Source organism: Vibrio sp. Vb1026, assembly GCF_033338745.1.
In the GTDB taxonomy this organism is placed as follows: Bacteria; Pseudomonadota; Gammaproteobacteria; order Enterobacterales; family Vibrionaceae; genus Vibrio; species Vibrio alginolyticus.
Genome location: NZ_JAWOTH010000003.1, coordinates 1 through 57,671, shown reverse-complemented (window position 1 = coordinate 57,671; position 57,671 = coordinate 1). Strand labels below are relative to the sequence as shown.

The following is a 57,671-nucleotide window of genomic DNA, read 5'->3' as shown; positions in this document are numbered from 1 at the left end:
ACCAAAGGCAAATGCGATACGAACAAAAGCGAGTCCAATTGTTCGACTTCGATTAACGCACTTGCGAAATCGAAGACATGCTCGGACTGGCCATAAGGTGTAATATCTTCACAAGTTTCAATGCTTTTTGCAGAGAAATACGTACTGATCTCTTGCCAAGTTTGTTGAGCTCTAATGTACGGACTCACCAACACTTTATCGAATTGCGCAAAACCCTGTTCTTTACAGGCTCTCGCAACCGCTTCTGATTCGACTCTGCCTCTTGGGGTCAATTGTCGTGCTGCGTCTGAATCTGCAAAATGCTCGGCTTCACCGTGACGCATGATGAATATTTTCATGTTATTTCCTAGGGATAGCTAACGCTACCAAAAGGTTGACTGCTATCTTTATTAGATAGACGGGGCTAACTTTAACAATGACGAAATAAAAATACTGATATAATTATCTGTTCATTATACCAATTCGCTTGTTAAAGATAGCGACTTTCTTAACAATCTATTAAAAGAATGTACTCAGTTCATCACACTATTTAACTGTGCAATGAGTTCAGAGCATTCACTCAAACAGTTCTTCCCCATACGCAAACGCGATGGGCCTGTGCAGAAGTCTACGAATAACAAAAATACGGCAAGCAGTATTTGTCGAAACGCAAACTTTGCGCCCCCCGCGAGGGGAGCCTAAATTACTGTAATGCGAAATCTGGAGACGCATCGTGCATCTAAGTCCTAACGATTCAAATCAATACCGCTACATTACCTTGAGCAATGATCTGCGTGTACTGCTGATTCATTCCGATACAGCTCAACAGTCGGCAGCTGCTCTGGCAGTGAACGTTGGACACTTCGACGACCCAAACGATCGCCAAGGTCTGGCACACTATTTAGAACACATGCTTTTTTTGGGTACGGAAAAATACCCTAAAGTGGGCGAGTTTCAAAGCTATATTAGCCAACACGGTGGAACAAACAACGCTTGGACTGGTACAGAGCACACTTGTTTCTTTTTCAATATTGCTCCAAATGCCTTTGAAAGTGCCTTAGATCGATTTAGCCAATTCTTTACCGCACCTTTGTTTAACGAAGAAGCATTAGACAAAGAACGCCAGGCTGTCGACTCCGAATACAAGCTCAAACTCAATGATGATTCTCGTCGCCTGTATCAAGTTAACAAAGAAGTCATCAATCCAGAGCACCCGTTTTCAAAATTCTCTGTCGGAAACTTAGATACTCTTGGCGACCGAGATGGTAAATCCATCCGCGACGAAATTGTGGAGTTTCACCACTCTCAGTATTCCGCCGATTTGATGACACTGACTCTATTTGGGCCACAGTCGCTCGATGAACAGCAAGCTTGGGTAGAAACCATGTTTGCCGACATCCCAAATCACCACCTTCGTGGAAAATCGATTGATGTACCGATAGGCACTGAGGAAAGCACGGGCATTTTGGTTCAAGTCGAGCCGCTCAAAGAGTTCCGTAAACTGATTCTCACATTCCCCATGCCGGGAATGGATGCGCATTATAGCGTGAAGCCACTCTCCTACTTTGCTCACCTGTTGGGTTATGAAGGAGAAGGCAGTTTGATGCTTCAACTCAAAGAAAAAGGCTGGATTACTTCTCTCTCAGCGGGCGGCGGCGCGAGTGGCAGTAACTACCGAGACTTTACCGTAAGCTGCACCCTGACGCCAAACGGCTTAGATCATGTTGATGATATCGTTCAAGCAGTTTTTCAATACCTCTCGATGATCAAACAAGACGGGTTAGATGAATGGCGCTATCTCGAAAAACAAGCGGTATTAGAATCGGCTTTTCGCTTCCAAGAGCCATCGCGCCCAATGGATCTCGTCAGCCATCTGGTGATCAACATGCAGCACTATCAACCGGAAGACACGGTTTATGGTGACTACAAAATGGCGGGCTACGATGAGGAGTTACAGCGTTCATTGCTGCGATACTTAACCATCGATAATGTACGCGTCACTTTGATTGCTAAAGGCCTGGAATACAACCGTACTGCCGAATGGTACTTTACCCCGTACTCCGTCACACCTTTTAGTGAAGACCAACGTCGTTTCTATCAGCAAATCGACCCAAGCTGGCAATTCGTCTTACCGGAAAAGAACCCTTATATTTGCTACGACCTCGACCCCATGCCACTCGAAAATGGTGATTCACTGCCAGAGTTGATTGAGGATCTCGAAGGGTTTCGGCTGTGGCATTTGCAAGATGACGAATTTCGCGTGCCAAAAGGTGTCGTTTATGTCGCTATCGACAGCACTCATGCCGTTGCATCACCAAAGAACATCGTCAAAACGCGCTTATGTGTAGAGATGTTCCTCGATTCGCTAGCAAAAGAAACCTATCAAGCAGAAATCGCAGGGATGGGTTACAACATGTACGCTCACCAAGGTGGCGTGACCTTAACCCTCTCAGGGTTCAGTCAAAAGCTGCCTCAGTTGCTGGAAATGATTCTGCACCGTTTTGCTTCTCGAGATTTCAGCCCTGCTCGCTTTGAAACCATCAAACAACAACTGTTACGAAACTGGAGAAATGCTTCACAAGATCGCCCTATTTCGCAGCTGTTTAACGCACTTACTGGGTTACTTCAACCCAATAACCCGCCTTTCGCAACCTTAGTCGAAGCGCTAGAAGAAATCGAAGTCGATGAACTCTCGGTATTCGTAGAATCCATTCTTGCAGAACTGCACGTTGAAATGTTTGTTTACGGAGACTGGCAACGCCAGCAAGCCCATGACATGGCTACGACCTTGAAGGATGCTCTAAGAGTTAACGAGCAACGTTATGAAGAGGCACTTCGTCCGCTCATTATGCTAGGTAAAAATGGCAGTTTTCAACGTGAGGTGCATTGTAACCAGCAAGATTCCGCGGTCGTTATTTACCACCAGTGCGAGGATATTGAGCCTCGTAGTATCGCGCTATACTCATTGGCCAATCACCTTATGTCGGCAACGTTTTTCCACGAAATCCGTACCAAGCAGCAATTAGGTTACATGGTAGGCACTGGCAATATGCCGCTAAATCGTCACCCTGGTATTGTACTGTATGTGCAGTCACCTAATGCAGCACCTGCCGAGCTGGTTACCTCAATCGATGAGTTTTTAAATGCCTTTTATATGGTGTTGTTAGAGTTAAACGATTACCAATGGCACAGCAGTAAGCGCGGCTTGTGGAACCAAATAGCAACGCCGGACACCACACTTCGAGGTCAGGCTCAACGTCTTTGGGTTGCGATAGGAAATAAAGACACTGAGTTTAACCAACGTGACAAGGTACTGGCGGAGTTGAAGAAGCTGACGCGCGCAGACATGATTCGCTTCGTTGTGAACGAATTGAAACCTCGTACTGCAAATCGTTTGATCATGCACTCTCAAGGTCAAGCGCATTCGGAGGCTCCGCGCATCCATCTAGGACAAGAAATTGGATCAATTGAAGAGTTCCAACTTCGGCCAAAAGATTGCGGCTTGGGGTGATCTAGTTGCGCAGAAATAAAATTGTCGAATACTAAGTATGTACCTAGAGCCCAGTGAGATTGTCGGTCTCATAGATTGAATCGGCACCATAATTAGCAGAAAATTGAAATTACGCCATTACGGCTTATGCTCTAATTCCCCGCACTAAAAATAACTTAATGAGGTAGTCATGAAAAAAGCACTTTTACTTGTGGCTCTTATACTGCCATTGGCATCTGCTCACGCTGAAATCTCAGTCAAAGGCGATGGCTTCGAATTAAGTGACGACTGTGTGCGCCTTAGCGGAGACAATGTATCTATCAACTCAGATGATTGCTCTTCAAAGCAGTGGAATGATAAAGACAAAAAAGGTAACAGCAGCGTTCACGGGGACGACAACCCAGGTAAAGGCCACAATAAAGATAAGAAAGACAAGAAGAAGTAACCATTTCTTCTTTATGAAAAAGGCTTGCCACTGGCAAGCCTTTTTCTCTACCGAAGCAACGTTTAATAGAACGTTGTCCCTTCACCAGCTCGAGTAAGCAAACCATCACATGGCGCGTAACGATCGCCATACTTCGATGCAAACTCATTCATTTTCTCTACGAGCTCTTTAATGCCAAATTGGTCCATGTAACGGAACGGACCACCCAAGAACGGTGGGAAACCAATACCAAATATCGCGCCAATATCACCGTCACGTGGCGAGCGAATGATGCCATCATCCAAACAACGTACCGCTTCATTCAGCATTGGCAGCACACAGCGCAACGCAATATCGTTATCGCTTAGCTTAGATTCAGGGTCGAGCTTAAGCAGTTTGTAAACTGATTTGTCGACATCTTTCTTCTTGCCCTTGTAAGTGTAAAAGCCCTTACCACTCTTGCGTCCTTTACGTCCATCATTTAACAAGATATCAAACACATCCGGGCCTTTGAATCGGTCACCTAACTCATTAACCAGAATCGGCATAATTTTCGCGCCAATGTCGACACCGACTTCATCCAGTAAGGTAATCGGGCCAACAGGGAAACCAAAGTCAAGCAACGCCGTATCAATCTTTTCGATCGGTTCGTTAGCCAACAAAATATGCGCCGCTTCGTTCATGTATGGAGCAAGAATGCGGTTCACGTAAAAGCCCGCTTTGTCTTTCACTACGATCGGGGTTTTACCTTGCTTCTTAGCAAGTGCAACAACTGTTGAAACGGTTTCATCTGACGTCGTTTCATGCGGAATCACTTCCACCAAAGGCATTTTTTCTACTGGGCTGAAGTAATGCAAACCAACTACGTTTTCTGGACGCTCTGCTTTTTCTGCAATTTTGTGGATAGGCAACGAAGAAGTATTGGTCGCAAAGATAGTTTCTGTCTTAGCGTTCGCTTCAATGTCCGCCACCATTTTTTGCTTAAGATCTAAGTCTTCAAAAACGGCTTCAATTACGACATCAATATGATTAAAACTGGTAAAATCGACACCACCAGACAGTTGCAGCATTTTCGCTTGCAGATCGGCCTTGGATAGAATGCGACGTTTACGCTGTTTCTCAAATAACTTGTAGTTGTAGTTGAGCGCATTTAAAACGCCATCGTTGCTGACGTCTTTGATGCGAACAGGTACTTTTGCTTTTGCAACAGACACATGGCTGATTCCGGCGCCCATCAGACCACCACCAAGCACACCAACTTTATGAACTGGTGCTGGTTTCGCATCCGTGCCATTTTCTTTCTTCATTTCTGTTGTGGCAAAGAAGATCGAACGGAGCGCTTTTGACTCTGAGCTCATCACAAGCTCACCGAAGCGCTTCGCTTCAAGTTCTTGACCTTTAGCGAAGCCTTTCTCTAAGCCATGTTGAATAACTTCTAGAATTGCAACCGTTGCTGGATAGTTACCGCGAGTTTTTTGATTCGTTTTCTTCGCAGCTTGCTCAAATACAAACTTGCGCCCTAGCCCGCTACCAGACATCACCTTTTCTTTCGTCGATAGCTTTTTCGTGCCCTTGTTTTTACCTTTGTCGATAAACTGTTTTGCTACGTCGAGCAAAATGGTGTCAGGCACACAGGCGTCCACAACGCCCAATTTTTTAGCTTTCTTCGCACGAAGTTGTTTACCCGTCAGGATCAAGTCCAACGACGGTAACAGGCCAATCAAACGTGGCAGACGCTGAGTACCACCAGAACCTGGCAATAAACCAAGTTGTACTTCTGGCAGACCTAAACGCGTTTTGTCAGAATCCGTACAAACACGATAATCACATGCAAGAGCCAGTTCTAAACCACCGCCCAAACATGGGCCATGAATAGCCGCAACGACAGGATAAGGTAAGTCCGATAGCTGCTGGAACAACTCCTGACCTTGCCTTGCTAAGGCTTCCGCTTCACTTGCTGTGGTGCATGCTTCTAGCATTCGAACATCAGCACCCGCAACAAAATTGTCCGGTTTTAGGGAGTGGATGATCATCCCTTTAATACCACTGGAGTCTTTTAGCTGAGCAAAAATTTCTTTCATTTCGTCAGCAAAAGCCGCCTGCAGCGTATTCATTTTTTCATTAGGAACATCAATTGCTAACCAAGCAATATTTTGCTCATCAACCTTTAGACTAAATGCTTTTTGCTCGCTCATTACTCAACCTCCAGAATCATTGCCGCACCAAGACCACCAGCAGCACATGCGGTATTCAATGCAATACCACCGCCACGGCGTTTTAGCTCTCGTAGGGTTTGCGTCATCATACGCGCACCAGTCGCAGCAAATGGGTGACCATAAGCAATTGATCCGCCAAGCACGTTGAACTTATCCATGTCAATTTCACCAATCGCTTTTGAGCGACCAAGGTTTTCTTGAGCAAACTTATCGGAAGCAAACATCTTCACATTCGCCAATGCTTGAGCAGCAAAGGCCTCGTGCATGTCGATCAACGTCAGGTCTGACAGTTCCAAGCCTGTATTTTCAAGCACTTTCGCTGTGGCATAAGTCGGCCCCATCAGCATGTCCTTTTCCACGCCGATAGCAGAGAATGCATAACCTCGGATGTAACCAAGAATCTCCATTCCGAGCTCTTTCGCTTTACCTTCTCGCATCAACATCACTGCCGCACCACCATCAGTCAATGGCGTACTGTTCGCAGCCGTAACACTGCCATACTGACGATCAAACGCAGGTCGCAATTTCGCGTATCCCTCAACCGTTGAGTCATGACGGATATTGTTGTCTTCCGAAATCCACTTTTTGTATGGTTCAGGGAAAGCCGTCATCACTTCATCTTGGATTTTTCCTTCTTTCCAAGCTTGAGAAGCCAGCGTATGAGAACGATGTGCAAGCGCATCCTGTTCTGCGCGAGAAATACCATGTGTTTTAGCCATTTGCTCTGCAGTTTGTCCCATGGATAAACCCGTAGAGTACTCTGCTACTGCTGGTGGCACTGGCATCAGGTCTTTAAAGCTCAAGTTTTTGAGGATACTAAGCTTCTGACCCATTGTTTTTGTCTTACTAAGAGCAAGCAGATTAGCAGCCAATTTCTTTGATACGCCAATAGGCAGGACGGAAGAAGAGTCTGCACCGCCAGCAATACCAATATCGATGGTTCCCGCCATGATGCTTTCTGCGACATTAACCGCCGCTTGAAAACTCGTCGCACACGCTCGAGTCACACTGTAAGCATCAGTATGGATGTTCATACCGGTGCCTAACACGATTTCTCGTGCGATGTTTGGCGCTTCAGGCATTTGTACTACTTGTCCAAATACCACTTGTTCGATTAGCTTCGGATCAATATCTGTTCGAGCAAGCATTTCGCTTACTACCATTTTCCCTAAATCGACCGCTGGCACTTGGCTTAATTCCGTGCTTTGACGAGCAAAGGGAGTTCGAAGCCCCGCGACAATAGCGACACGCTCACCATTGCGTGTTTTTACTTCCTGCTTGCCCATTGTTTCTCCTTAAATACAAGAGGTCTGACCTGATGCATTGTAATGAATTTGTTAAATTTATCAAACGTGCGTTTAAATAAACGTGAAGCAAGTAGTTCAATTACTCTACTTCTTTGATTCTTATGCGATTACTAATGGTTAACTATAGAGAGTTAAAACGGTAAGAGGTATACGGAAAGTAAAATCGAAGCAAAAAAAAACCACACATAACTGTGTGGTCGGAATATCTATAAAACAATTAACTTACGCCAATTGAAAAGTAATCAGTTTCCTGATTAGGAGAAAGTAAAGTCAGCCTTCAAAAGGAAGTGTCATCTTGCTCAACATGTTAGTCGCAATGACTAACGAGATGACAAGGTGTACTATAACCCCTTCACTGCTTGATATTTTGAAATAGATCAATTTTATAGTGATTTTACGAGTTTTAAGCTCACCTAAAGCGATTATTGATTCAAAACAATTCAAGAATCCACCATCAGAAGTCCCTTTTAATGCTCCATCGAGTGAACTTATCCAAGCCATTGATTACTAATGATGATATTGTTAACAATATATATCAATTCGTGTTCGATGATATCTGACATTTGCGTATACACTTTTAGGTAACCACATGGCTTATTGTGTCAAAGGGGTTGCATGACAAATCCTGCAACCAAAACCGCTAAGCGATGAAGCAAATAAAGTCATGCTCAGAACAAATAAGAAACTCACAGAGCGAGGATGGAGGCTCCTGTGGCCATATTAAAAATGTTTGGAAAGAAAAATTCCAACAGTCCGGTCAACTCTGATATGGACAAGCAAAGAAAATACGAAGCGCTCGTCCGAGGGTATCATCGTGACTTGTACCGCTACGCATATTGGTTGTGCAAAGATAAAGCGGTCGCGGAAGATTTAGTTCAGGAAACCTGTCTTAGAGCTTGGAAGTCACTCGATAGCCTCCAGGACGAAAAAGCTGCCAAGTCTTGGCTCATCACAATATTGAGACGAGAAAATGCGCGCCGCTTCGAACGTAAACAATTTGATTTAGTTGATATCGATGATTACGGCAATGATGCTAAAGTCAGCGATGACTCACATCATCAGCAAGAATGGCTGCAGGCACAGATCATGAAGCTCGATGTTGAATACCGTGAGCCTTTATTTCTCCAAGTTGTCGGTGGTTTCAGTGGAGAAGAAATTGGCGACATTCTTGATTTAAATAAAAACACAGTGATGACTCGACTATTTCGCGCTCGTAATCAACTTAAAGAGATGTTGGATTCTCAAGATACCAAGAGAGGACAAAAGAATGGATGATTTAGAATTTCGTCGTCGTATTTTGTCGGATCCAAAACAAAAGGATGAAGAGATTCTGCAAGCTTTAGCTGGTAGCGACGCCAACAATAAGTTTGTTGATGACGTTTTGGATCTCGATGTAAAAATTAAACAAGCCATGAATGTGGATGTACCCGAAGATCTCGCAGATAAGATTTTATTTAGCCAGACGTCGAGTGCACTTGATGAAGAGAAGGTCGTCAGACCAAACTTTGTCCGCAAAGCAATGGCACTTGCCGCTTCTATTGCGTTCACCGCAGGGTTATTAGTTGGTCAAGTAAACTGGGGAAATGTTTTGGTGTCTCCAGCACAAGCCAGTTTAGCGGATACCGCGATGAAACACGTAATTCATGAAGAACCGTTTGTTCGTCATCTTGATGAGGATGTACCGAGCTCGCAAATTAATGCGAAAATGTCGCCATTTCATTACCAGTTTAGTGAAAACTTTCCATATCACGTTTACTACCTAAACCACTGCGGTTTTGGTGAATCCAATGCGGTGCATATGGTGTTCCAAGGTCCAAAAGGTAAAGTAACGTTATTTATTACTGGTATTCCAAGCGAACAAAGTACCGACTTTAATAAGGATGGCATGACCGGAATCGTTCAGCCCGTTGGGAGTTCAAGCCTGATTTTAGTCGGGGAAGAAGGTGAAAATATTGATGCTATCGCTACGACTCTTGCATCAATGATTAAGCCGATGTAACAACTTCGACGATTTCCAGCCTTCAAAAGGTTAAATGCCGCTAAATGATCTTACTTAGCGGCATTTTTGTATAAATAGAACGCAAAACATTCACCATCGCTATACCATTTAGAGCTTAAACTCTAAATTATGCATTTTAAGTGCAATTTCCCGTCTTTTAGACATCATTTCTGCAATTTTTATTCAATTTTATCCAATGGTCGGATTTGTCCAAGCAATTATTGATACTACTATCTGCGCCACTGAGCAAAAGCTCAATTTATCGTCCAAAGAGACGAATCTAATAAGGAAAAACAAATGACTCAGAACACGCGTCTGTTTAAAAAGACTCTCCTAGCAGTAACGGTAGCTTTTGCCTCAGGTCAATCGATGGCAGCGGGTTTCCAAATCAACGCTCAATCAGCAACTGGCATCGGCCGTGCATTTGCTGGTGATGCAGTAATCGCAGATAATGCAGCAGTAATGGCTCGTAACCCAGCAGCAATGGCTCTGTTTGATAAAATGGAACTGTCGCTAGGTTTCGAAAGCATTACTTCAATGATTGAAGTGAAAGATGCGAAATATTGTGGTTCAACGTGCCAAGTAGCACCAACACTGTTCAAGCCTGTCGACTCAAACTATGACGACGCTGGCGATACTTCTATTGCACCGAACATTCATCTAATCGTTCCTGTAAATGACAAGTTTGCATGGGGCGTAAACGCATACTCTAATTTCGGTACTAAAACAGAATTCGACAATAGCTTTGCGGCAAAAGAATATGGCGGCTTAACTGATGTTAAGAGCGTAAACTTTGGCCTTGCAGGTTCTTACCGTCTCAATGAACAATGGAGCTTTGGTGCTGGTTTAGATTTAATCTACGGCCAAGGTACAATGAAGCGTGAACATGCTGCAATAGGCACACTCGTCGATGTAGACGAAGCTGATGGTTGGGCTGTAGGTTTCAATGTTGGTACTGTGTACGAGCTAGATGAAAACAATCGATTTGGTCTTGCATACCGTCATAGTCCAGAAATGGAAGCAAAAGACGATAAAGGTCAAAAAATCACACTACCTTTACCAGATATGGCCGAGTTCTCCGGCTTCCACAAAATTCAAGACACTAAGTTTGCTGTACACTACAGCATCCAATACATTGGCTGGGAAACTTTCGATCAAATTGAATTCTCTAACTTAAAAGGCTCTCCTCTTGGCTCATCGTACGATAAACAGTACCAGTGGCAAGATGGTTGGCACTACTCGATTGGTGGTACATATTACCTAAGTAATAACTGGACACTTCGTGCTGGTTACATGTACGACACGAGCGCCCAAGCTGACTTAACGTCTGTTTCCGTTCCTGACTCAGATCGCCAATGGTTCTCTACCGGCTTTACTTATCACATTGATAGTAAATCAAATGTCGACTTTGGCTTTACGTACCTAATGGGTAAAGATGTTGAGGTAAATGAATCAACACCTAACCCAATGTACAACCCAAGTGACGCTCAAAGCCCTCAAAATATCTCGAGCTTGTCAGCAACAACACGCGCTGATGCTATTCTATTCGGCTTACAATACAGCCGTAGCTTCTAAACGCTTCGCTGTTAGTTAGTAGAAAAATACTTTATATAAAAGGCTGGATTTCCAGCCTTTTTTCATATCTGCGATTTATTGCCCACTCAATTTGAGTGAACACGTGTATCTAAATCTCACAATTAGGACGCACAGCTGTTCGCTGAATTCCGTTTACAAGCCTTTCACAGTTAGATTATTAAACCGCACAAATAACATTTAAAAGCATAATATTCCAAATGACCACTTACGCTGGATTTTCATTTCTAAAGTAAAAACTCTACCTTTAAACTTTTGTCCCACGTTATAAACAAATCAGCGAACATTCGAATGAAAACCAACAAGACTCTTCTATCAACAGCAGTGGCATTAAGCCTACTTGGCGCAACGGGCATGGCTAACGCAGCAGGTTTCCAACTTGCTGAATATTCTGCAACAGGCCTAGGTCGAGCATATGCTGGTGAAGCTGCAATGGCTGACAACGCAAGTGCACAATGGCGTAACCCAGCAATGCTAACTTATTTGGAAGGCACTCAAGTGTCCGTTGGTGCAATCTATGTGAACCCAAATATTGATATTGAAGGTGATGTAAACTTCCACGGTAGCACTTCTTCTGCATCTTCAGATGACTTCGCACATGATGCAATCATTCCAAACTTCTACCTATCACACCAATATAATGAGAAATTCGCGATTGGTTTGGCATTTGGCACCAACTACGGCATGGAAACCGATTTAGGTAAAGGCTTTGGTGCCTCGCACTTCGGTAACGAAGCAAGCGTAACGACAATGGAAGCGAACTTGAACGCAGCTTACAAAGTCAATGAATCAATCAGCGTTGGTGGTGGTATCCGTTACATCATCGGCGAAGGCAGCTTTGGCGCAGCAGCTCCTAAGAATAACGTTGTAGGGTTAAACCCTGAAACTAATCAACCAATCAGTGTTCCTCAAGGTACCGCTCTAAAATACATGGAAGGTGACGATACCGCTTGGGGCTGGCAAGTTGGTACAGCATGGCAGATCAATGAAAATAACCGTATCGGATTCGCGTACAAATCTGAAGTTGAACTGAAGCTTGAAGGCCATGCTGAAGGTCTTGGTTTTGGCTTCGGTACTTCTGAACGCGACAACGGCTACATGTATCTAAACCTGCCTGCAACGGCTGAGTTGGCAAGCTTCCACCAAGTAACAGACCAACTTGCATTACACGCAAGCGTTAACTGGACGGATTGGAGCTCTTTCGAGAAATTGGAAGCACGTCTAGATACTGCTGGCACGCATATGGTTAAAGTAGAAAACTGGGAAGACAACTATCGCTTTGCTGTTGGTGCCACTTACCAGCTTGATCCTAAGCTAGCGCTACGCACTGGTATTGCATACGATACTTCAGCAGTAAGCGACAAAAACCGTACGATCACTATTCCAGAAACTGACCGCACTTGGCTAAGTATTGGCGCAACGTACGATTGGACGAAAGACTTCAGCCTAGACGCTGGCTTCACCTATATTTTTGCGAAAGACGCACCAATCGTTGAGTCTCGTGGTTACAAGTCAGACGACACTGCAGAACAAGTCGGTGGCCAATTCGTAGGCGAAACTACGGGTAATGTTTGGCTAATCGGTGTTCAAGCAAACTACCGTTTCTAACCAAGCTGCAAAATACAAAAAAGGCTTAGCATCAGCTAAGCCTTTTTTCATTTCTCTATTGTGAAGAACAACGCTTAAAAGTCTTCTAGGTATTCGTCTAAATACTCTTCTTCTTCGATGTTAACTTCTTCTACCGTTTCAACTTCTGCTTTAAAGTTTTGACGCTGGATATAAACATCGCGAGTTAGAATATATGGATCCGGCGACGAGTCTAGCTGCGCTTCTTGCGGTACTAATAAAGCACGCTTCTCCATTCCTTCAAACGCCCACTTACCCAAACTCGCCCAGAAGTTGAGATAAGAGAGGGGTAAATACGTACTATCTACGGTATCTGTCACTTCACGTAAGGTATACGGACCATAACCTGGAACCATGAAGTAAGGACCATTTCCAACACCATAGTGGCCTACCGCATCACTGAACGCTTTCTCGTCGTACTTCGTAATACCCGCGGCACTTGCAATATCGAATAAACCGAAAATACCGAACGTCGAGTTAATCCAAAAACGGTTAAAGTGGTCCACGGCTTTCGTACCATTACCCATGATTAAGTTATTAACCATGCTTGCTGGCTCATCTAAGTTCGATAAGAAGTTAGCGATACCAGAACGAATAGGAACTGGCGTGTATTCTACATACGCAAGTGATACAGGACGAACCAAATACGGATCTAAATATTCGTAGTTGAGTTCCCACATGGTTCGGTTAAAGCCTTCCAACGGGTCATACACATCAGAAGTCGTTTGATTTGTTTCTTGTCCTGTTACTGCTTCATCAGGCGCACTTGAACAGCCAACCAGTCCAACGGCTAACAGCAACAAGAAGGTAGATTTACCCTTGTTATACATTTTATTTTCCATAACGACTATTAATGTACCTAAGTCACCCCGATTAACCATTGTACGTATGTTGAGCAGGATACATAGTAAAGATGACTCAGATATGGGAATAAATAAAGGCCAGCAATCGCTGGCCTTCGGTATTCTACTCGATCGTTTAGAGTCATACCACTAAAGGCAACTGACTCTACCTCGTTGTCATGTTTCAGAGACAGATGTTAACAATTAATACTGCTGATCAATGGTCACTTCTACTGGTGCGCCAAATTCAACGACGTCACTTTCTCCGTGCCAATCTTGATCACGCGTTGCTACGTTACCGTCAGAATCTACACGCACACGGACGATTAGCTTATCGAGTGAAGATAACTTTTGCCCTTGCATCATGGCATTGCCATCATCTAATACGACTGTGCGAGGGAAAGTACCTAGCGGATAACGAGCAGCAGCCACAGGCATCGGGGAGCCATCTGAACGGTGTACTGACACAATCAGAACTGCGTTTGGATCCAACCGAGCATTTGGTGCCACATTAATTGTCACTGCTACACTCTTATCCGGTGAAACCGCTTCGCCCATTTGCTTACGAGCACTCTCAATACTGCGTGACAACATCTCGTAGCGGCTATCTTCTGGACCAATCATTTGCTGCATGATTCCCCAATACTTGATGGCTGCCGGGAAGTCTTGACGCTCAAACGCATCGAACGCTAACAAAGAAAACACACGCAGGTCGACATAGTCTTGCTGCATCAGCTTGCCGAGTAATGAGCGAGCCGTCGCTTGATCCATTTCCTCTTGAGACAGCATCAGAGCTTGTGCATAACCCAACATCACATCAGGATCTTTGGGCTCTAGGCGGTATGATTTTTCCATCGCATCGATAGCCGTGGTGACATCACGATTTGCTAACGCAATACGACCTAGCAGTAACCAACCTGTCGAGTCTTCCGGCTGGTAATGTAAGCGAGTTCGAAGGGCAAGGGTCAAATCCGCCATTTCATCGTCACTCAGCGGCTCAGAAGAAGCCGACATCAGCTTTTTCGATAACTCAGGTAGATTTGCAGACACTTCTTGCCATTGAACAATATCGTCTGACGCGCCAAATTTATAATACAAACCATAGCTCAGCACCACCGTCAGAATTACCGATGGAACTAAAACCGCGATTGGAGAAACCTTGGTTTCTTTTTGCGCTTTATCACCAGGGATATCGTCAAGCAGTGATTGCTTTAGATCAGAAATCAGTTCGTCTTCACTTTCAACCAGACCTTCGTCAGTTTCTTCTGCAAGCTCAGATAGTCGGTCTTTATAAAATGCCTTGTTGAGCTCATCGCGTAACACATCATCATTGTTCGCTTTTTGTTTAATCAGCGGCAAAGCCACCAGCGCACAAGCAATAAGCGTGAGAGCAACGGTGGAAATCCAAAATAGTGTCATTACTTCTTATCTCCGTTGTTCTCTTCTTCAAGCAATGCTTTTAAACGAGCTTCTTTTTGCTCATCCCATTGCTCGTCACTGCTCGCTTTTGCCTTAACTTTAGATTTACGGCTACGCAGTACAATCAAACCAAAACCACCCAGTACTACAGCGAGTGGCCCTAGCCACAAAATCGCAGTCGCGACCGTAAATGGTGGGTTGTAAGTCACGAAGTTACCGTAACGGGCGATCATGTAATCAACAATCTCATCTTTGGACTTACCTTCTTTGGTCATTTCGTACACCTTATGGCGTAAGTCCTGAGCAAGTTCAGCGTTAGAATCCGAGATCGTGTTGTTCTGACATTTAGGGCAACGGAGCGTATGGCTTAACTCTTTGAACTGCTGTTCTTGTTCCAAATTATCAAACTCGTACACTTCAATGGCCGCATGAGCAGCAAGAGATAATGTCATCGCAGCAAAAACGGCAAGAATTAGCTTTCTCATTGCTTCGCCTCCTCAACCAATTTGTTGTAAAGCGGCTCCAGTGTTTCTGACCAATTACGTGGGTTTACATCCCCTACATGGCGATAGCGAATCACACCATTTGCATCAATAATGAATGTTTCTGGAGCACCATAAACGCCAAGGTCAAGGCCAAGCATACCGCTGCCATCAAATAGGCTGATCAAGTACGGGTTGCCGAGATCATTCAGCCAACCTATTGCTTTATTACGATCATCTTTGTAATTCATACCGATGATCTTAACGCCCTTACCCGCCAATTCGTTTAGGTATTTATGCTCTGCATAACACGTTGGGCACCACGTTGCCCAAACGTTCAAGAGCAACGGTTCACCTTTAAAAATTGATTGGTCGTACTGTTTTCCAGGCTCAGCCAGGTCTTCTAAATGAAATTCAGGAACTGGCTTGCCAACCAAAACCGACTCCAATTTAGTTGGATCATCGCCCTCTTGGTTACGCATTAATTGGGTTGCGAAAATGCCCGCTAGAATCATGAAAGCGACAAGCGGAATAAATAAGATTTTCTTATTCATGTTATGCCTCCTGCTCTTTTGACTTCGCGTTTTTCTTCGGCGATTTACGGAAGCGGTAGCGTTTATCAGAAATCGCTAGTGCGCCGCCTAATGCCATAATCAAAGAGCCAGCCCAAATCCAACGAACGAACGGTTTATAGTAAATACGAACAGCCCAAGATCGGTTGTCGTCTAAGCGTTCACCCATTGCAATGTATAGGTCGCGGCTAATACCACGGTCAATGGCTGCTTCAGTCATCATAGACTTAGCCGTACGGTAGAAGCGCTTCTCTGCGTGAAGCGTATTCACGTATTTGCCATCATGTGTGATCTCAAAGTCTGCGATGTAGCCATCGTAGTTTGGACCATCTTTATCACGCAAGCCTGAGAAGTAGAAATCATAACCTTGAATTTGAAAGTGTTCGCCAGGTGCTAAACGTACATCTCGCTCGATGCTGTAGTTCTGTACCATCGCAATACCGATAACAGATACCGCCAGACCAACATGACCCAACATCATTGCCCAGTGGCTACGTTGCAGCTTGCGAACACCTTCACTAAAGCTATGACGGTGCGTTGCGCGCTCGTACAGTTCAAAGCCATGCATCGCAATAATCCAAATCGCCATCACCCAACCAATGTAAGCCATGGTTGAGAAGAAATCGGCAAACAGGTACACGCATAGCGCGGCCAAGGCGAAAGCAAGCACACCTGAAACGAGCATTGGTTTCACAAGTTTAGATAAATTGTCTCGCTTCCAGCGAATAAGAGGACCAATACCAAGCAGAAAAGCAAATGGCATCATTAACCACGCAAATAGCATGTCAAAGAATGGCGCACCGATAGAGACCGACCCCAAACCAAGCTGCTTGTGTACGAGCGGCAACAGTGTCCCCACTAACACCACAACAAGAGCGGCGATAAGTAATACGTTGTTGGCTAAGAGCGCATTTTCACGTGAGACTAAGTCGAAGTTACCTCGTACACGCACTGCTGCCCCTTTTACGGCAAACAGCAATAAAGAGCCGCCGATAACGAAAACGAGGAAGCCTAGAATAAACATACCGCGCGACGGGTCAGACGCGAACGCGTGCACCGATACTAAAATACCGGAACGGACTAAGAAGGTGCCCAACAAACTCAACGAAAATGCAGAGATTGCCAATAGTACCGTCCACGCTTTAAATGTGCCGCGTTTTTCTGTCACGGCAAGAGAGTGCATTAATGCGGTACCCGCTAACCAAGGCATGAATGATGCGTTTTCTACTGGGTCCCAGAACCACCAGCCACCCCAGCCAAGTTCGTAGTAAGCCCACCAAGAACCTAGTGCGATACCAAGTGTTAAAAATACCCATGCTGCGGTTGTCCAAGGACGAGACCAACGAGCCCAAGCCGTGTCAAGGCGTCCGGTCATTAGGGATGCGATCGCAAAAGAGAACGCAACCGAGAAACCAACATAGCCCATGTAAAGCATTGGCGGGTGAACAATTAAACCAGGGTCTTGAAGCAGAGGGTTCAAGTCACGTCCGTCAACCGGGAAGAACGGTAACGTACGTAGGAATGGATTTGACGTTAGGATGATAAACAGTAGGAAACCCACTGAGATCATGCCCATAACAGCAAGTACACGTGCAACCGACTCTTGCGGCATACCACGACTAAACGTCGCTACAGCGACAGTCCAAGCAGCTTGGATTAAAACCCATAGCAACAGTGAACCTTCGTGCGCACCCCATACTGCGGTTAAACGGTAGTACCAAGGAAGCTGACTATTCGAGTTGCTCGCTACATACTGTAACGTGAAGTCGTTGGTATAAAATCCCCAACATAAAATGGCGAAAGAGAACAACAGCATCAGGAACATAGACCAAGATAGCGGTCGCGCTGTGTTCATGAGCATGGTGTTATTATTCGATGCTCCCCACAATGGCAATACGCTCAACAACACTGCCATTGCAAGCGAAAGAATGAGAGCAAAGTGACCGATTTCAGCAATCATTGGCCGCTTCCTTGTTTCTGTTCGGTGCTGTATTGAAGCGGTTCATGCGTTTTCTTCATCGCTTCTGCAATTTCTGGTGGCATGTATTCTTCATCGTGCTTCGCTAGGACCTCAAATGCCTCAACTGTCGTGGCATCTTTCAGTACACCTTGAGCAACAATCCCCTGCCCTTCACGGAACAAGTCAGGAAGAATACCGTCATAGGTAATCGTCACTTTCGGACCGACATCGTGCAGGTCAAAACTCACTTTCAAAGAATTAGGATCTCGACGAACTGAGCCCACAACCACCATTCCACCGATACGCAGACGCTGGCCTACTTCTGGCTTGGTGCCATCTGGCTTACCATTAACCAATTCCGTTGGAGTGTAGAAAAGGTCCATATTTTGGTTAAGCGCATAAAGTATCAAACCAATGGTGGCACTAATACCGATAAAGATCGCTAGTACAATACCTAGCCTCTTTTTACGTCTCGGGTTCATAAGGTGTTCTCCATGTTCTTCGCTGCGTCGATACGAGCTTGACGGTCAATTTTTGCTTTCACTTCTTTCAATAATGCATCACCGCGGCGAAGGCTAGTGATCAGAAGAATCAGCATGGATAAGAAAGTAATACCAAACGCACTCCATACGTATGATGCGTAGCCACCCATGGCAAAAAAGTCGCTCAGAGATTCAAAATGCATAATCAGTTACCTCACTGAGTTTGTTCTGTTGCGAGTTTGCGCACCCAAGGGCGGTGACTTTCTTTACTGATGATTTCGTTACGAAAACGGACCATCGTCACGGCACCAAAGAAGAACGCAAAGCCAAAGATGTTCAGCAATAACGGCCAAAGCATGTCGGATGAAATAGAAGGTTGTTCAAATTTCGTGATCGTCGCACCTTGATGAAGCGTGTTCCACCATTCCACGGAAAAGTGAATGATAGGTAGGTTTACTACGCCTACGATCGCTAAGATACCAGCGGCTTTTGCAGCGGTTTTTTGATCGTCAAACGCATGGTAGAGCGCAATCACACCAAGGTAGAGAAATAGCAGAATCAATTCAGATGTAAGACGGGCATCCCATACCCACCAAGTGCCCCACATAGGCTTGCCCCAAACAGCACCTGTAAGTAGAGCAATAAAAGTAAATACTGCACCAATCGGAGCCATCGCAAGTGCCGCCATATCAGATAGGCGAACTTGCCATACTAGGCCAATAAATGCAGCGATCGCCATCGACATATAAACGCCCATAGACCAAATAGCTGATGGGACATGAATGTAGATGATTCGGAAACTGTCACCTTGTTGGTAATCTGAAGGCGCAAATGCAAGCCCCCAAACCGTACCAACCGATAAGCATACGAGGGCCAATACAGAAAACCAAGGCAGAAACTTACCACTCAAACGATAAGCTGCTTCTGGCTTGGCATAAGGATGTAGCCATTTCCACATGTTTTGTTCTCACTCTTACTTCAGGGACACTGTCTAAAGGGTTGAGACCGTAGCAGTGCTTTAATAATAATTCTTTGATCAAGCGCCGCTTCATTGGCACTTTATTGAGTTAGTTAACACTAACTCGTAATGCGGCACTGATGGCAAAAGGCGTTAATGTCATCGCCCCCATTAGCATCGCACCTAAAATCGCTAGTTGACCGTTATACGCCATACCGAGTGCGGCAGCATCAATTGCCGATGTTGCGAAAATCAAAATTGGGATGTAGAGCGGAAGAATAAGCAAACTCAAAAGAACGCCACCCTTTTGCAACCCAACAGTCAACGCCACACCAATGGCGCCAATAAAACTTAGTGTTGGTGTACCGATCATCAAGGTTAATACAACCGATAGCCAAGTATTGAAGTCGAGCGAAAGTAAAACCGCCAATAATGGGCTAATTAAAATCAGAGGTAACCCTGTTAACAACCAATGTGCTATGACCTTTGAAACCACTACAAGTTGCAATGGAATCGGCATTAGCATCATTTGTTCTAGTGCACCGTCTTGAAAATCATCACGAAATAGACGCTCTAATGATAATAAGGCGGACAGCAATGCGGCAACCCAAACGATGCCCGCTGCAATACGTGCTAACAAATTAGGTTCTGGTCCAATACTCAGAGGAAAGAGAGTAATGACAATAATAAAGAACCACAGCGGGTTCAGAATGTCTGCCTGACGGCGAAATGCGATTAGGAGCTCACGACGAATGATGGTGGTCATCGAGGAAATCATATCAGTCACCCAGCTTTATTTTTCTAAGTTTCGGGCTGTCCGCAAACATATCTTGATGCGTCGTCAAGACAACAATACCGCCATTATCAGCATGACTTGCGAACAAAGATTCAAGCACCTTGACGCCTTGCTTATCAATGGCAGTCAACGGCTCATCTAAAATCCATAAAATTTGCTTACTGAGCCATAACCTTGCCAATGCGACTCGTCGTTGCTGACCTGCGGAAAGTTGTGCTACAGGTACATCTTCTCGACCAGCTAATCCTACTTGAGTCAAAGCGATGAAGATTTCTTCGTCTGAAGAGCGATTATTTTGAATAGATTGATAAAAACGTAAGTTTTCTAATGCGGTAAGCTCTCGTTTCACTCCTGTTTGATGTCCTAAGAAAAGCAGATCTTGATGGAAAACATCACGAGATTTTTCAACCTCTTCGCCTTTCCATTTAATGACACCTTCTTCTCTATCACCTAACCCTGTCACAATCCGTAGCAATGTAGTTTTACCAGTACCATTACGCCCTTCGATCTGGACCAATTCACCAGGCTTAATTTCAAACTGCAGGTTTTCAAACAGAACCCTTTCATCACGGATTGCTGTCAGGTTAGACACTTCTAACATAGAGCTTCAACTAAAAAATGAACGAGCCGCTATATTAGCACAGCTTAGTTATGACAAAACAGGATAAGAGGGCTAGGTTACATGTAAGTTCATGTATTTTTGTTAATTAATCATCACACTTTAATAAAATTAACTATAAGTAGTTATAAGCGCTCATTTTGAATTTGAGAGGCCAGAACTAAGAGCAAGATCGACTGAAGGTTGTCTAGGGTTGTATTTAAGAAGAGCATTAGCGGCTAAAAACAAAAAAAGAGGCGTAATAACGCCTCTTTTTTATCGCTTGATAACCTTTAGCGTCGACGACGTCCACGCGCTGGATATTCTGCGTCATCTGATGGCTGACCACTTAATGGTGGAATCTTCTCTTTCCCCGCCAGTTTCTTCTGCAGTGAAAGCATCAACTCAGCTTCGGCTTTTGGTAGTTCGCACTCTTCAATCAGCTCGTTGATATCAGCGCCAAGCTGTACCATTTTAGAAGCACGACTATACAAGCGACCATCAGTATCAGCGTGTTCGAGTTCGCGAATTCTCTCGTTTAAGTGCTGAATAATGTCTTGTTGCTCCGTCACTTTTTGTCCAAGACCAACGACAACCGAGCGCACTTCGAGTAACTGCTTACTCAACTTTTGCACTTCTTTATCTGCGTGTCGAGATTGAGCTCGTTGTTGGTCTAACTGCTTTTGTAACCCCGAGCGAATCCGCAGTTGCAAAACAACCAATACTAACACGATAAAAGCGACGCCACCCGCAAGGAATGGAGCAGATAAAAGAGTCTCTTCAGCCATCATCATTCAGCCATTAAAGGTGAGCCATCTCGTCCCACTCGTCATCTGTTAGCAGCTTGTTCAAATCCACAAGGATAAGAAGCTTGCCGTCACGGTTGCTCACACCCTGGATGAACTTCGCACTCTCGTCGGTACCAACTGAAGGCGTCGTATCAATTTCAGAAGAACGCAGATAAACGACTTCTGCCACGCTATCTACTAAGATACCAATCACTTGACGCTCAGACTCGATCACAATAATACGAGTGTTGTCGGTGACTTCGCCTTCCATCAGGCCAAAACGTGAACGTGTATCGATAACAGTAACTACATTACCGCGTAGGTTGATGATACCAAGTACATAATCTGGTGCACCTGGAACAGGGGCAATTTCAGTATAACGAAGTACTTCACGAACTTGCATTACGTTGATGCCGTACGTTTCTTCTTCTAGCTGGAACGTCACCCACTGAAGAACTTCGTCATTCGATGCATCTTTCTTCACTTCTACTTCAAAAGCTTGAGACATAGTTAATCCTCGTTAATGTCGTTCCCGACTTAAATCTAATTCAGTGATTTGACATCTAAACCGGCGTTTAGCATGTCAATGAGCGCCTGGACATGAATTAAGGCACACATTTTTTCTTTTACCATGCCCGCTAGCCAAGGGCGTTTACCCGCCTGCTCACGCCAGCGAACCTTGTCGATATTAAGCGTTTCAGTCCCCATTAATTGGTTACTGGCCAACCCCCACATGCTCTCACCAAGCATGACGACATATTGGTAGTTATCTTTATAGCTATCATCACGAAGCTTATCTGCCATCACCCATTTCGCGGTATCGACGACATCAAACTGTTGCTCGCGATTTGTTTGTAGCCCCAAATACCAGGCGGGTTTTCCTATCAAATGGTTAAGCTCGCTAATGCGATGAATACCACCTAACTCATCAAGAGGTACAGCAAACGTGACACCATTCACATCAAAGTAAAGAACTTGGAAGTCCTCACTTCGCTTCGTGCTTTCCCAGACCGTTGGTATATCGGAATCTGCTTGTGTTTCGAGTTCAGTATCGACGTTCGATTCTATATTGATACTTTGTTCGATCACTGCGTGAGGTTCATCCACCTCTGGTTGCGCTTCCTCAAAAACTGGCTCATCAATCACCCAGTCCTGTATTTCCTCAACACCCTGAAGCTCAGGCACCTCACTAAAGGTTTGTACCTCAGGCTCAGCCGCTTTTATCTCTGCGGCAATATCAATCGTATTTTGTTCAAGAATACTATCAATATCCAACTCAGCCACTGGGTTGCTTGCTTCAAGCTGACTTAATAGCCTTTGAACATCTTCCAGGTTTGGAGCTTCCAACTCTGGCGGATATGTTTCTTGAAACTGGTACGTTTCTGGCTCCGAGTATTGTAGCTGTAATTCTGGCTCTGCAGATGATACCTCTTGAGCCAACAGGTCAAGGTCTTCCTCAAGAGTCGTTATTTCAGTTTCATCATCCAGTAATGCATTAAAGTAGTCATCAAGTGCTTGTTCACTGGACAGCACATCATTACTGCTCATCGAACGCCAACCTCTCCAGGTAAATCAGTAGCTGTTTATAGGCAAACACACCACGGCTACCAGATGCAAAATGCGAAGCTGGCAAGTGCTTTAAACTGGCATCGCGGAACTTGGTATCAATAGGCACCGCTGAGGTCCACACTTGATTTGGGTAATCTTTTTTCAGTTGCATCAATGTCTGCAATGACGCTTTCGTGCGCTTATCGTACATGGTTGGGACGATAGTCACTTTGAAACCGCCCGGGCGAGATTTTTGCATAATGGTTAGCGTACGCATCATGCGCTCTAGACCTTTCATTGCCAAAAACTCTGTTTGAACAGGAATCAAAATTCGGTCACTGGCTGCCAACGCGTTCACCATCATCACGCCAAGGATTGGCGGACAATCAATCAACACATAGTCATAGTCTTGTGAGACAGTTTGCAGCGCCCGTTTTAAGATTAATCCCATACCACTGCGATTACCCATTACGCGATCAAGCGTGGCAAGGGACATATGCGCGGGAATGATATCCATTCCTTCCAGCTCTGTTTCTAAAATCAACGGCTTAACCGTCTCACGAGAAAACGTCTTCAACTGGAATAAATCAAATAGGCTCGAAGTTACTGCATCAGGATCATAACCGAGATAAGTAGTCAGTGAGGCGTGAGGATCAGTATCAACCATCAATACTCGATGGCCTTTCTGGCTCAATAAGCCCGCCAATGTCACTGTTGAGGTGGTTTTACCCACGCCTCCTTTCTGGTTAGCTACACTCCAAACAATCATGATGAATCCTAAGCTAGGCCAACTTCCACCAACATGCGTTCAGCAATGCGGTCAAGCGGTAAATCTTCTGAAGAAATGCCTGCTTTAGCAACCGCTTGGGGCATGCCATAAACAACACAACTTTCTTCATCTTGTGCCCAAATTGTTGAGCCTGAAGACTTCAACATGCGAGCGCCCTCACGACCGTCTGCACCCATGCCTGTCAACACTAAAGAGAGCACTTTGTCGCCATATACTTTTGCGGCAGAACCAAAAGTCACATCCACACATGGTTTGTAGTTCATGCGGTCGCCGCCATCAATAATGCGAAGACGAGCAGCGCCCGCTCGTCCATCTACCATCATTTGTTTCCCACCTGGTGCAAGGTATGCCACACCGGGCTGTAACACATCGCCATCTTGTGCTTCTTTCACTTGAATCTTACACAAGGTGTTCAAACGACTGGCAAACGCAGCAGTAAACGTTGCTGGCATGTGTTGAATCAATACAATCGGATGCGGATAGTTCATCGGCAAGCGCGTCAGAATTTTTTGTAGAGCAACGGGGCCACCTGTTGATGTGCCAATTGCCGTCAGTTGATACTTCTTACCAGAAGCACGGTACTTTGTCGCAGCAGGTCGAGTTGGTGTTGGAGTCACAGGTGAAGCCGTTCTTGAACCTAATGATCGAGTAGTCGTGCTGGTACTCGCTGTTGGGCGAGCGATAGGTCGACGCATGAAAGCGCGCTTCGAGGCAATCTGAATCACACGCTGTTGAAGTAATGACACCGCTTCTTCACGGTTACGCGCAATGTCCTCAAACTTTTTCGGTAAGAAGTCCAATGCGCCCGCATCTAGCGCATCAAGCGTAGCTTTCGCCCCGTCGTGGGTCAGGGACGAAAACATTAGAATTGGCGTTGGAGCAGCGGCCATAATTTCACGTACAGCTGTAATGCCATCCATCACTGGCATTTCAATATCCATCGTGATGACGTCAGGTTTGAGAGATTTGGCTTTCTCAACCGCCTCTCTGCCATTTACCGCAACGTCAATCACTTCTAGGCGCGATTCTGAGTTGATGATTTCGCTCACGCGACGTCGGAAAAAACTCGAATCATCAACGACTAGTACTTTAATCGCCATCTTATTCCTTTTAATAACGTCAGCTTTGCTTAAAGGCGTGAAGCCGCAGCATATCGCTTAAGTAAATCAGGCACATCTAGAATTAATGCAATATGGCCATCGCTAGTAATTGTCGCACCAGCCATACCTGGAGTGCCCTGTAATAGATTATCGAGTGGCTTAATAACCACTTCTTCTTGACCAATAAGCGTATCCACAACAAAACCAACGCGCTGGTTACCAATCTGTACAATCACCACGTGACCGTGACCAGTACGCTCTTGGACGCTTTGCGATTTGGATGCCAACCAGTTTTGTAAGTAAAATAGTGGGATAGATTTCTCACGCACAATGATCGTCAACTGACCATCTACCACGTTTGTACGGCTAAGATCTAAGTGGAAAATTTCACTCACCGAAGCCAGTGGTAGAGCAAACGGATGACCGCCAACACCGACCATCAGAGTCGGTAAAATCGCTAACGTTAGTGGTACTTTGATCGTAATCTTAGTGCCCTTGCCTAGCTCAGAATCGATATCGATTGAACCGTTTAAGGTATTGATCGCCGTCTTAACCACGTCCATACCCACACCACGACCAGAAATGTCAGAAATTTTATCTTTACTTGAGAAGCCAGGTGCGAAGATAAGGTTGAAGCACTCTTTATCTGTTAAACGTGCCGCCGCATCTTCATCCATCATGCCACGCTTCACCGCGATGCCACGCAGTTTGTTCGGGTCCATACCGCCACCATCATCTACGATGGATAGTTCAATATGGTCCCCTTCTTGCGATGCTGACAAAATCACTTTACCTGTGCGTGATTTGCCGGCCTTCGCGCGTGCGTCTGGCATTTCAATACCGTGATCAACCGAGTTACGTACCAAGTGAATCAACGGATCGGCCAATGCTTCTACAAGGTTCTTATCGAGATCGGTTTCTTCACCGCGCATTTCTAGCACGATGTCTTTATTTAGGTTACGAGCCAAGTCACGGACAACGCGCGGGAAACGGCCAAACACTTTCTTAATTGGCTGCATACGCGTTTTCATTACCGCGCCTTGTAGATCCGCAGTTACCACATCAAGGTTAGCGACCGCTTTGGACATCTCTTCGTTGTCGCTATTCAAACCAAGGCTTAATAGGCGGTTTCGAACCAATACGAGCTCACCCACCATGTTCATGATGGTATCAAGCGTCGAGGTATCAACACGAACGGTTGCTTCAGCCTGAGGTTTTTTAACCGCTGGTGCTTTAGCTTCTTCTTTTACGGCGACTGGTTTAGATTCTGGCTTTGGTGCTGGCGCTGTTTGAACGGGTGCTGGCTTAGCAACAGGCTCAGGTTTCGCAGGGCTTTGCTCTACGTTTGCTGAAGCAGGCTTCGTTGCCATATCCAATTCTTCTAGCGTTGGACCTTTACCTGAACCATGTAGCTCATCGAGTAACTTTTCGAACTCTTCGTCCGTCATTAAGTCACTGTCTTGATTTGATGAAGATGACACTGGAGCGGAAGGCTCTGCCGCTTTAGGTGGCTCTACTGGTACGGATGCAGCAGCCTCTGCCGTAGAAGGGCTTTTTCCTACACCGTGCAGTTCATCGAGTAAACGTTCAAACTCATCATCAGTGATATCACCACTTTCAACTGATGGTGCACTCGATTGAGGCGGTTCAGATGGCGTTGTAGGTGTCGCAGACATTGAGTTGCCTGGCGCTGAACCTTTACCATGAAGCTCATCCAATAGCTTTTCGAATTCGTCTTGGGTAATTTCATCAACAGAGCCGACACTTGATGGTGCTGACGGTGCAGCAGGTTCTTCGATGATAGGCTCGGGAATAATAGGTTCTGGAGTAGCCACTGGTTCTTCAACTACGGTTGCCGCTACTTCATCTTCTGACTCAGGTTTGCATAGACGATGAAGTTCTTCAAGAAGCTCAGGGTCCGCAGCTTCTAACGGCTCACGATCTTGAACAGCCTGGAACTGGGTATTAACCGTATCCAAGGCTTTTAGCATCGTATCCATTAAGTTTTGCGTTACCGTGCGTTGACCGTTTCGTAAAACGTCGAACACGTTCTCCGCACCATGACAAGTATCGACTAGCTCTGCCAATGAAAGGAAGCCGGCACCGCCTTTTACGGTATGAAACCCGCGGAAAATAGCATTAAGTAAGTCTTTGTCTTCTGGGTTATTTTCCAATTCAACCAACTGCTCAGAAAGCAGCTCGAGAATTTCCCCAGCCTCAATGAGAAAGTCCTGAAGAATATCTTCGTCTAAATCGTAGCTCATACGTTACCTTTAAAATCCAAGACTGGACAACAAGTCATCGACTTCGTCCTGCGATGAAACCGCATCTTCTCTCAGTTCTGGATGAAGAATCGGGCCTTCGGCTTCGCTTGTTTGTGTATTCTTTTTATCTGCCGGTTCTGACAAAACTTGAATGTGTTCTTCAAGTTTATTTCCAGAGAATACGGTTAGGATTTCCACTAAGCGGCCTTCAACTTCATTAACCAACGTAATTACGCGGCGAATGATTTGGCCAGTTAGGTCTTGGAAGTCTTGCGCCATGAGAATTTCGGTCAATTGGCCGCGCAATTCAGTGCTGTCACCTTCGACTTGCACTAATAGCCCGTCAATTCGGTGGCACAGTGCTTTAAATTCGCTTAATTCTATGCGCCCGTGCATGAGTTCATTCCATTGAGGACGAACTTTTAGAAGGCAATCATGCAGGTTATCAGCGATAGGAAGGCAGCAGTCGACCGCATCCATTGTTTTGTTGGCTGCAAGCTCTGTCTTCTCGATCACATAATTGAGACGATCCCTAGCGTTAGGGATTTCGTCTTTCGCAATTTCGGTCATGCGCTGATCGAGACTGAACTGCTTGAGTGATTCGTGAAGGTCTCGAGTTAACGCTCCAATTTCTTGCAGCATTGGGTTATCGGCACCTTCGTAGATCGAGGCAACAAGCATATTGGCTTGGTCTTGTTCCCCGTTTTCTAGCATTTGAACGAGTGACTTCGCCTGCTCTAGTGAGATCATTCTGAATAGACCCTTTTACGTTTAGTTCTTCTTATCACTTTGAAAACGCTAAACGAGTCATTTAATAGGTATTTAATAATTGGTATGAATGACTCGAATAACAAAGAGAAAGAGAGAGTTATAAACGCTCGAAAATTTTATCTAATTTTTCTTTTAATGTTGCAGCAGTAAATGGCTTAACAATGTAGCCGTTTACACCTGCTTGAGCAGCTTCAATGATCTGCTCACGCTTCGCTTCAGCCGTGATCATTAGAACTGGCAGATGCTTAAGTTCTGCATCCGCGCGGATGTGTTTAAGCAAATCGATGCCTTGCATACCTGGCATGTTCCAGTCAGTTACAACAAAATCGAAGTCACCTTTTTTCAGCATTGGTAATGCGGTTAAACCATCGTCCGCTTCTTGAGTGTTATTGAAACCCAAGTCACGAAGCAGGTTTTTAACAATACGGCGCATTGTTGAGAAATCATCAACAATAAGGATCTTCATGTTTTTATTCAAAATTGCCTCCACTGAATCGTAAAATCAGTGTTTTTAGTCATTTTGTGTCCACGCACTGAGCTTGGTACGTAAACGTTGCATCGCTTGACTCAGTATTTGACTTACGCGAGATTCGCTTACGCCTAACACATCGCCAATTTCTTTCAAATTGAGTTCTTCATCATAATAAAGCGAAAGAACCAAAGCTTCACGCTCTGGAAGCTGTTTTATTGATTCAACCAGTGCTTTTCGAAATGATTCATCAACTACCCCTTTGAATGGGTTGCTGTCATCGGTTTCATCCGCCGGTGAAATCACATCATCAGAAACGCCTAAATCTTCAATACCGACTAATTTTGAGCAGTTGATATCGGTAAGAGCACTATGATATTGATCCAGTGTCATACCGAGATGCGTGGCTACTTCAGAATCAGTAGGATCTCGATTTAATTCGCCTTCCAGCTCCGCAATCGCTTGGTTAATCTCTCGATTATTTTTATGAACAGAACGCGGTACCCAATCGCCTTTACGCATGTCATCTAACATTGCGCCACGAATACGGATACCTGCATAAGTTTCAAAGCTCGCACCTTTAGAACCATCATAATTCTGCTGAGCTTCGATAAGACCGATCATGCCGGCCTGAATTAAATCCTCTACCTGAACACTCGGCGGTAAACGGCCTAGTAGGTGGTGAGCAATGCGCTTAACCAACACTGAATAACGTTCAATGAACGCCTGCTGGCTATTAAATTTGCCATGTTGGTCATAGGTTATCGCTTTATTCACCAAAAGGGTCCTCTGCGAATTCGGTACGATTTAGCAACCTTTCCACAAAAAATTCCAAGTGTCCACTTGGTGTTTTCGGTAGTGGCCACGTCAACGCTTTGTTTGCTAGTGAGCTGATAGCTAAAGCGGCAGGCGAGCGTGGGAACGCATCAACGACAATTTTTTGTCTTTTTACAGCCTGTCGTACTTTATCATCTAATGGAATACATGCTACGAGTTCAAGGCTAACATTCAAGAATCGCTCTGTGACTAGTGTCAACTTTGCAAACAATTCTCGCCCTTCACGGTAGCTTCTGACCATATTTGCTACAACTTTAAAGCGTTGAACTTGGTGTTCTTTACTCAACAGCTTGATTAATGCATAGGCATCTGTGATTGACGTCGGTTCATCACACACAACTACAACCACATCTTGAGCTGCTCGCGAAAAACTGATTACCATGTCAGAGATACCAGCAGCGGTATCAATCAGCAGGACATCCATTTCGTCTTCAAGACTACCAAATGCTCGGATGAGTCCGGCATGCTGAGCGTGAGAAAGCTCTGTCATGCTCTGTGTGCCAGAAGTTGCAGGAATTATCTTTATACCATAAGGCCCTTCGACAATCGCATCTTTTAGCTCACATTCACCCGCTAAGACATGTCCTAGATTACGTTTTGCACGAATTCCGAGCATCACGTCCACATTGGCCAGACCTAAATCAGCGTCGAGAACCATCACCTTCTTGCCTTGGCGAGCCATACAAATCGCCAGACCCAGTGTTACGTTTGATTTCCCCACACCACCTTTGCCGCCAGTAACAGCAATCACTTTGGTCAACGATGGTTGTGTTAAGCGACGGAGGCCGCTTGCTTGATCGTGTATCATATTCTCAGTCATAGTAGTCCGCCGCCTTAGAGTCCTTCACTGTCACTGTTCCAAAAGTGAGGTTCGTTCTCTGTCGACTTCTCTAACAGTTCATTTGCTTTCGCAAGCATATATTTTGGTTGCGCTATCACAATGTCTTCTGGTACGCGCTGACCATTAGCGATGTAAGCTACTGGCATTGCGTTTTGAATCACTACACTGATGAATTCGCCTAGGCTTAATGACTCATCAAGCTTCGTCATAATACAACCCGAAAGTGGTATACGTCGGAAGTGATCCAGCGTTTCTTGTAGAACACGACGTTGTGCGGTAGCCGGCAAAACAAGGTAGCTGTGAATCACTTCTCCGCTCTCTTGCATTAGAGTGTCGAGCTGCTCGGAAAGCCTCACATCTCGTTGCCCCATCCCTGCCGTATCGACCAAAATCAGTCTTCTGTTTCTTAGCTGATATATAACATCGGCTAACTCGTTAGAATCTTTAGCAACTCTTACGGGACAACCCATGATTCTTCCGTAAATTGAGAGCTGCTCATGTGCACCTATGCGATATGTATCTGTTGTCACAAGGGCCACATTGTCGGCACCGTATTCCATGGCTGCGCGTGCTGCGAGTTTCGCTACGGTTGTTGTTTTCCCAACCCCCGTCGGACCCAACAATGCGACTACGCCACCACGTTTTAAAATGTCCTGTTTAGGAATATTGATTTGATCCGCCACCAGCGACAATAACGCTTTCCACGCTCGCGCTGGCTTTGTATCTTCCGGGATGTAACAGGCCATCTGGTCTGCTAACTCCGGAGAAACGCCCATTCGCTCTAAGCGCTTAATCAGCATTGCTCTTAGAGGCTCACGGCGTTCTACTTCTTGCCACATCAGGCCAGAAACTTGGTGCTCCAACAGACGACGAATTGACGTCATCTCTTCGCGCATGCTTTCTAGCTCATCGGCCGATTCGTCACGCTCATCACTTGGGCGACGTCGGTCATAGCGCGTCGGATCCAGCTTGGGCGTCGGACGTTCAAATCGATTATCCTGTGCGATTAGCTTCGCCAAAGGTGAATCTGGTTGATATGGCGCTGGCTTTTCTTGGTTGTAGCCGTCGCGATGCTTATTTTGGCGTTGCAGCAAAGCAGAGAGCGAATCTTCATTTTCCGCTACGTGATCGTCAGCATCTGCTGCACCACCGCTATATTGCTTAAGCATATTAGCGAATCGCTGCGTCATTGAGCCTGTTTTTTCATTGTTACTGTTATTACTGTTCAGGCTAATTTTATCTTCATCTAAATGACGATCTTGGTAACGATCAGCAGAAGACGATGACATTTGACGATGTTCGTTATAGCGATTCGATTGAGAAGCACCGCGATTTTGCTGTGACGCTGCGCTTGCTTGAGACGGATTAGATTCACTATCTATCGCCGCAACAATCGCTACTCCACCAGCCACTTTCTTGTTTGACATGATCACCGCTTCCGCGCCTAAGTCCTCTTTCACTTGGAGCAGCGCCGTTCTCATGTCTTTGGCAAAAAATCGCTTTATTTTCAAACTATGAATCCATTAATGATGCGTGAGATCAGTTACCCACGGCTTGCACAATTCTGATCTGTTTTTCATCCGGGATTTCTTGGTAAGACAGTACCCGGAGATTAGGTATTGTGTTCTTCACAAATTTCGCCAACGTCGAGCGTAATACACCAGAAGTAAGCAGAACGGCAGGTTCGCCTTTCAGTTCTTGTTCCTGTGTCGCTTGGCTTAGTGAAGACTGCAATCGCTCAGCGAGTCCCGGTTCAATCCCCGCGGATTCGCCTCCTGATGCTTGCATAGTTTGATGCAATATTTGTTCCAGTTCAGGTATCAAAGTAATCACTGGTAACTCAGGCTCTATACCATTGATTTCTTGAACAATTAGACGTTTAAGACTAATTCGAACTGCTGCCGTCAATATGTCAGCTTCTTGACTCTTACTTGAGTACTCAGCCAAAGTTTGAACAATCGTGCGAATATCGCGGATTGGAATGGCCTCGTTTAACAAGTTTTGTAGGACTTTCACCACCACACCTAATGGTAATTGGTCAGGAACAAAGTTCTCGACTAACTTAGGCGCGCTGCGTCCCAACATTTCTAATAAATTCTCTACTTCTTCATGGCCAATTAGCTGTGATGCGTTGTTGGTCAATAACTGGCTCAGGTGCGTCGCTAATACCGTTGATGAATCAACAACCGTATAACCTAAGGCTTGCGCGTGCTCACGCTGATCTTCTCGGATCCATACGGCTTCCAGTCCAAAAGCAGGGTCAATGGTTGGCTCACCATCAATCATGCCATACACCTGACCTGGGTTAATCGCTAACTCTTGATCCGGACGAATCTCTGCTTCGCCCACCGCAACCCCCATCAATGTAATTCGGTAACTGTTTGGGGTCAGCTCAAGATTGTCACGAATATGAACCGCTGGAATTAGGAACCCAAAATCTTGCGATAACTTTTTACGCACGCCTTTTACGCGCTCTAACAGTTCCCCACCTTGGTCTCTGTCCACCAAAGGGATTAAGCGATAACCTACTTCCAAGCCAATAATATCGACTGGCTGGACGTCATCCCAAGACAGTTCGCGCTGTGAGGAAGGTTCTGTACCTTCGTCTGCTGTTGCTGGTAAAGCGGGCTCTTTCGCTTTCTGCTTCTGCCGTTTGTCGATGAAATATGCCGCTGCACCGGCCGCGACTGCCAGGCTCAAAAACGCAAAGTGTGGCATGCCCGGTACGATGCCCATCACACCAAGGATAGCCGCAGTAATCATCAGCGCTTTTGGGTTGTCGAACATCTGGAAAACCAGTTGTTCACCCATGTCTTCATCGGTGTTTTGGCGTGTCACCATCATTGCCGCTGCAATTGACAGCAATAGCGATGGGATTTGTGCGACCAAACCATCACCGATTGTCAGTAAGGTATAGATTTCAATCGCTTCACCGAAACCCAATCCATATTGCGCCATACCGATCGACAGACCGCCGACGATGTTGATAAACAGAATCAAAATACCGGCAATCGCGTCACCTTTTACGAACTTCGAGGCACCATCCATCGAGCCATAGAAATCCGCTTCTTTGGTCACTTCAAAACGACGAACTCTTGCCTGCTCTTGGTCTATCAATCCGGCATTCAAGTCCGCATCAATCGCCATTTGCTTACCCGGCAACGCATCAAGCGTAAAGCGAGCACTTACCTCAGAGATACGACCCGCACCTTTGGTCACCACCATAAAGTTGATGATCATTAAGATGAGGAAAACCACTAGGCCGACCGCGTAGTTACCACCAATAACGACGTTACCGAACGCCTCAATTACGTTACCTGCCGCATTACCGCCTTCATGACCATGCAGTAAGACGACACGAGTCGAGGCAACGTTCAAAGCCAAGCGGAGCAACGTGGCGATCAGCAATACCGTTGGAAAAGCAGCGAAGTCCAAAGGGCGACGTGTGTAAACGGTCACTAACAACACCACCATCGACAGCGCGATGTTAAAGGTGAAGAACATATCCAGCAAAAATGCTGGAATCGGCAGTACCACCATCGCTAGGGTGGCCAAAACCATCACCGGAGCACCAATAGCTGGCATTTCACGTTGAGGGATTCGTGGCAATTTATCTGCAAACGGCAGGCTTAACTTCATACTACGAGAGATCTCAATCGATTGAAGCGTCGCGTAAGCTCTTACTATTAATACGCGACCGCTTTAGCCTAAAAGTTTAGGTAGGGTTGATAATTAAAGCGTTTTAAGCAATCTATGTACCATAATTAGCGCCAAAATAATGACTAAACACTCAAATAGAGCTTAGCTTTTGATCAAACGAGCTTTTTTAAGGCTTTACCGCTTTTCGTATCAATGACGGTGCTCGGGCGGGATTGGCAAATCATAATCTTGAATTTTCGGGCGCTGTCCACCTCGTTTTCGGTATTGCTTCAATTGAAATACAAATGCCAAAACCTGAGCGACGGCAGTAAATAACCCATCGGGGATCTCTTGCTCGAGCTCTGTCGTGTGGTACAACGCACGAGCCAAAGGTGGTGCGGGCACAATCGTAATGTCATGTTCGCGTGCGACTTCTCGAATCTTCATCGCCATGTGGTCAGTACCTTTAGCGATCACGACTGGTGCACGGTCTGTCTTCTGCTTATAACGAAGCGCTACCGAGAAGTGCTCTGGGTTAGTAACAATAACATCAGCTTGAGGAACATCCGCCATCATTCGACGTTGAGCCGCTTCCCTTTGCAACATACGAATACGACCTTTCACTTCCGGCTTACCTTCAGTCTCTTTGTATTCGTCTTTGACTTCTTGCTTGGTCATTTTTAACTGATCAGCGTGCTGCCAGATTTGAAATGGAATATCGATGGCAACCACAATCAATAGCGAGCAACTGATCAGCAAAATAAAGTTCAGCAAAATATCTAAAGCATGGAAGATGTTTTGCGGATACACATCCATGCTCAATTGAATCAGATCGGCCTGTGATGCTTGGATCAAATAGATGGCGACACCAGTGACCAGAACCACTTTAAGGATTGATTTGATCAACTCTACCCAGCTTTGCATTCCAACCATTCGCTTTAAGCCGCTAAGCGGATTCATTTTCGACAGCTTGGGCATGGCCGCTTGGGCAGAAAAACTGATTCCTCCCACACCTGCTGCTCCAATCATGGCGGCGGTAAACAATGTCGCTAACACCAAAAATAGTGGGAACAACAAATCACTCATCGCGCCCAAAGCGATATCAAACAGTTTTGCAGTATCGAAAATCTCTTCTCGTTGAAGATCAAATAAACGGCTCATGATGGAAAACAATGAACGTGCTAACGCCTCGCCAAACCACATCAATGAAATGGCGCCAACGATCAGCACAGATGCTGATGCAAGCTCTTTAGATCGAGCGACCTGCCCCTTTTCTCTGGCTTGTTGTAACCGTCGGGGCGTGGCTTCTTCGGTGCGTTCCTGACCGTCTGATTCTGCCAAATCTTAGCACTCCAAGCGAATAAGCCGACAAATCTGCGCCTCACCCACTGTCCAGAACATTTCATAATGACTGTATAGACCAGCCAGTATGTACCAACAAAGTAATAAACCCACCATCAAAGCAAAAGCAAAACCAAGCGAGAAGATATTCAGCTGTGGTGCGGCACGGGTCATTACACCAAACGACAAGTTAATGGTCAGTAGCGCAATAATACCAGATAGAGACATACTCAGTGCCGTTTGGAACATAATACCAAGCCAGCCTGCCATTTCACGGAAATCAACCGCGTTGAGCGAGCCGGAGCCAATCGGCAAAGTTTTAAAACTGAACACCACCAATTGCAGCATTTTTAAGTGTCCATCGGTGGCAAGGAAAAACATTGTCGTTAAGAACATGAATAACTGGCCAAGCAATGGCGTGTTCTGACCATTTGCGGGATCAACCATAGAAGCAAAGCCCAAACTTGATTGCATACCCAATATTTGACCAAGTAGGACAAAGGTTTGAATCATAAATTGAGTAACCATACCCATCGCTATGCCGATGATCATTTGCTCGGCAATGGTCATGAAGCCACGAAACGAGAGTAGCTCAATGTCTTGAGGTACGGCGGGGATGGCTGGCATGACAGCGAAAGTGATGGCTAAACCGAGGTAAAGGCGGATTCTTGGCGAAACAAATCGGGCCCCGGTTACTGTCATCACCATCAACATGGATGAGATACGAACATAGGGCCAGAAGTAGTTTGCGATCCAATCTAAGACAACGCTAGTGGGGTACTCCATAGGCGCCTCTAATAAAGCACCTGAGGTAAGCGTTCAATCAAGCCATAGAAATATTCCATCAACATTTGCGTCATCCAATGCCCAAACAGCATCAGGGCCAAAAGCGTGACAATCAAACGCGGTAAGAAGCTCAATGTTTGTTCGTTGATGGATGTCGCAGCTTGAAAAATCGCGACTACAAGGCCGATAAGCAAGCTTGGGATGATAATAGCGCAGACCATGATAAGCACCATCCAAAGTGCTTCACGGAAAAGCTCGACAAACATTTCTGGTGTCATGTCTTATCCTCTATCTGCGCTTATCTAAAGGGCAAAGCTGCCCGCGAGTGTCGAGAGTATCAAGTTCCAACCATCGACCAATACGAACAACATCAACTTGAACGGCAACGAAACAATCATAGGTGACAACATCATCATACCCATTGCCATCAATACCGAAGCGACTACAAGGTCAATAATCAAAAACGGCAAGAAGAGCATAAAGCCAATTTGGAATGCAGTTTTTAGCTCTGAGGTGATAAAAGCCGGAATCAACACCGCCATCGACACATCTTCTGGATTCTCGACTTGCTCTCCAGACATGGTTACGAACGTCTCCAAATCTTTGATTCGGGTCTGCTTAAGCATAAATGCTTTCATTGGCGCTTGTGCAGCATCAAACGCTTCTCGCGCCGTAACTTGCTCGTTCAAATAAGGCTGAACAGCTTTGTCGTTGATTTCGTTCAGGACAGGAGACATAACAAAAAAGGTCAAAAACAGCGCAATACCAATAATAACCTGATTAGAAGGCGTTTGTTGCAAACCCATTGCCTGACGCAATATCGACATCACCACCACAATTCGAGTGAACGAGGTCATCAGAATCACCATGGCAGGCAAGAAGCCAAGCATGGTCATTAACGCTAAAATTTGTAGTGTAACCGAGTAGTCTTCACTGCCATCAGGGTTCGTGGTCATGGTGAATGCTGGAATACCACCGCCACTAGAAACGGACATAGCACGGCTAGCACCAGTATCACTTTGCATAGCCTGAACTGTAACACTACTTCCATCGGCTAAGTTATCTGGCAGCGCTGACTCCTCTGCTTCAGCAAAGGTAAATGAAGAAAACAGCACGCCGACAAAAAGTAACAACGTACTCAGGAGCAAACGAATTGGATTACCCTTTGTCATGTTTTTTGATCAGCTGGCTAAATTGAGTCGCAAAAGCATTGGTCGCCAACTCTTCCTCTTTCAGTGGCTTATCTAACTTGGCTAAAGTTTGGATCGATTGGCTAGTAATCCCAACCAAAAACTGTTCTTCACCCACTTGAACTACTGCGATTCTTTCTTTTGTACCCACTGGCAACTGACTCACTATACGCAAGCCCTTTTGTTGTCCCATCGCTGGCACTTGCATACGTTTCAGCAACCAAGCCAGCAAAAGAATCACGCCGATTACAAGCACAAGCGAGCCAAGTGTCGTCGCAAGATCCAGATTATTTGGTGCGGCAGCAAATGCATAAGGAGCACTTAGCATTAAGCTCAGTGCTCCAGTGATTTGCTTCAATCGCATTTTGATTGAACGACTCATCTTAACGCAGCTTCTTAATTCGTTCAGTTTGGCTGATCACATCCGTCAAACGGATACCAAACTTATCGTTGACGACCACGACTTCGCCGTGAGCAATCAAAGTACCGTTAACCAATACGTCGAGCGACTCACCGGCTAGACGATCCAATTCAACAACCGAACCTTGGTTAAGCTGCAACAGGTTCCGAATGCTAATTTGAGAACGACCGACTTCCATCGAAATCGTCACCGGGATATCCATAATAGTGTCGAGTTTACGACGCTCATCTTCGCTAATTGGGCTTGAAGTGTCTTTTAGCTCTTCCAGTGGCGCAGCCAATACTTCATCTACGTCTACAGAAGGGGCAGACGGGTCTTCGCCAAGAGCGGCTGCCCATTCGTCTGCTAGCTTTTGATCGTCACTTGGTTCCATTTTTCTATCCTGTGTTACGCCTTACTCATGCCATAGCATGTCTGTTTAATAAGGTATCTTAATGGTCTATATCGTCTTCACTCTCAAGCTCGGACATGATGTCTTTACCTAAGAAAGCTAAATCTGTTTTGACGACATGTGGGCGCTCAATTTCCTCAGAAATTTGCACCGCTAATTTATCTTCCGAACGACCCATTTTTACGCGATAGGTCGGTAGGTCTTCTACAAACATCGTCGCATGTTCTGGCATTTCAATCGGGATGATATCGCCCGGTTGCAGCTCCATGAGATCACGCAAAGAAATGTCTTTTTCGAGCAAGTTCACACGGAAGTTAACCGGACAATCCATGATCTCTTCACGTAGTGCTGAGCTCCAGCGAACGTCCGTTTCCATCTTGTCGGACTGAACACCTGCATCCAATAGTTCACGGATAGGCTCAACCATGGAGTAAGGCATAACGACATGAAAATCGCCGCCACCGCCGTCAACTTCTATATGGAATGAACTCACGACAATCACTTCTGTCGGGCTGACAATGTTTGCCATGCTTGGGTTTACTTCAGAGTCGAGATATTCGAACTCTACCCCCATCACTGGCGACCACGCTTCTTTATAATCTTCAAATACAATTTTCAGTAACAACTGAATGATGCGGCGTTCCGTTGGGGTAAATTCGCGGCCTTCGATTTTGGCGTGGAATCGACCATCACCGCCAAAGAAGTTTTCTACCAGAATAAAGACTAAACGAGCCTCCATGGTGATCAACGCAGTGCCTTTTAACGGACGAAAACGCACCATGTTCAAACTGGTTGGCACGTACAATGTGTTCTGGTATTCACCAAACTTCATCATCTGCACGCCATTGATCGACACCTCTGCCGTTTTACGCAGCATATTAAACAGACTAATACGCATGTGCCGTGCAAAGCGCTCGTTGATAAGTTCGAGCGTCGGCATTCGACCACGTACGATTCTGTCTTGCGACGAGAAATCAAAATTGACGGCACCCTCAGTGTCGTTTTCTATCGGTTCATCGACGTCATCAACATCGTCAACCCCATGCAATAGCGCATCAATTTCGTCTTGGCTTAATAGATCGGTCACGTTTTACCTATTGAATAACAAAATCTGTAAACAGTACTTTTTCAATCACTGGCTTACCGACCGCAGCATTCAGCGCTGCTTTGATATCTTCGGAAGCACGATCGCGCAATTCCACTCGTCCTGTAGGAGAGCGCAATTGATCAACCGTCGCGGAAGCAAACGTTGATAGCATAGAGCTTTCAATCAGTGGCGAATGATACCGCGCCAACTCTTCATTTTCTGCACCGCGAACCATTAACTGCGCTTTAATTTGAACCAGCCTATCGCGGCTATCCCCAGTAACGTTAAATACAAATGCCTGAGGAAGATTCACATACGCGATGGGCGCAGCATCCGATGCCTTCACTTGAGCCTGTTGAGACGATTCAGCCTGAGCAGGTTCATCAGAGCCCATTAGAAAAAATGCCGCTGCCCCGCCACCAAGTAGTAATACTACAACAGCGATGATGATGATAAGTAACTTGCTTTTTCCTTTCGGCGCATCGGCCCCTTGTAACTGTTCTTCTGCCATTCTTGTCTCTTATTGTTTTTTTGAGTTACCAAGACGTTTTAGTGAGTTGCTTGGTAACCATATTCCATTGCCGTTAAACGGCCTTTTATGCGTAAAAACTAATTCCATCACGCTTTGAAGCGACATTCAAATCCAGATTGACATCAGATTCAAAACCCTCTTCGGACTGTCCAGAGAAACCGCCACTTTGCGCGCTTTGACCATGTTGTTCAGCAGTATATCTACCTTGCTGTTGCCCGCTGTTTTGTTGCTGGACGGAAGAATCAGCCAGCTGCATACCTTGTTGCGCTAACATTTCTCTCAAACGAGGGAGCGTCTGTTCAATAATGTCACGAGCTTGCGGGTTGTTCACTGTAAAATGTACATTGGCAACGTCATTATTCATGGTCATACGAATTTGCATACGACCTAACTCTGGTGGATCAAGACGAATATCGAGATTTTTCAGATTCTTCGACATCATCATTTGCACTTTTTCCGCAACTTGCTCGTTGGCTAGCTCTTTAGTTAGTTGCAACGGAAGCTGAGCTTGTTGTGCAGCATCAATACGCGCTTGTTGCTGTACATTAATTCCTTGCTGACCTGCCATAGCCTGAAGCTGTCCAGCGAAACCGTGTTGGATATCCGGCTTATCTTGTTTATCCGCAGTCGCCTTTAGCGCACCAGTCGCCAATGCTGCGTTCATCACTTTCTGGCTAATCTCTCCGTCTTTCACACCCTGAAGCGACGTCGGCACTTGCGCGGCTATCAACGTATCAGGCGTTGGAGATAATGCGACTTTATCTCCACTATGAGCAGTTTGTGGCTGGGGTACTTGAGCCGCTGCATGCTGGATTTGCTGAGACACTGCCATAGCTCCAGCCTGGCGAGTTAAATTATGTTGTACTTGTTGCTCTGCGAGAATCTGTTTAATGTCATTAGGGAGCGCAACAAATTGGGCAAGGTCTTGCTCAGGAATATCCGCCGTGATCCTTCCTTGTTTCAACCCTTCAATGATCTGAGCTTCTTGCTGAGTCAGTGGTTTTCCTTGCGCCAACTTGGTATCTATAACTTCAAGTTCATCCAAGGAGACTCGTGGAAGCGCGTCGATGTTGGAACCATCAACGTCTGTTAACAACGGCGACAGCTCGTTAGCTACTTCACCACTGACTGCGCTCTTAGTCGTCGGATGGCTGGCTTGTTTCGCTAGCTCTTGCCAAGCAGCAAACTCAGACGAGAGTTTGTCGACATCGATAGGTTGACCATTCTTATCTAAAATTGGCTCTAAGTCTTGTCCTGGGATCATCTGTGCTTGTTCAAGCGAATGAACTGATGGCGTTTCATTTAAAGCCAGCTCATCAAGGTGTGTCGAAACGGTTGCTTGCTCGTGGAACGAATGCACTAAATTCGCGCTCTGAGGCAAAACTTTGCCACTATCGATGGATGCATTACTCGCATTCAGGGTTTGATTCGCTTGTTCAATTCGACCAAGAAGCTGTTGTCCTTCGCCCATCGTGCTTTTTACGTCCATTGTATTTGATGGGTTGCTCGTATCGATTGATGTTGATTTCACTTTTCCAATAGCTTCAACATCATTCTCCAAAGGTGTGCTGTTACTCGCCTTTTGTAAACTTGCTTCTTCACTTAAGGTTGCATTCGGTTTGTTTGCTGATATTTCATCAAAACCATGGGTCTCGTCACTGACGGATTCTTGGCTTTCTTGCGCCAACAATTCGTCCGAGACGTTAGCAGAAGAAGTACTGCCTACATCCGCTCTTTCTTTTTCTTCAACCACTGTCGATTCTGTTGCTACTTTTTCGGGCTTTTGTTTACCAGTAAACGCATCGGTTAACGTTTCTAAAAATCCCTTGCTCTCAGTGCTCTCTGCGGACGCTTTAGCGGACACATCAGAAACTGGCGTCTTGGTAGTCGCAGATACATGGGACAAATTCACACTCATTTAGAAACTCTCGTTCTCGTGGCTCTGAGCGTATCGCTGACAGACAGCAATACTGGCGGCAAACAAAGGTCAAAAAGACCCGACACTGACAGCTAAAATGCAAAAATCACACCACAATATTGAGTCAATTCTCGGTAAGCTAATAGATGGCATGTTTATGGAACAAACATCAACAGTACTATCCGAGAACCTGGTTCCTAACATGATGTACAGCTACTTGATTGACTTTGAAAAACGATAAGCGTAAACAGACATTTGACTTAACAATTAAGGAATCACTTTGAAGATCACAGAATTACGCCAATATAGAATCAGAGCAGGCAAAACAGAACAGTGGCTAAGTTGGATGAAGGAAGAACTGTTGCCCTATCAACGCTCACAAGGCATGCGTGTACTGAATACTTACGTCCACACTGGTGATGATGGACATGACTATTTTGTTTGGCTTAGAGAGTTCGACAATGAACAAGCACGCCAGGCTCTCTACGAAAAAACATACAACGAGTGGTGGGTTCGCGAGATTCGACCGAAGGTATTTGAGCTAATTGAACAAGACTCAATCAAAGTTACCTTACTTGAATCGGTAGAGATGTAGTCAACTGCAACACCGTAATGCAATATCGAACCGATAACGTTTAGAAACGATGTGGTTTTCGACTGTAAAGTAAGGTGGAAAACTCGTCCATTTGCTTTTGTTCGCGCTTAGCTTCAGCAAGTTGTTTCTCTTTTTCGCGTTTGTCTATCATCCACTCATAGGATTTGCGTTCTTTACGCACGGTTAACCAATATTCTTTACAGTTTTCAACCTGCTCTTTGAAATGACTTTCTGCTTGCTTTTGCTTAGATAAAGTTTCATCTAGCTGGGTAAGGAATCGATTTAAGTGTCCATATTGACTTGCCGTTAGGCCCGCCTGACCACGGTCGACGAGCTGTTGGCAATAATCAAGCCGATACTTTTCAATTTGTTCAACCTGACGGTAATAATCTTCAAGTTCAGAACGCGCTTTGTTCAGTGCAAGCACAGCTTGGTCTTCACGATCCTTAGTTTGCTCAAGTAGAAACTCCATCGCATTATTCACGCGCTATCACCCACCCAAAATGTTTCTAAGCATATTGACGCACATATCGTATGGCACCGATTCTTTCATGCTCTGCTGCAAGTATTCGTCTAACTTCGGTTTCAAAGTAAATGCGCCATCAATAGCAGGATCGGTACCCGGTTTGTACGCTCCAATCGAGACCAAATCTTGATTCTTGCGACAAATAGACAAGACCTGTCGCACCGCTTTTGACATCAGAACGTGCTCTTCGGTCGTGATTTGCGGCATAACACGGCTCACCGACTTCTCGACATCAATCGCCGGATAATGGCCTGCATCCGCCATTTCACGAGAAAGTACAATATGGCCATCAAGAATGGCTCGCGATGCGTCCGCTATCGGATCTTGCAAATCATCCCCTTCGGTCAACACGGTAAAGAACGCCGTAATCGAGCCTTGTTCGGCACTTCCATTACCCGCTCGCTCAACCAGCGCTGGCAGCTTGGCAAATACAGAAGGCGGGTAGCCTTTCGTCGCTGGCGGCTCACCAACAGAAAGTGCGATTTCACGCTGTGCTTGTGCAAAACGAGTCAACGAGTCCATCAATAGCAGAACATCTAACCCTTGGTCCCGGAAGTATTCAGCAATCGTTAATGCCGTTTGGCACCCCTTTAAGCGCATTAGAGGTGAAGCATCGGCAGGCGCCGCGACCACCACTGAGCGGCGACGACCGTCCTCACCCAAGATCTCTTCGATGAACTCTTTAACTTCACGTCCACGCTCACCTATCAGGCCGACGACCACAACCTGTGCGGTGGTGCCTCGCGTCATCATGCCAAGCGTGACCGATTTACCCACACCAGAACCTGCAAACAGACCGATACGCTGACCTTTACCAACCGTCAACAAACCATTGATGGCTTTTAGGCCAACATCGAGCGGTTCAGAAATTGGTTTTCGAGCCAACGGGTTGATCGGCTCGGCATTAAAAGAGGCACGGTGATCGGTATACAAAGGGCCAAGTCCATCAAGTGGATTCCCAACCCCGTCTATCACGCGCCCAAGTAACTCCATGCCGACAGGCAAACCAGCGTCACTGGTTAAAGGGGTGACTCTCGCGCCAGGTAAAATGCCCGTAATTTGTTCGCTTGGCATTAAAAATAGGTTGTCACCTGAAAAGCCGACAACCTCGGCTTCCATCTGACCTGACATGGTTTCCACTAAGCATAAACTGCCAATTGGTGCGCGACAGCCGGTTGCTTCCAACGTTAACCCAACCACACGCACCAGTTTGCCAGAGGCGACAGGGCGCGTCGTAAGGCCTTCAACTTTGTAGCTTTTTAAGCGGTCAGCGAGTGCTTGCATGGATTACTCACCCTCTTGATGACGGTTTGCGCCACAAAAGCTGTGCAATACGCTTTTGACGCGTTCTTCCATGCGATAATTAATGCTTGATTCACCGGCTTCAATCTGGACGTCACCTCGATTGAGCGATGGCTCAGCAACTAACGTCCAGTTGCGACAATTAAGGTCTTCTTCACCATAAGCTGAACGAATAATCGCGACATCTTCTGGATTCAGGTGCAAGGTAATAGGGTGGCCTGATATTGGTAGCGCTTCGACCGACTGCTTCACCGTATCTAAAATAATTTGAGGGTTGGTTTGTACTTCAACGTGCACCACTTCTTTAACTAAACAGAGCACCATATCCACCAGCTGCTTTTCAACCTGAGCATTCATCAACTCCAAAGGTTGAGCAAACTGATTGGCCAAGTTCATAAAAGTTTCAACTTGCTGCTGAATGTATTCTTGCCCTGCAGTTACCCCTTCCGCTTTTCCGAGCTCGAGACCTTCAGCATGGCCGGCTTGCAACCCTTCTTCTTTACCTTTGTCGTAACCTTGCTTAAAGCCAGCTTCCTGACCTTGATGTAAGCCTTCTTGATAAGCGCCTTGCTTAATCAGTTCAATTTGCTCTTCGGTTAGCGCAAGTGGCTGCTCTTCTTCAGGCTCATCAAAATTCGGCACCCATCCCGGGTCATAGTTGAACGCGGTTTGTTTTGCTTGTTTGGCTTTAGGCTCGCCATAATCAGGCAGCCCCCAACGTTGAGGTTCGATCATCGAATCATCTTCATCAGGACGGATAAATCCACGTTTTCTATCGCCAGCCATGGGTTACCTATTGTGTGTTCGATTAAGAAGTGAGGGTGCTCCGCAATAGGATAATTGCGAAGCAATAGAAATTATAAGAATTCGTCAGCACCGCCAGACAACATGAGCTCACCAGCATCCGCCATTCGACGGGCAATTGCTAAGATTTCTTTCTGAGCGGCTTCTACATCTGCCACTCGTACTGGCGGCATCGCTTCTATATCATCACGCATCATATCAGCAGCACGTTTAGACATGTTCTTGAAGACTTTCTCACGTAACGAGTCATCTGCACCTTTGAGTGCTTTTTGCAACACGTCTTGTGGTACGTCACGCAGCAACTTCTGAATACCTTGGTCGTCCACTTCGACTAAGTTTTCGAAGACAAACATTAGGTCTTGGATTTGCGTCGCCATGTCTTCGTCCTGATCGCGAATTTGTTCCATCAACAAACCTTCGACGTTGTTGTCTAGGTAGTTCATGATCTCCGCTGCTGCTTTCAGGCCGCCAATTTTGGCTGCTTGTGCACCCGCTTGACCCGCGAACTGTTTCTCCATGATTTCGTTCAGCTCTGCCAATGCTGATGGCTGAACTTCTTCAAGGTTGGCAATACGCATCATCAGATCCAAACGCACGCGCTCAGGGAACTGAGACAAAATCTCTGCAGATTGGTCTGCTTCTAAATAAGACAGTACGATAGTTTGAATCTGTGGGTGTTCATTGACAATAATGCTCGCCACTTGGCGTGGGTCCATCCATTTCAAAGAATCCAAACCTTTTGAGCCCGTACCAAGTAGGATCTGGTCAACTAAGTTGTTGGCTTTGTCTTCACCAAGAGCGGCAACCAGTGCATTACGCATAAAGTCTTCGCTGCCCATACCAATGTTGGTGTATTTCTGGATATCCTCCAAAAACGCACGATGAACAGCAGATACCTTGTCTTGGCTGAGATCCTTCGCGCGAGCCATCGCACTACCAACACGCTGAACCTGTTTTGGTTCTAGGTGACGGATAATGCCAGCTGCATCTTGTTCATTAAGGCTCAGTAGCAAAATTGCCGCTTTTTCTTCGCCAGTAATGGTTGAAACATCCAGCTCTACTGGCATTCCCGCGGCGTTGTCATCTTGAGGTACGATATCGTTAGCCATTGTCATTCATCCAGTTTTTCACTACTTGAGCAGCCAGTTCAGGTTCATTCGCAACCAGAGCGCGAACCGCTTTCAATACATCTTCATCTTTATGAAGGTTTGGCAAATCAATACTTGAGCCAAACTCGAACAGTTCGCTGCTTTCGATGTCACTGCCAATCAAGCTAGTTTCACCATCCGCACCAATCGGCAAGCCGTCTGGTCCGTACATTTCGTCTTCATCATCGCTGGTAGGGTTAAGCAATTTCTTCATTGCTGGGCGAACCAGAACCAACACAACCACAATAATCACTAATGCACTTGCGAACCAACGAACCCAATCACTGAAGTTAGGGTGCTCCCAAATTGGTGGTTCTTCTAGCTGCTCAGCCTCTGGCTCAGCAAACTTTACACTCAATACATTCAGTAAATCGCCACGACCTTGATCAAAGCCAACGGTACCAATTAATACTTGGCGAATGGCATTGATTTCAGATTCGGACATTGGGGTATAAGTCACTTCACCCGTATCAGGGTTAACTTGACGACGGTCTTTAATCGCAACAGAAACGGTCTGACGAGCCACCGTCCCGGTCTGCTTTCGCTCGTGGCTGATGGTGGTATCTAGCTCAAAGTTACGCGTGGACTCTTTACGAACTGACCCCTGCCCCATGACAGAACCATCTTTCATTTGAGCCACATCTTGCGGAATAGAGGCATCCGCTGGAGGCTGATTACTCAACGCACCCGGAATACCCGCTACCATGTTACCGTTATTGTAATCTTCGAGTGCGTACTCACTGCGGGTCGCAGGGGTGTTCGGATCAAAGCGTTTGCGAGTTTGTTCAACCGCACTGAAATCCATTTGGATATCAACCTGCGCCGTATAGTTGCCATAACCTAAAATCGGTAATAGTACGGAATCAATTTTTTCGCGCAGCGCTTGCTCTTGGCTGCGTTCTAATTCTTGTTCTTTACGTCGCGCTGCAGAAGCAGGATCTTGGGAGCCTGAGCTGAGTAAGCGGCCATGCTGATCTGTGACGGTAATTCGAGAAGTTTTCATTCCCGGCACGGCACTCGCTACCATGTCGACAATAGAATCGACTTCTTGTTGCTTAAGGTTCGTGCCTGTCGACAATGTCAAAAATACCGACGCAGACGCTTCTTGGTTATGACGCACAAACACGCTGTGCTTTGGCAGTGCCAATAACACTCGTGCTTTGCGAACTTGCTTCATTTCTTCAATCGCTTGAGCCAATTGGCGCTCTCGACTGAGTTTGAGACGCTCTTGCTCGAGACGTTGTGAAACACCAAAACCCATGTCTTGCAGCAAAATATCATCGCCTGCTTCTGTAGCTTGGTTAACGCCGGAACGAACCATGCCAAGTTTGATCGAGTTGTACTCACTCGATTCAACAGAAACAGTATTGCCATCAAGCTTATAATTGATTTTCTGCTGGTCCAGATAATCCAGAACGGGGATCAATTCTTCGGTCTCATACGCACCAAGTGGGCGCATCTCCGGTTCTTTGACCCAAAAGAACAGCATCACGATCAATGCAACACAGATGGAGATCGACAGCACAAGCACAACCTGACGAAGTAAATCGAGGTCGCCCACTGCCATATCGAATTTTGACGCACTGCGCTCCTCTAGATCTGGATTTTGACTCTCCACATCCACATCGGAACTTGCTACCAGTGCACCATCTGAGCCGCCTTCAGTGACGGTTAAATCTGTAGACTTGTCTGCCACACTTATTACCTAAATTACACTGGCATGTTCATGAGGTCTTTATATGCCTCAACGAGTTTATTGCGAATTTGAACCGTCGCATCAAAAGCGACACTAGACTTGTTACGAGCGATCATAACGTCAGAAAGGGATACATCGGCATCACCACGATCAAAACGGGTTTGTAAATCACCAGATGCTTTTTGAAGTGTGTTCACGTTATTGATGGCTTTAGTTAGGAGATCGTTAAAATCCGCTCCAACTTTCGCCCCACTTGCAGTAGGAGCCGTATTGGTTGCTTCTACCATCATGGCGCGCATTTCTGCCTGAATACCATCAATTTTCATTAGCACCTCTAAGCCAAAAGATTGACTATTAACAAAACTGATTATTGACACAGCAATTAACGTGCCATAAGACATTGGCAATCAATTTACTTACACTTTTTGTCTTATGGCCGTTGTCTGTGTTAATTCGGGATATCTATACCAGCATCACGCATTTTGGCAAGCTTATAGCGCAAGGTTCGAGGGCTTATACCCAGTTTCTCCGCCATTTCTTTGCGTCGACCATTACACTCAACCAAAGTCTCCAAAATAATGGCGTATTCTTGATCGCGCAGCTCGCTGCCTAAGCCTTCTCCACCAGTTACTGGGCGGCTGACACTCTCAGCTTGAGCAACTGGCTTAACATTGGGCACGACCATATCTGCGTTTTGCACCACGTGTTGCAAGCTATTGGCATCTTGCCAATCTACGCCCTCAAGCAAAATGTGCTCTGCATCGATGTCGCCATTTTCACTTAATATCAGCGCTCGTTGAACCACGTTATCCAATTCACGAACATTACCCGGCCAAGGGTATTGCAATAGTTTTTCTAACGCAACGGTCGAGAATTGAGGCACTGGCATGCCCATTTTGCTGCAATGACGCTCAGCAAGATGCTTGGCAAGCGGTGCAATATCGCCTTTACGTTCTTTAAGTGCAGGCCACGCAATTGGGAATACATTCAGGCGGTAATATAAGTCCTCTCTGAAGTTTCCTTCTGACACGTATTGCTTAAGATCACGGTTACTCGTCGCTAACACACGAACATCTAACTTGATGCTTTTGCGACTGCCTAGGCGCTCTACTTCTCGCTCTTGCAAAACACGCAACAACTTCGCTTGCAGGTTCAGGTCCATTTCGCTGATTTCATCAAGTAAGATTGTGCCACCTTGCGCTTGTTCAAACTTTCCTGGGCATGCCTGAACAGCACCAGTAAATGCGCCCTTTTCATAGCCAAACAGTGTTGCTTCGAGCATATTGTCAGGAATCGCAGCACAGTTAATTGCGACAAAAGGACCATTTTTACGATTTGACGCGTTGTGAATATAGCGCGACATCACTTCTTTACCTGAGCCACTAGGACCTAGCACCATAACATTCGCATCTGTACGTGCCACTTTATCGGCCAACGCAAGTAGACGCAGACTTTTTTCATCAGCAACGATAGCATCACCGTTGTCATCACTTTTTATCGGTGCATAACGACTGACCATATTTAGCAACACTTCTGGTGCAAATGGTTTCGCCATGTAGTCAATCGCGCCATCTTTCATTGCAGACACGGCATCTTCAATGTTGGCGTACGCCGTCATTAGCAATACTGGTAAGTTAGGCCAATTCTGCTTGATGCTTTTGAGCAGAGCTAAGCCACCCATACCCGCCATTTGCACATCAGAAACGACGATATCAACCGTATTCGATTTCAGCTTCAACAGTGCATCTTCAGCACAGTCCGCTTCCAACCATTCATACCCTGCCAGAGCCAGAGTATCGACTAGGGCTTCACGAAGACCTTCATCGTCTTCTACGATCAGCACTTTGCTTTGCGCCATTATGATTCTCCAGAAATTGTTATTACCAAAAGCCGCTTATTGCGCTTCTGTTTGCACTCGCTCTAGCGGAATGCACATGGTGAAGCAGGCTCCATCACCCTGCTCTGAAATAAGTTCCAATCGACCGTCATGGGCACGGCAAACCATTTGAACAACTGCCAACCCTAATCCAGTTCCTTGAGAACGTGTGGTAAAAAATGGCTCCATGATTTTGGCTTGCAGTTCTTCGGGCACTCCCGGTCCGCTGTCTTGCACAGAAATGCGTAACTCACCATTTACCGGGCGGAAAAAAATATCGACTTGCGATTCTTTACCAGACATTTGAATCGCATTCATGACCAGATTACTTAATGCGGATGCAATGGCGTTCGCATTGCCTAGTAGCTCAGTTTGTTCTTCTTCCACTTCTAGGCAGTAATCAATACTGTTGTTTTTTAGCGCGGTTTCGACCATCGGCTGATATTCCGCTACCAACTGGGCAATCGTGAATGGCTTAATGACTTTATTATCACCACCTTTAGCAAAAAGCAGCATATCATTAACCTGCTTTTCCAAATCGTGCAGTCGATCCATTAATTTGGTTTGGAAGCGATCTTTTGTCGCTGGAGGAAGATTTGGCGCTCCCAAATTGGATGCATATAACATAGCGCTCGACAGCGGCGTTCTTACTTGGTGAGCAAGCGACGCAACCATACGTCCTAACGACGATAAGCGCTGTAAATCACTGACACGAGCTTGAAGTAAACGGGTTTCGGTTAAATCGGTAATCAGGATCAATTGACCTGTTGTGGACGCCGAGATGGCGAGTCGAACTTTACGGCCATTCCGCAGGGAAACTTCATGGCCATCATCTTCACGTGGGTCAAACACCGCCTGGATAACGTTGAACCATTTTTCGTTAACCAGTGGAATCTCAAGAATTCGGTGCGCTTCTGGATTTGCTTCACGCACTACTCCGTACGTATCGAGCAAAATCACTCCAGCAGGCATCACATCGAGCACCTGTTTGTAGCGCTCAACCTGATTCTCTACGGAATCTAAATGGGATTGATTGGTGTTGTTATCCATTACTGCCTGTCGAAATATCGCCGCTAAAACTAAAATAGCTTGGTAAGCAATTAGCGTACCAAGCTATTTTTTTATATTTATCAGGACGTTAAGCCATCGACAATAAGTTGACACTCAGAGATAACGGTTTTGGATGCCAGAAAAGCGATGTTAACCAGCCCAAGTGATTATTCAGATATCGTCTTAAAACTTCACTTTACCTAGCGCTGTAAGTTGTACTTACGCATTTTTTCCACCAGCGTAGTACGTCGCATACCCAGCATGTCGGCCGCTCTTGCTACAACGCCACCCTGCGCTTCTAATGCTTGGCTGATCATATTAACTTCTAAATCAGCCAGCAGCTCTTTCAAATTAACCCCTTCCGGTGGCAGCGCTTGCGGGGCGTTCATGCTGTGATCAAGGTCGTCTTGATCTTCAAAGCTAAAATCTTCAGAGAAGATATCTTGGAATACGTCACGCTCTTGCTCTTCCACCGAAACAAATGGATTGCTCTCTGGTTGGAACTCTGGGATGTCACTGTAGCGATATTTGGTTGGTAGATGGTTTACATCCACCAAGCTATTTGGATACAGAATAATCATTCGCTCAACAAGATTAGCCAACTCGCGTACGTTGCCCGGCCAGTGATGCTCCATAAGTGAGTTGATTGCACGAGGTGTAAAGCAGATAGGTTGTCCGCCTTCCGCCTCTAAACGTGTCATCAGTTCTTGCAGCAGCAATGGTATATCTTGTTTGCGCTCTTTCAGCGCTGGCATCTCAATTGGAAACACGTTCAGGCGATAGAACAAGTCTTCTCGGAACGTGCCTTCTTCAATCATATTTTCTAGATTACGGTGTGTCGCCGCCACCACTCGAACATTTACCTTGATGGTACTATTGCCACCTACACGTTCAAAGCAGCGTTCTTGCAATACACGAAGCAACTTTACTTGCATCGACATTGGCATATCGCCAATCTCATCAAGAAAGATCGTGCCACCGTCTGCGAGCTCAAATCGACCTTTACGGGCAGTTAACGCACCAGTAAACGCGCCTTTTTCGTGACCAAATAATTCGCTTTCTAGGAGCTCAGGCGGTATTGCACCACAGTTAATAGGTACAAATGCGCCATCGCGGTATGAAGAATGATAGTGGATGTTACGCGCAACAACTTCTTTACCCGTACCGGACTCACCTAAGATCAACACGTTTGCTTCTGTGTTTGATACTTGCTCAATCAGGTGTCGAACTTCTTGAATACCTCTACTTTGACCAACTAAGCTGCGAAAAAGCGTGTTTTTGCGTGCACTAGCAACAACATTCACTCCTTTTCGCCCCAGAAAATCTTTGCAGTGGCGTAACGCTTCACTAAGCTGTGGGTAATTAAGCGGCAGCTCTAGTTCACCAACAAAATTTGGAAGATCATCAACAGGCAAAGGAAAACGGCCCATGACTAGAAGAGGGATGTGGTAAGCGCTGTTTAAATGAGAGATAACCGTACTCGCCGCTTGACCTGCTGGAATATTACCAACAATACAGCACGACCATACGCTAGACCAATCAACATCGCTGAGCTGATCAGAACTGACCGCTTCGCAATTTTCTCCAACAAATTCCAATATATTGCTTAAATTTAAACGACTTGATGCGTCATCATCAATTACAAGCAGCTTTGCCAAACCATGCATAAGTAAGAATGATTGCCTTTATTTTAGGTGCGTTGCGGCCAAACCTTGATTTGCGCAATTGGGTGCTAAAGAAGGCAGAACCACCACACTCAATTTACGATAGACAAAATAGGAAAATCAGCAACAAAAAAGCCATTAGGGCTACTAATGGCTTCTATTTTATTTGAATATAAAAATAAGGCAACCAAGCAATGGAGAGGTGTGAGCTTGATAGAAACTTTGCTACACAACTCGTTGCGCAATTGACAAATATATTCGTCTAGTATCTTAACGCATTGTTTTGACTATTAAATACCAACTTCAGCAGCGGTAAGATTATGAAACTCTGTTGGGATTTGGTCCCAAGCGGACTTGATCTCACGGATAATATCGATAACGTCGTCGATCAGCTGAGGCTCATTTTGATGGTTAGCAGCAGAAATTTGCGTGATCATAAACTCATACAGTGAATCTAAGTTTGAAGCAATATCACCACCGTCATCCATAGATAGACAGCTGCGTAGCGCGATAATGATGTCTAACGCTTTACCCAAGCGCTCACCTTTTGCTGGAATATTGCCTGCTTGCATGGCTGCTTTACCTTGAATAAGGCGCTCAATCGCACCAGCCATAAGCATTTGAATGACTTTGTGCGGAGAAGCCGCGCTAAGCTGGCTGTCGACTGATACCTTTTTGTATGCTTGCAAAGAACCGCGCATAGTAATCCTCTTTTAAATAAATTTTTTGTACTGCTGAAGTGAACGCTGGCCATAACGAAACTTATGGAGCTCTTTTCCGACCTTTGACGTTTCCGATTGCATCAGCTCGACAATTCTTTTGGTACGAGTTAGCAATGCTTGCCACTCTGCATCCTGCCTAACCAAAGGATTTTGATGAATAATTGGTAACAGGTTTTGCAATAACCGTTCCCTGATATCGACCAAGCGAAGAATTTCTTCAGCATTAAAATCAATTTTTTCTAATTCTTGCGTAATTAGTTGATCTATATCACTAATTTCCATGAGTTCTTTTTGCATTTATTAACCCAACGCACTCATCAAAGCGCCTAACTGGCCTTGCATTTTACCGGTCGCATCTTGCATCGCGGTAAACTTCGCATGAGTACGCTTCTCTAGGCTTTCCATGCGGCGATCTAATGCCGCTTGATCGTCACTCAAACGGTAATTTTGTTCTGTGAGACTTTTTTCTCGAGTACGAATACTGCCTGTAATACCTGTGATACCGTGAATCGCATCTTCTACTCGTTTAGCAAAACCTGTGTTGCCACCGAAGAACTTTTCTAACTCGTTGAAGTTATTGTTCAACTGGCGGTCTAGCATGTCATAGTTGATTTCTAGTGTGCCTTGACGTGTGGTCGTAATGCCAAATTCTGTTAAGGACTTTAGGTTTTCAGGTGCTTTATCGATTCGAGTAGAAAAAACCGATTTTAATCGTGAATCTGCACTGCGTACGGTGCTGTCACCTGACAACGGCCCTTTTTGACCAGTTACCGGATCCACACTCGCCAACGCTTGGGAGGTTTGATAAAACGAGTTATACGCTGCCACAAAGTTTTCGATATCGTTGCGTACACTTTGACGGTCGTACTCGACACCAATTTCAGCAGGCGGTTTATTCGGTTCTGATTTGCCTTTTAGTGTTAAATCAACACCTTCGATCGCATCTTCAATCACATTGTTGTGGCTAGATAGCTTTGCCACGCCATCAAGCAGAACTTCTGAATCTTGCCCTGCTTGTACTTCTGTCATTCCAAGGTATTCTTCAAAAGCAGATTGTGCCTTTGCGATTTTCGCTTCTGCTTCATCAATTTTTTCCAGACGCTCACGTTCTTGAGGATCAAGTTTAGCGCGATGAATTTGCTTAGCTTGCGCTTCGGAAAGTTCACCACGTGCCACTTTTTCGTCTAACGCTTGCTTTTCACTCGCAATTTTTTGCTCGATTTCCGCTTTTTCTTGCTCAAGAAGCTGCTTAGCCTCTTTCGTCGTAACGTAAGAATCGGTTAGGGTGCCCGATGCGGCATTATTCCAGCCTGGTACATCTGGTGCCTTCTCGATTGCCTTTTCGTCGAGTTCGAGCTCTGGTTCTTCATAAGAGTCCAACAAAGTACCTGACGCAGTTTCTGTCCACCCTGGAATTCTGTCTTCAGGGCGTAAACTCGCGCGTCGGTTGGCTTCATCAATGGCTTCTTGACCAGCTTTGGCTGCTTCTGCACCCGCCGCAGAGATTGGCGCTTGCGATGCATCATCTTGTACATCGTCTGCCGCTTTTTGCTCTTCTGGAGGTAGAGGATTGCCGTTTGCATCCAGCTCTTCTGCTGGTTGTTCCGGAAATTTAAGAGGACCTAAGACATCTTCCGCCGCTGAACGAGCTTCTTCAAGCGCGTTGACGCGGTCTTCAAGTGTTTGGTATTCGAAATATTTAAGAGGGTTGCCTTTTTCTGCCTCCACACTGACTCTGATTTGATGATCCTTACCAGAGAGGTTAGAAGCAAGGATAAGGCGTGGACCTTCGACGTCGTTAATAAGAGATGCACGAACGCCAGGGTTATCTTTAGCGCCATTGATGCCACGTACGACATCGATGAGCTTAGATCGGGAACGAACATCGATATTAAAACGCTCATCACCAAGCGAAATCTGCAGCTTACCAGGGCCAAATTTTGCGTCTTCTGGCAATACGTCAGAAGCGACTTTATGGCTCTGAGCAAGCTGCAACACATCGATAGCATATTTGCCAGCGATAGCATCTGTGGTTGCCGTGGCAGATACGATATTGTCATCGGTCGTTTCGACAGTGCGAACGGCAAATGCTTTCTCCTGACGAAAGTTCGCCATGAGATTTTTCATCGTATCCAATGATTCTCTGAGTCGTCCGTAAGCACTGATACTGGCATTAATTGTCGTGCGTTCGTTGTCGATGCGTTGCTGCTTTGGTACGCGTTCGGCATCCACAATTTTGCTGACCATGGAATTAATATCCATGCCGCCAGACATCCCCAAAGGGCCTAAACTCATCAAATCACCTCTAAAAACGACTTACACTTTTTCAGTCAACAACCCGCTGTTGGCTGTGTGCTCAGCTAGGCGACGCAATACCACTAGCATTTCTTCATCAGGAATTTGACGAATCACGTCACCGGTATTGGCTTCATAAATCGTCACCACATCTCGTCCGGATTCTTCATCCACTCGAAATGCGACTCCTTTGTTTATGGACGTTACAAATTCATTCATTTGTGCGACCAATTTTTCACGTTCTTCTTTGTTCAGTTCTTGACGGCTTTCAGCCATCTCGATCGCAGCTTGAACAGAGAAGTCGTATTCGGTGTTTTTCGCTTTTTGCGGCGAAATCTCACCATTTGAATTTGCTGGGCTAGACGTGCCTATATCATTGCCATTTTTATTTGCAAACTTTGTGCCATTTGGCGTGCCGTAAGGCTGGATGTTCGATGCGTAGGAGGATATATCCATTACAATCTCCCTTCCACCTTATGGGCTAACGATAGAATCTATCGCTTTGGTGCCCCAGCACTAAGGTGTTGACCTCAGGCTGGGTTTACCACTTAGCCCAACAAGCTTAGCGCTGCAGATGGAGACTGCTTCGCTTGAGCCAGGATTGAAGTACTTGCTTGCTGAAGAATTTGCGACTTAGTCATCGCAGTGGTTTCCTTCGCGTAATCAGTATCTTTAATACGGCTTTTAGACGCGTTAACGTTCTCGTTAATGTTGTCTAGGTTGCTGATTGCGTGGTTGAAGCGGTTTTGGAAAGCACCGAGTGAAGCTCGTTGGCTGTCTACGGACTTAAGAGCGCCGTCGATAACCGCTACTGCTTCTTGAGAGCCAGCTACTGTGGTTACGTCGATGTCTTTCACTGTTACGTCTTTCGGACCACCAAAGCCGATCTCGTCTGCTAGGTTGCCAGAAAACTCAACATCACCTTCAACTTTTTGAGAAGAAGCAAATACTTGTAGTTTGCCATCTTCGCCAACAGAGGCTTTTACATCATCGTTTTGACCGTTGATGTATGTCGCTAGCTGTTCAATATCATCGCCTTGCTTAGCGCTGATTGATAGCTCTTTCTCTTCACCCTGCTTGTTGGTGTAGCTCATTTTGAACTCTGTTTTCTCACCAACAGTCCAAGATGCGTCTTTACCCTCTTCTGCTGCGTAGCTCTTACCACCCATTGCTGAAGTGTCTGAGCGTAGGTTACCCATAGAAAGCATCACTGCTTCACCTGAGTCCGCCCCGATTTGGAAAGACTGAGTACCGTAAGTACCGTTTAGAAGCTTGTTACCACCGAAAGAGGTAGTTTCAGCAATACGGTTTAGCTCGTCGTTTAGCGCTGTTACTTCTTCTTGGATCGCTACACGTTCTGCTTTTGAGTTAGAGCCGTTCGCCGATTGAAGCGAAAGATCACGCATACGTTGTAGGATGTTGGTAGATTCATTCATTGCACCTTCAGCAACCTGTGCAATAGAAATACCGTCGTTTGCGTTTTTCACTGCCATGTCTAGGCCACGGCTTTGTGCATTCAAGCGGTTTGAAATCTGTAGACCTGCAGCATCGTCTTTCGCGCTATTGATTTTATAACCCGAAGACAAACGCTCCATTGATTTTTGTTGACCGTCAGCTGCCTGGTTTAGGTAACGCTGTGCAGTCATCGCAGAAACGTTAGTATTAACGTTAATCGCCATAATTGATCTCCTTAAGGCTTTAGTGAATGTACCGTCATGTCTCTCACCTCACTTAGGTACATCTCATTTCTCTCAGTCCCTTTAACGGCGACCGATGAATATCCTTTAGAAGAAATTTTCAATTTTTTGCGATTATTTTCTTTGGCTTACTGAAATGTGATGAAGCTCTAATGTCGTGATTCGCAGAAACCCTGGGGGCCCAAAAGACAGAAAAAAACCCAGCCGAAGCTGGGTTTACTCGCTCATCTCTCACCACGAGCCAATGAGGTTCTCGTCTTAGGTTTGAAATTAACCTAGCAGACTTAGCGCTGAGTTTGGCGCTTGTTTCGCTTGCGCAAGGATTGAGCTTGACGCTTGCGATAGAATTTGTGATTTGGTCATTGCCGTCGTTTCTTTCGCGAAATCTGTATCTTTGATACGGCTCTTCGACGCATTCACGTTCTCGTTAATGTTGTCCAAGTTGCTGATTGCGTGGTTGAAACGGTTCTGGAATGCACCTAGCTCTGCGCGGTGGCTGTCTACGTATTTCAGTGCCGCATCGATGATAGCAACAGATTCTTGTGCGCCACCAACTGAGGTTACGTCGATAGTATCTACCGTTACTTTTTTACCTTCGCCCAAACCTAGCTCACCAGATAGGCCGCCTGAAAACTCGACTTCGCCTTCGACTTTGTTGTTGCCAGCAAAGATTTGCAGTTTACCGTCTTGGTCTACAGAGGCTTTCACTAGGTCAGTTTGACCGTTAATGTAAGTCGCAAGCTCTTCGATATCGTCACCCGCTTTTGCGCTGATGTTGATTTCTTGCTCTTGGCCGTAGCTGTCCGTTAGGTTGATTTTTAGGTCGTTCTTACCTTCAGC

General features: G+C 45.7%; 56 protein-coding genes (1 of these 56 running past the window's edge). 7 read left to right on the top strand and 49 right to left on the bottom strand.

All coding sequences use genetic code 11. The features are described 5' to 3' along the window. Positions 1–338 carry the 5' portion of a phosphohistidine phosphatase SixA gene (sixA, locus tag R7E47_RS06810; RefSeq protein ID WP_213905662.1) on the bottom strand. 127 nt of this gene lie to the left of the window's left edge, so only the first 338 of its 465 coding nucleotides appear in the window; the start codon lies at positions 336–338; its stop codon lies beyond the left edge, outside the window. Positions 339–712: 374 nt separating this feature from the next. On the opposite strand from sixA, the gene R7E47_RS06805 reads away from it, so the two are divergent. Both R7E47_RS06805 and R7E47_RS06800 read left to right on the top strand, forming a co-directional pair. Further along, complete coding sequence (locus R7E47_RS06805) at positions 713–3,490, top strand: insulinase family protein (RefSeq protein WP_318083991.1); 2,778 nt, start codon at positions 713–715, stop codon at positions 3,488–3,490. Between the two features lie 169 nt (positions 3,491–3,659). Next, positions 3,660–3,914: a hypothetical protein gene (locus R7E47_RS06800; RefSeq protein WP_017635936.1), complete on the top strand. Its 255-nt coding sequence runs from the start codon at positions 3,660–3,662 to the stop codon at positions 3,912–3,914. A 62-nt stretch (positions 3,915–3,976) separates the two neighbouring features. Here the strand turns inward: R7E47_RS06800 and fadJ are convergent, their stop codons facing one another. Both fadJ and fadI read right to left on the bottom strand, forming a co-directional pair. Further along, positions 3,977–6,088 (bottom strand): fatty acid oxidation complex subunit alpha FadJ, encoded by a 2,112-nt coding sequence (fadJ, locus tag R7E47_RS06795; RefSeq protein ID WP_005384446.1) that lies wholly within the window; start codon positions 6,086–6,088, stop codon positions 3,977–3,979. Beyond that, positions 6,088–7,395 (bottom strand): acetyl-CoA C-acyltransferase FadI, encoded by a 1,308-nt coding sequence (fadI, locus tag R7E47_RS06790; RefSeq protein WP_258483204.1) that lies wholly within the window; start codon positions 7,393–7,395, stop codon positions 6,088–6,090. Before fadI ends, fadJ begins: the two co-directional genes overlap by 1 nt. A 720-nt stretch (positions 7,396–8,115) precedes the next feature. Here fadI and R7E47_RS06785 point away from each other — a divergent pair. From R7E47_RS06785 to R7E47_RS06770, 4 genes are all read left to right on the top strand, one after another. Then, positions 8,116–8,691, top strand: coding sequence for a sigma-70 family RNA polymerase sigma factor (locus tag R7E47_RS06785; RefSeq protein ID WP_005380528.1), 576 nt, complete (start codon positions 8,116–8,118; stop codon positions 8,689–8,691). After that, positions 8,684–9,415 carry a DUF3379 domain-containing protein gene (locus tag R7E47_RS06780; protein ID WP_005380527.1) on the top strand — a complete coding sequence of 244 codons (732 nt, stop codon included), beginning with the start codon at positions 8,684–8,686 and terminating at the stop codon, positions 9,413–9,415. Before R7E47_RS06785 ends, R7E47_RS06780 begins: the two co-directional genes overlap by 8 nt. Before the next feature lie 297 nt (positions 9,416–9,712). Next, positions 9,713–10,990 (top strand): outer membrane protein transport protein, encoded by a 1,278-nt coding sequence (locus R7E47_RS06775; RefSeq protein ID WP_149192451.1) that lies wholly within the window; start codon positions 9,713–9,715, stop codon positions 10,988–10,990. Between the two features lie 309 nt (positions 10,991–11,299). Continuing rightward, a complete protein-coding gene (locus R7E47_RS06770; protein ID WP_042522518.1) occupies positions 11,300–12,616 on the top strand; it encodes an outer membrane protein transport protein in 1,317 nt (438 codons plus the stop codon). A gap of 74 nt (positions 12,617–12,690) precedes the next feature. Here R7E47_RS06770 and R7E47_RS06765 read toward each other — a convergent pair whose 3' ends face one another. From R7E47_RS06765 to R7E47_RS06615, 31 genes are all read right to left on the bottom strand, one after another. Next, complete coding sequence (locus R7E47_RS06765; RefSeq protein ID WP_005380523.1) at positions 12,691–13,464, bottom strand: VacJ family lipoprotein; 774 nt, start codon at positions 13,462–13,464, stop codon at positions 12,691–12,693. 216 nt (positions 13,465–13,680) lie between these two features. Then, on the bottom strand, positions 13,681–14,895 hold the full coding sequence (gene ccmI, locus R7E47_RS06760) for a c-type cytochrome biogenesis protein CcmI (RefSeq protein WP_318083990.1): 1,215 nt from the start codon (positions 14,893–14,895) through the stop codon (positions 13,681–13,683). Further along, complete coding sequence (locus R7E47_RS06755) at positions 14,895–15,380, bottom strand: cytochrome c-type biogenesis protein (protein WP_005380519.1); 486 nt, start codon at positions 15,378–15,380, stop codon at positions 14,895–14,897. Before R7E47_RS06755 ends, ccmI begins: the two co-directional genes overlap by 1 nt. After that, a complete protein-coding gene (locus R7E47_RS06750) occupies positions 15,377–15,931 on the bottom strand; it encodes a DsbE family thiol:disulfide interchange protein (RefSeq protein ID WP_005380518.1) in 555 nt (184 codons plus the stop codon). Before R7E47_RS06750 ends, R7E47_RS06755 begins: the two co-directional genes overlap by 4 nt. Position 15,932: 1 nt before the next feature. Further along, complete coding sequence (locus R7E47_RS06745; protein WP_017635943.1) at positions 15,933–17,909, bottom strand: heme lyase CcmF/NrfE family subunit; 1,977 nt, start codon at positions 17,907–17,909, stop codon at positions 15,933–15,935. Next, a complete protein-coding gene (gene ccmE / locus R7E47_RS06740) occupies positions 17,906–18,391 on the bottom strand; it encodes a cytochrome c maturation protein CcmE (RefSeq protein WP_005380516.1) in 486 nt (161 codons plus the stop codon). Before ccmE ends, R7E47_RS06745 begins: the two co-directional genes overlap by 4 nt. Next, positions 18,388–18,594, bottom strand: coding sequence for a heme exporter protein CcmD (ccmD, locus tag R7E47_RS06735; RefSeq protein WP_005380515.1), 207 nt, complete (start codon positions 18,592–18,594; stop codon positions 18,388–18,390). The genes ccmE and ccmD overlap by 4 nt, the downstream gene beginning before the upstream one ends. Positions 18,595–18,605: 11 nt before the next feature. Then, positions 18,606–19,349, bottom strand: coding sequence for a heme ABC transporter permease (locus R7E47_RS06730; protein WP_005380513.1), 744 nt, complete (start codon positions 19,347–19,349; stop codon positions 18,606–18,608). 109 nt (positions 19,350–19,458) lie between these two features. Then, a complete protein-coding gene (gene ccmB, locus R7E47_RS06725; protein WP_005380512.1) occupies positions 19,459–20,127 on the bottom strand; it encodes a heme exporter protein CcmB in 669 nt (222 codons plus the stop codon). 1 nt (position 20,128) lies between these two features. Continuing rightward, positions 20,129–20,746 (bottom strand): cytochrome c biogenesis heme-transporting ATPase CcmA, encoded by a 618-nt coding sequence (gene ccmA / locus R7E47_RS06720; RefSeq protein ID WP_005380511.1) that lies wholly within the window; start codon positions 20,744–20,746, stop codon positions 20,129–20,131. A 290-nt stretch (positions 20,747–21,036) separates the two neighbouring features. Then, positions 21,037–21,531, bottom strand: coding sequence for a DUF2802 domain-containing protein (locus R7E47_RS06715; protein WP_025998721.1), 495 nt, complete (start codon positions 21,529–21,531; stop codon positions 21,037–21,039). A gap of 13 nt (positions 21,532–21,544) precedes the next feature. Continuing rightward, positions 21,545–22,039, bottom strand: a complete 495-nt coding sequence (locus tag R7E47_RS06710) for a chemotaxis protein CheW (RefSeq protein ID WP_005380507.1) — start codon at positions 22,037–22,039, stop codon at positions 21,545–21,547. A gap of 35 nt (positions 22,040–22,074) precedes the next feature. After that, positions 22,075–23,079: a chemotaxis protein CheW gene (locus tag R7E47_RS06705; protein ID WP_318083989.1), complete on the bottom strand. Its 1,005-nt coding sequence runs from the start codon at positions 23,077–23,079 to the stop codon at positions 22,075–22,077. Further along, a complete protein-coding gene (locus tag R7E47_RS06700; protein ID WP_005380505.1) occupies positions 23,069–23,848 on the bottom strand; it encodes a ParA family protein in 780 nt (259 codons plus the stop codon). Before R7E47_RS06700 ends, R7E47_RS06705 begins: the two co-directional genes overlap by 11 nt. 8 nt (positions 23,849–23,856) lie before the next feature. Beyond that, complete coding sequence (locus R7E47_RS06695) at positions 23,857–24,969, bottom strand: chemotaxis response regulator protein-glutamate methylesterase (RefSeq protein WP_005380504.1); 1,113 nt, start codon at positions 24,967–24,969, stop codon at positions 23,857–23,859. A 29-nt stretch (positions 24,970–24,998) separates the two neighbouring features. Next, positions 24,999–27,233 carry a chemotaxis protein CheA gene (locus tag R7E47_RS06690; RefSeq protein WP_318083988.1) on the bottom strand — a complete coding sequence of 745 codons (2,235 nt, stop codon included), beginning with the start codon at positions 27,231–27,233 and terminating at the stop codon, positions 24,999–25,001. A 9-nt stretch (positions 27,234–27,242) separates the two neighbouring features. Next, a complete protein-coding gene (locus tag R7E47_RS06685; RefSeq protein ID WP_005380502.1) occupies positions 27,243–27,983 on the bottom strand; it encodes a protein phosphatase CheZ in 741 nt (246 codons plus the stop codon). A gap of 118 nt (positions 27,984–28,101) precedes the next feature. Further along, positions 28,102–28,470, bottom strand: coding sequence for a chemotaxis response regulator CheY (gene cheY / locus R7E47_RS06680; protein ID WP_017635949.1), 369 nt, complete (start codon positions 28,468–28,470; stop codon positions 28,102–28,104). A gap of 45 nt (positions 28,471–28,515) precedes the next feature. Then, positions 28,516–29,250, bottom strand: coding sequence for an RNA polymerase sigma factor FliA (locus R7E47_RS06675; RefSeq protein WP_005380499.1), 735 nt, complete (start codon positions 29,248–29,250; stop codon positions 28,516–28,518). Beyond that, positions 29,243–30,130: a MinD/ParA family protein gene (locus R7E47_RS06670; protein WP_005380498.1), complete on the bottom strand. Its 888-nt coding sequence runs from the start codon at positions 30,128–30,130 to the stop codon at positions 29,243–29,245. The genes R7E47_RS06675 and R7E47_RS06670 overlap by 8 nt, the downstream gene beginning before the upstream one ends. Positions 30,131–30,144: 14 nt before the next feature. Next, positions 30,145–31,662 carry a flagellar biosynthesis protein FlhF gene (gene flhF, locus R7E47_RS06665; protein ID WP_085569739.1) on the bottom strand — a complete coding sequence of 506 codons (1,518 nt, stop codon included), beginning with the start codon at positions 31,660–31,662 and terminating at the stop codon, positions 30,145–30,147. 28 nt (positions 31,663–31,690) lie between these two features. Further along, on the bottom strand, positions 31,691–33,790 hold the full coding sequence (gene flhA, locus R7E47_RS06660; RefSeq protein WP_025998722.1) for a flagellar biosynthesis protein FlhA: 2,100 nt from the start codon (positions 33,788–33,790) through the stop codon (positions 31,691–31,693). A gap of 210 nt (positions 33,791–34,000) precedes the next feature. Continuing rightward, complete coding sequence (flhB, locus tag R7E47_RS06655; RefSeq protein WP_005380490.1) at positions 34,001–35,131, bottom strand: flagellar biosynthesis protein FlhB; 1,131 nt, start codon at positions 35,129–35,131, stop codon at positions 34,001–34,003. Positions 35,132–35,134: 3 nt separating this feature from the next. Next, a complete protein-coding gene (gene fliR, locus R7E47_RS06650; protein ID WP_005384463.1) occupies positions 35,135–35,917 on the bottom strand; it encodes a flagellar biosynthetic protein FliR in 783 nt (260 codons plus the stop codon). 8 nt (positions 35,918–35,925) lie between these two features. Continuing rightward, positions 35,926–36,195, bottom strand: a complete 270-nt coding sequence (gene fliQ, locus R7E47_RS06645; protein ID WP_005380488.1) for a flagellar biosynthesis protein FliQ — start codon at positions 36,193–36,195, stop codon at positions 35,926–35,928. A 24-nt stretch (positions 36,196–36,219) separates the two neighbouring features. Then, the gene (gene fliP, locus R7E47_RS06640) at positions 36,220–37,089 is read right to left on the bottom strand and encodes a flagellar type III secretion system pore protein FliP (protein ID WP_005380487.1); all 870 of its coding nucleotides are present in this window, start codon (positions 37,087–37,089) and stop codon (positions 36,220–36,222) included. Next, positions 37,076–37,489 carry a flagellar biosynthetic protein FliO gene (gene fliO, locus R7E47_RS06635; protein WP_005380480.1) on the bottom strand — a complete coding sequence of 138 codons (414 nt, stop codon included), beginning with the start codon at positions 37,487–37,489 and terminating at the stop codon, positions 37,076–37,078. Before fliO ends, fliP begins: the two co-directional genes overlap by 14 nt. Before the next feature lies 1 nt (position 37,490). After that, positions 37,491–37,901 carry a flagellar motor switch protein FliN gene (gene fliN, locus R7E47_RS06630; protein ID WP_005380479.1) on the bottom strand — a complete coding sequence of 137 codons (411 nt, stop codon included), beginning with the start codon at positions 37,899–37,901 and terminating at the stop codon, positions 37,491–37,493. A gap of 58 nt (positions 37,902–37,959) precedes the next feature. Further along, positions 37,960–39,006 (bottom strand): flagellar motor switch protein FliM, encoded by a 1,047-nt coding sequence (gene fliM, locus R7E47_RS06625; protein WP_005380478.1) that lies wholly within the window; start codon positions 39,004–39,006, stop codon positions 37,960–37,962. A 7-nt stretch (positions 39,007–39,013) separates the two neighbouring features. Beyond that, positions 39,014–39,517 carry a flagellar basal body-associated protein FliL gene (gene fliL / locus R7E47_RS06620; protein WP_005380477.1) on the bottom strand — a complete coding sequence of 168 codons (504 nt, stop codon included), beginning with the start codon at positions 39,515–39,517 and terminating at the stop codon, positions 39,014–39,016. Positions 39,518–39,602: 85 nt separating this feature from the next. Next, positions 39,603–41,456, bottom strand: a complete 1,854-nt coding sequence (locus R7E47_RS06615; RefSeq protein WP_213965892.1) for a flagellar hook-length control protein FliK — start codon at positions 41,454–41,456, stop codon at positions 39,603–39,605. A 280-nt stretch (positions 41,457–41,736) separates the two neighbouring features. On the opposite strand from R7E47_RS06615, the gene R7E47_RS06610 reads away from it, so the two are divergent. Next, positions 41,737–42,051, top strand: a complete 315-nt coding sequence (locus R7E47_RS06610) for an NIPSNAP family protein (protein WP_005380475.1) — start codon at positions 41,737–41,739, stop codon at positions 42,049–42,051. Between the two features lie 40 nt (positions 42,052–42,091). Here the strand turns inward: R7E47_RS06610 and fliJ are convergent, their stop codons facing one another. The 15 genes from fliJ to R7E47_RS06535 all read right to left on the bottom strand — a co-directional run. Continuing rightward, a complete protein-coding gene (gene fliJ, locus R7E47_RS06605; protein WP_005380474.1) occupies positions 42,092–42,535 on the bottom strand; it encodes a flagellar export protein FliJ in 444 nt (147 codons plus the stop codon). Positions 42,536–42,541: 6 nt separating this feature from the next. Then, complete coding sequence (gene fliI, locus R7E47_RS06600) at positions 42,542–43,861, bottom strand: flagellar protein export ATPase FliI (RefSeq protein WP_005384474.1); 1,320 nt, start codon at positions 43,859–43,861, stop codon at positions 42,542–42,544. A gap of 3 nt (positions 43,862–43,864) precedes the next feature. Beyond that, positions 43,865–44,665, bottom strand: a complete 801-nt coding sequence (gene fliH / locus R7E47_RS06595; protein ID WP_005394317.1) for a flagellar assembly protein FliH — start codon at positions 44,663–44,665, stop codon at positions 43,865–43,867. Positions 44,666–44,736: 71 nt separating this feature from the next. Beyond that, on the bottom strand, positions 44,737–45,792 hold the full coding sequence (fliG, locus tag R7E47_RS06590) for a flagellar motor switch protein FliG (RefSeq protein ID WP_005380470.1): 1,056 nt from the start codon (positions 45,790–45,792) through the stop codon (positions 44,737–44,739). Further along, a complete protein-coding gene (fliF, locus tag R7E47_RS06585) occupies positions 45,785–47,527 on the bottom strand; it encodes a flagellar basal-body MS-ring/collar protein FliF (RefSeq protein WP_005380462.1) in 1,743 nt (580 codons plus the stop codon). The genes fliG and fliF overlap by 8 nt, the downstream gene beginning before the upstream one ends. A gap of 14 nt (positions 47,528–47,541) precedes the next feature. After that, entirely contained in the window at positions 47,542–47,853 is a 312-nt protein-coding gene (gene fliE, locus R7E47_RS06580; protein ID WP_005384482.1) for a flagellar hook-basal body complex protein FliE, read from the bottom strand. Positions 47,854–47,975: 122 nt separating this feature from the next. After that, a complete protein-coding gene (locus R7E47_RS06575) occupies positions 47,976–49,385 on the bottom strand; it encodes a sigma-54-dependent transcriptional regulator (RefSeq protein ID WP_005394318.1) in 1,410 nt (469 codons plus the stop codon). 36 nt (positions 49,386–49,421) lie between these two features. After that, positions 49,422–50,453, bottom strand: coding sequence for a sensor histidine kinase (locus R7E47_RS06570; protein WP_005380459.1), 1,032 nt, complete (start codon positions 50,451–50,453; stop codon positions 49,422–49,424). A 200-nt stretch (positions 50,454–50,653) separates the two neighbouring features. Next, positions 50,654–52,120 (bottom strand): sigma-54 dependent transcriptional regulator, encoded by a 1,467-nt coding sequence (locus tag R7E47_RS06565; RefSeq protein ID WP_054575511.1) that lies wholly within the window; start codon positions 52,118–52,120, stop codon positions 50,654–50,656. Positions 52,121–52,407: 287 nt separating this feature from the next. Further along, positions 52,408–52,818: a flagellar export chaperone FliS gene (fliS, locus tag R7E47_RS06560; RefSeq protein ID WP_005380457.1), complete on the bottom strand. Its 411-nt coding sequence runs from the start codon at positions 52,816–52,818 to the stop codon at positions 52,408–52,410. A 12-nt stretch (positions 52,819–52,830) separates the two neighbouring features. Continuing rightward, positions 52,831–53,136, bottom strand: coding sequence for a flagellar protein FliT (locus R7E47_RS06555; RefSeq protein ID WP_206949749.1), 306 nt, complete (start codon positions 53,134–53,136; stop codon positions 52,831–52,833). 3 nt (positions 53,137–53,139) lie between these two features. Continuing rightward, positions 53,140–55,134: a flagellar filament capping protein FliD gene (gene fliD, locus R7E47_RS06550; protein ID WP_154205107.1), complete on the bottom strand. Its 1,995-nt coding sequence runs from the start codon at positions 55,132–55,134 to the stop codon at positions 53,140–53,142. Positions 55,135–55,155: 21 nt separating this feature from the next. Continuing rightward, the gene (gene flaG, locus R7E47_RS06545; protein WP_005384493.1) at positions 55,156–55,590 is read right to left on the bottom strand and encodes a flagellar protein FlaG; all 435 of its coding nucleotides are present in this window, start codon (positions 55,588–55,590) and stop codon (positions 55,156–55,158) included. Between the two features lie 92 nt (positions 55,591–55,682). Beyond that, positions 55,683–56,813, bottom strand: a complete 1,131-nt coding sequence (locus R7E47_RS06540) for a flagellin (protein WP_005380449.1) — start codon at positions 56,811–56,813, stop codon at positions 55,683–55,685. Between the two features lie 288 nt (positions 56,814–57,101). Further along, positions 57,102–57,671 (bottom strand): flagellin (locus tag R7E47_RS06535; protein ID WP_206958538.1); only part of this gene is annotated, 570 nt, incomplete at its 5' end.

Coding starts and splice junctions, on each gene's coding strand:
- R7E47_RS06800 (WP_017635936.1), top strand. CDS start 3,660: ATGAAAAAAGCACTTTTACTTGTGGCTCTTATACTGCCATTGGCATCT.
- fadJ (WP_005384446.1), bottom strand. CDS start 6,088: ATGAGCGAGCAAAAAGCATTTAGTCTAAAGGTTGATGAGCAAAATATT.
- fadI (WP_258483204.1), bottom strand. CDS start 7,395: ATGGGCAAGCAGGAAGTAAAAACACGCAATGGTGAGCGTGTCGCTATT.
- R7E47_RS06785 (WP_005380528.1), top strand. CDS start 8,116: ATGGAGGCTCCTGTGGCCATATTAAAAATGTTTGGAAAGAAAAATTCC.
- R7E47_RS06780 (WP_005380527.1), top strand. CDS start 8,684: ATGGATGATTTAGAATTTCGTCGTCGTATTTTGTCGGATCCAAAACAA.
- R7E47_RS06775 (WP_149192451.1), top strand. CDS start 9,713: ATGACTCAGAACACGCGTCTGTTTAAAAAGACTCTCCTAGCAGTAACG.
- R7E47_RS06770 (WP_042522518.1), top strand. CDS start 11,300: ATGAAAACCAACAAGACTCTTCTATCAACAGCAGTGGCATTAAGCCTA.
- R7E47_RS06765 (WP_005380523.1), bottom strand. CDS start 13,464: ATGTATAACAAGGGTAAATCTACCTTCTTGTTGCTGTTAGCCGTTGGA.
- ccmI (WP_318083990.1), bottom strand. CDS start 14,895: ATGACACTATTTTGGATTTCCACCGTTGCTCTCACGCTTATTGCTTGT.
- R7E47_RS06755 (WP_005380519.1), bottom strand. CDS start 15,380: ATGAGAAAGCTAATTCTTGCCGTTTTTGCTGCGATGACATTATCTCTT.
- R7E47_RS06750 (WP_005380518.1), bottom strand. CDS start 15,931: ATGAATAAGAAAATCTTATTTATTCCGCTTGTCGCTTTCATGATTCTA.
- R7E47_RS06745 (WP_017635943.1), bottom strand. CDS start 17,909: ATGATTGCTGAAATCGGTCACTTTGCTCTCATTCTTTCGCTTGCAATG.
- ccmE (WP_005380516.1), bottom strand. CDS start 18,391: ATGAACCCGAGACGTAAAAAGAGGCTAGGTATTGTACTAGCGATCTTT.
- ccmD (WP_005380515.1), bottom strand. CDS start 18,594: ATGCATTTTGAATCTCTGAGCGACTTTTTTGCCATGGGTGGCTACGCA.
- R7E47_RS06730 (WP_005380513.1), bottom strand. CDS start 19,349: ATGTGGAAATGGCTACATCCTTATGCCAAGCCAGAAGCAGCTTATCGT.
- ccmB (WP_005380512.1), bottom strand. CDS start 20,127: ATGATTTCCTCGATGACCACCATCATTCGTCGTGAGCTCCTAATCGCA.
- ccmA (WP_005380511.1), bottom strand. CDS start 20,746: ATGTTAGAAGTGTCTAACCTGACAGCAATCCGTGATGAAAGGGTTCTG.
- R7E47_RS06715 (WP_025998721.1), bottom strand. CDS start 21,531: ATGGCTGAAGAGACTCTTTTATCTGCTCCATTCCTTGCGGGTGGCGTC.
- R7E47_RS06710 (WP_005380507.1), bottom strand. CDS start 22,039: ATGTCTCAAGCTTTTGAAGTAGAAGTGAAGAAAGATGCATCGAATGAC.
- R7E47_RS06705 (WP_318083989.1), bottom strand. CDS start 23,079: ATGAGCAGTAATGATGTGCTGTCCAGTGAACAAGCACTTGATGACTAC.
- R7E47_RS06700 (WP_005380505.1), bottom strand. CDS start 23,848: ATGATTGTTTGGAGTGTAGCTAACCAGAAAGGAGGCGTGGGTAAAACC.
- R7E47_RS06695 (WP_005380504.1), bottom strand. CDS start 24,969: ATGGCGATTAAAGTACTAGTCGTTGATGATTCGAGTTTTTTCCGACGT.
- R7E47_RS06690 (WP_318083988.1), bottom strand. CDS start 27,233: ATGAGCTACGATTTAGACGAAGATATTCTTCAGGACTTTCTCATTGAG.
- R7E47_RS06685 (WP_005380502.1), bottom strand. CDS start 27,983: ATGATCTCACTAGAGCAGGCGAAGTCACTCGTTCAAATGCTAGAAAAC.
- cheY (WP_017635949.1), bottom strand. CDS start 28,470: ATGAAGATCCTTATTGTTGATGATTTCTCAACAATGCGCCGTATTGTT.
- R7E47_RS06670 (WP_005380498.1), bottom strand. CDS start 30,130: ATGACTGAGAATATGATACACGATCAAGCAAGCGGCCTCCGTCGCTTA.
- flhA (WP_025998722.1), bottom strand. CDS start 33,790: ATGAAGTTAAGCCTGCCGTTTGCAGATAAATTGCCACGAATCCCTCAA.
- fliR (WP_005384463.1), bottom strand. CDS start 35,917: ATGGAGTACCCCACTAGCGTTGTCTTAGATTGGATCGCAAACTACTTC.
- fliQ (WP_005380488.1), bottom strand. CDS start 36,195: ATGACACCAGAAATGTTTGTCGAGCTTTTCCGTGAAGCACTTTGGATG.
- fliP (WP_005380487.1), bottom strand. CDS start 37,089: ATGACAAAGGGTAATCCAATTCGTTTGCTCCTGAGTACGTTGTTACTT.
- fliO (WP_005380480.1), bottom strand. CDS start 37,489: ATGAGTCGTTCAATCAAAATGCGATTGAAGCAAATCACTGGAGCACTG.
- fliN (WP_005380479.1), bottom strand. CDS start 37,901: ATGGAACCAAGTGACGATCAAAAGCTAGCAGACGAATGGGCAGCCGCT.
- fliL (WP_005380477.1), bottom strand. CDS start 39,517: ATGGCAGAAGAACAGTTACAAGGGGCCGATGCGCCGAAAGGAAAAAGC.
- R7E47_RS06615 (WP_213965892.1), bottom strand. CDS start 41,456: ATGAGTGTGAATTTGTCCCATGTATCTGCGACTACCAAGACGCCAGTT.
- fliI (WP_005384474.1), bottom strand. CDS start 43,861: ATGCAAGCACTCGCTGACCGCTTAAAAAGCTACAAAGTTGAAGGCCTT.
- fliH (WP_005394317.1), bottom strand. CDS start 44,665: ATGGCTGGCGATAGAAAACGTGGATTTATCCGTCCTGATGAAGATGAT.
- fliG (WP_005380470.1), bottom strand. CDS start 45,792: ATGGCTAACGATATCGTACCTCAAGATGACAACGCCGCGGGAATGCCA.
- fliE (WP_005384482.1), bottom strand. CDS start 47,853: ATGAAAATTGATGGTATTCAGGCAGAAATGCGCGCCATGATGGTAGAA.
- R7E47_RS06575 (WP_005394318.1), bottom strand. CDS start 49,385: ATGGCGCAAAGCAAAGTGCTGATCGTAGAAGACGATGAAGGTCTTCGT.
- R7E47_RS06570 (WP_005380459.1), bottom strand. CDS start 50,453: ATGGATAACAACACCAATCAATCCCATTTAGATTCCGTAGAGAATCAG.
- R7E47_RS06565 (WP_054575511.1), bottom strand. CDS start 52,120: ATGCATGGTTTGGCAAAGCTGCTTGTAATTGATGATGACGCATCAAGT.
- fliS (WP_005380457.1), bottom strand. CDS start 52,818: ATGCGCGGTTCTTTGCAAGCATACAAAAAGGTATCAGTCGACAGCCAG.
- R7E47_RS06555 (WP_206949749.1), bottom strand. CDS start 53,136: ATGCAAAAAGAACTCATGGAAATTAGTGATATAGATCAACTAATTACG.
- fliD (WP_154205107.1), bottom strand. CDS start 55,134: ATGAGTTTAGGCCCTTTGGGGATGTCTGGCGGCATGGATATTAATTCC.
- flaG (WP_005384493.1), bottom strand. CDS start 55,590: ATGGATATATCCTCCTACGCATCGAACATCCAGCCTTACGGCACGCCA.
- R7E47_RS06540 (WP_005380449.1), bottom strand. CDS start 56,813: ATGGCGATTAACGTTAATACTAACGTTTCTGCGATGACTGCACAGCGT.